Origin of the sequence: Frigoribacterium sp. CFBP 13729, assembly GCF_014841875.1 — a bacterium.
GTDB lineage: Bacteria > Actinomycetota > Actinomycetes > Actinomycetales > Microbacteriaceae > Frigoribacterium.
The window spans coordinates 1-55,198 of sequence record NZ_JACYUR010000007.1; the positions used below are offsets into that span (position 1 = coordinate 1).

Below are 55,198 nucleotides of genomic sequence, written 5' to 3' on the forward strand. Positions count from 1 at the left end.
GCGGCCACCGGCACGCCGACCACGGCCCCCATTGCCAAGCCAGCTACAACGGCGACTCGTCCAGCTTTGAGTAGAAAATTCATCTCTCCCCCTCCGTATTTGGACTAGTCGTCCGCTGCAAACGTATTGGAGAAACGAGCGAGACTCTGTCCTCAAAACAACCGACATTTGCGGCCAATGCAAAACGGGGATTACGGGGCCTCTGGCGCAGTTTGGGCGCCAGGACGCCAGCCGCGCCTTCTTTCGGCGGCCCTCTCGCAATGCATCTGCTGACGCCGCCGCTCGAGGAGTCGATAGCAACAGACGTCTCGCAATTAGACGAGCGAATAGGGGAAATTGTGGTTGGTTGGGCTGTCTTGGTCGGGTTGGGTCTCTTCGTGTTTGCGACCCTTCGGACTCTCTATCGTCGAAAAAACCGCGAACCGCATGGATCGTGCTTGGCTCCAAACCGTTCCCGCGGGCGCAACAGGCTGTGCCAGAACCCGACACCTCGCGGAGGCTATTGCTCGGTCCACCACGATCAACGAGCCCTTGACACCGCGGCCGTCTAGGTCGCCGGCGGTCTCGGTGTCGCATTCATCGTCGGCGCAACTTATCTGCAGGCAAACCCACTGCCGGGGACACCTGCGTAGGCGCCAGCCCCTGAATGACTGGTAGCAATTGGCTACCGAGACGATGAGGGGTCGGCGCCACTCCCCCGGGAATCCGGGCAGTGACAGCCGACACTCCCCCGGCGCACCTCGTCGGGTACGCCCGCGTCTCGACCAACGCCCAAGACCTCGCCGCGCAGCGGGACGCTCCGGGAACGCTCGGTGTGCTGGCAGAACGCGTCTACGGCGACCCAGACCTCACCGGGACCACGAGAGATGGCACGGGCTGAGGCGGACGGGCTTCCTCCAGCAGAGGCGGAGCTGCGATAGACAAAGCCTCGTCAGGGCGCCGCATGCGTAGCACCCAGATGATAATTCCGTCTTGACGTATTTATATGATTACCTTATGAGCCGATCGCGAATGGCTTCGTCGAGGAAGTCGACCATGGTGCCTCCGTGTTCGGATATGTACTCGTCCAACTGATCTCGAAGCGAGATCTCGATCTTGCTCGAGAATGGCTCCATCCGGCGAGCACTGCGCGGCCGCCCTGGGCCCCGCCTAGCAGGCCCGCTCTTCGGGGTCGAGTCCTCTGCCTCGGGCTGCGCCGGACTAGCCGCAGTAGTTGGCCCAGGTGGAGTCGTAAACGACTCCACGACGTCGCGTTGCGGAGCTTTTCGTAGGGTTTTGCGCTCGATGGCCATCAGTTTCCTCCGTGGATGCGTTTGGCGTGCTGAGTGAAGTACTCAAAGAGGATGGCTGCCCCTCGGGTCCCCACCTTTGCAAGCGGGACTCCCCCGCTCTGAGAATCCTGCATGGCTGTCCGCAGGGGCAAGAACGGCTCGTGAACCTGGTCGCCAAACGCCTCGAGTAGCTGCTCGATCTGGAACTTGTGCTCCGCAGTGCGCGGCGAGCTGACCTTGTTGACGATGATGCCGCTAAAGACAAGGTCCGGGTTGAGATATGGCGCGGCCTGGACTTTTTCGACCGTCTGCAGGAACTCGGCCACTCCCCGAACGGAATACGCGCCGGGCTCAGTCACGACGACGACATGGTGGGCAGCGATCAGTCCATTGAGGGTCAACCTGCCTAACGCCGGGGGAAGGTCAATCAGGACATGGTCGTAGGCGTCAAGTTCTACTGACAACTGAGCTGCAGCTTTCAAGCGCAGCTCGGCGCCGACAAGACTCTCGGTATCGATGCGGGCTAGGTCTTGGGAGCCGGGAACAACGTCGATCCCGTCCCAGCTCGAAGGCACCGCAGCTTGCCCGAGAGTCCCCATGTCCCCGGCGTAGAGGACGTCAAAGATGTTGAAGTCACCAGCTCCTCCAAGGGTGTCCGTGATGTCGGCCTGAGGGTCCAAATCGACAACGCACACGCGTTGCCCGAGCGAAACGAGCCCCGTGGCCAGTCCGAGGGTCACGGATGTCTTCCCCACACCACCTTTTCGGTTGCCGATGGCCGTGATCCTAGGTGACATTAATACATCCTTCCATACGCCAATCCATCTGGACGTAATTAATCTGCCTGTTTTGCCAATTGAATCCAGCTTGCCAGATTGATGAATGTACGTCAATCTGTCATGACGTAATTATTCGTCCCAATTGAACTAGTGCTTTTTTGAAGAAGTCTTCACGCGAGCACGCACACCAGCCGCCCCAACACGCAGGAGAACTCCCCCGCTCGCGACTTCCCGCGAACAATCCGTCCAGACGTATTTATCGCCGATTTTTCCGTGCTCCGTCCAACTAGTGAAAGCGAACACCTGCTCGCTTGTCATCCAGGGCCAGAAGAGCGCTGAGTACGTGAGCATGGCGTGCCCGGCCGCCAGGCCCACGGGGGTAGCGGACGCGTGTGCGTTCATCGAGGCCCGTCAAGGTGAGCTGCTCGAGACGGCGCCTTCGGGGTTTATGAGGCCCCTTCTGTCGACGCCAACGCAATTCATCGAGCCAGAGGCCCCATCGGGCGCGCTCAGCCCGGTAACGGGCTTCTCGGCGCTCAAGGTACCCGTCGACGTCCAAGTTCTCGGCAACCGGTTCGAGCGCTCGAGGCGTTTGAAGCCAGCCGCTCCGGGATCGGCGGGAGAGCCCGACGGAGATAAGCCGGCCGAGGTAAGTGCGGACCTGGCGAACGGTAAAGCCGGCTGCGTCAGCAATGTCGCCGGCGGTCTGCACGTGGGTCCTGGCTAGAAGCCGATAAATGTGCCCTGCAGCTCGTCCTAGAGAGTGCGGTGCAGCGAACGTGTCCGTGCGCAAGGGAGCCAGGCGGTGCTGGAGTTCTGCGATCAAGAGAGCTCGTGAGGTTAGCGGGTCCGGTGGGGGAGTGGCTGGCGTCGGGCGTGCAAGCACTTGTGCGCGAGTTTGCGCCGTCTGGTCTGTGGAGAACTTCGGCTGAAGGCGAAAGCGTTGGCCGCGGCCTTTGTCGGTGCGTTCGCCGGCGCGCTGGAACCAGCTGTCGGTGTCGGTGGTGAGAAGGGTGAGGACTTCGCCGACCCGGCGTTCGGACCAGCCGGTGTCGATCGCGAGGCGCCGGGTGTCCGCTTCGACCTCGGTGGACGCGGCCTGGAGCATGTAGACGCACAGGGCGTCGAGGACGGCGCGGAAGACGAGGGAACCTCGGCCGGTGACGCCTCGGCCGCGGCGGCCGCCCCAGAGGCCGGTGGTGAGGTTGGCGCGTTCTTGAACGCGGTCGATCGTGGCCACGACGCCGGCAACACGGGTCGGGAAGGTGGGGTCGCTGTCGGCGGCCGCGGGATTGGCCGACACGTACGCCACGGCAGACGCCCATGTCGACGCCAGGGTCCTTGCCTGCTGCTTCACGGTGCGCGGGAGGCGGTGGGTGCCGGCACGGCGGGTGCGGAGGTGCTCAAGGCCAGGGGAGTGCTCGACCAGGGTGGCGACGTCGTCGTACCGCCACCGGGCGTTGGCGCAGCCGGCGAGGATCGACGCCGCCGCAGCGGAGGTGTCGCCTGCCGGCGCCGCCTCGAGCAGGCCCCGGACGTACTCGGACAGCTCCCGACGGGCGCCGAGGAGGTACGGGTGCCCGCCGGGGTCCTTCCGCACGTTGTGGGCCAGGGACACATCCACCGGCTCCAGCTCGGCGCCGAGATCCACCAACAGCGCATCAAGCGCTGCCACGTCAGCGGTCGACGTCGAGGGCGCCAGAAGCGGCTGCAGCGACCCCTGCGGCACCGACGTGCCCGACACGCGGTGCGGAGCCCCGGGCGGGCGGACAGCGCCGCCGGTCTCCGACAGGGGGGAGGGGTCAAGGGAGGGCAGCAGCTGCTTCGCTAGGCGCGCCACCCGGTGCACAGCAGCGCCCGGGGTGAGCTCATCAAGGGCGATCCACACGTGCCGTCCGCCCGTGGGGCCTGACTCGGTCACCGTGTGCGCGATCGACACCTCGTGAAGCCAGTACGACAGTCGGGCCGCGTCGTAGGAGGGGCGGCCGTTCTTGGCGTCGAAGTCGAAGCAGATGAACCGGAACCAGCCCGGCCGCGCCGTCAGCCACATCGCCCACGGCCCAGCGGGGGCGTCCTCGTCCAGGCCGTGATGGGCGGCGTAGGAATTCAGGAAGGTGCCGTCGACGAACTCGGCCGCGCGCTGCACGTAATCCCGAGGCGACAACACTCGCGTGAGCGCCCACGGGTCGTCGACACTCCCCGAGAAGGGTGCGGACACGCCGAAAAGTGGTTTTTCTGGCGCGGTGCTTGCGCGCACAGAAGAAGTGTTTACACTGATGCCATCACCTTCCTTCAGGATGGGGGTACGACTAAGGCCCGGTGCACAACCGGTTCTTGATCGGAACTAGAAGCTTCAACCTCGCGCCGGCAAGCAAAGAGGGTTGGAGCAACGACTTGAAGAGGCCCGTCGCGAGAGCGGCGGGCTCTTTCGTTTAAGCGGCCGGGATAGGCAACTCCTCGGACTTTTCTCGGGGGCTAGCTACGAGCGGTAGGCAGCCCTGGTCGGCGACGAGCTGGGCTACGAGCGCCTCAAGGTAGTACGCAATGGAAACTCCGCTGGCGGCCGCTGCCGCGCGCACTTCCATTCGCGTCTCCGGTGACACTCGACCCTGCAGAAGGACCGTGGGGACGTTCTGGGGTCGGTGGGCGAGGCCCCGAATAGCGCTCATGCGGCCATCTTGGGCTCTTAAGATGCATACATTGGGGAAATCAGAGGGGCGTGTCGAAGGTTTTCCACCCGCGTCGCTGCGCGTCCACCGATGCAGTGCCCGCAGTCAAGAGGCTTGGGCCACTCAATGACCGCCGCCACCCTGATGGGCAGGCTCGCGCATTGGTGACAGAGCGCGTGAGGTGATTCGGCTGAAAATCGAGCAGCAGAGCGCCTGACACTAACGCCTAGCGGTACTGCTTCTGCGATTGACGCTGCCTGCCAAGCCGGGCGAAGAACGCCGTGGCGAGGCCTAGTGCGACGAAGATCGCAGCCACGCCGCTGACGACCTGGCCGACGTAGTACGTCGCCGGCAGAAGCAATGTCGCGAGTCCGAGCACGAAGCGCACGCCGGCCAGAACGAAGCCGACGAATAGGAAGCGCGATGTCGCTTTGGTCGCCTCCTGCGAGGAACTGAGGCCCCTGCGGACGTGGGGGAGGAGCAGTGCAGCAATGTAGGCCGGGTAGGCCGTTGCGAGGGTCGAGTAGAGCCGCACGAGCGGGCTCGAGAGGTTGTCTGCGAGGTCGGGGGCCGAGCTGGTGGTGTGCACGACGGCGAAGATGACGACTTCCGCGACGAAGACGCCGAGGAAGACGAGGACGCCGGGCAGGCCTGAGATGCGGCGCTGCGTCTCGGGGGCCCTCCATGCCCGGGCGACCTGTGTCCCGGCGAGGAGCAGGCCGGTGAACAGGGCGAGCTTGGCCACCAGGTCGACCAGGTTCGGGATGGGGGAGAAGCGGTCGAGGGCGGCGTAGACGTCCGGGGTGATGAGGGCGAAGGCGAGCACGATCGCGGCAGCCGACGAAGCGATGAGAATGTTTCTGCCGTGGATTGCCCCGGGAAGGCGGGTCAGGGCCAAGGCGGCGAGGACTACGGCGATGAGGTATCCGGTCAGCATGTCAGCCCAGCGTTTCTTCGATTCGTCGCGCCTCAGCGCTATCTGCGGCAAGGCGTCGGGCCCCGCGTTGCGCGGCTGCGAGGCGCGCCTGAACGAGGTCGTTCAGGGCAACGTCTGACAGGTGTGTGACCGCGTGGGAGCGGGCACCGTCCGGCCAGCCGGCCTCTTGAAGCGTAATCACGCCGCCTACAGCGAGCCCGCTCGTCAAGGAAGTGTTGGCGATGCGGGCGGCCTCGACGAGGTGGCGGGGCCGCATCTTGTTGGCGGTGATCTGAGCCGAGAGGTTGGGGGGAGCGATCCCGAGGCGTTCGGCAAGGTCACGCCGAATGTGGCCGGGGTCTACGGCGTCGATCCACGTTCTGAGCCCGTCCTGCTGGGGCGGGTCCTCCCAGGTGTGCACCGCAGCGATCGCGTCGCCGTATGCAGTGTTCCGGCGGCGCAGCATCTCGATCGATGCGTCCGTGAGTGTGACCTGAGACAGGATCTCGACCGGTAGCGGTGGGCGCATTTCCCGGTGCAGCTCGTCGTACTCGTCGAAGCTCGACAAGGCGACGACGGGCTCGACTCCGACCGCGCGCGCGGCGGCGATGACGACCGCCTCACGGACGCGGCCGCGGAGGAGCTGCGCCTGCACGGTCGTGCGATTGACGCCGATCGCTCGCGCGAGGGGGAGGGCTCCGGAGGGGAGGTCGACAGTGCTCGCCCAGTGCTTGAAAGCGGCGGCCGCTACGGACACGGGCGCTCCTTTCCTGGGACTCACGGGCGGGGTACGGAGCAGTCGTCCCTTGGGGGGACTAGTGCACAGTGTGAATCAACTGTCATAGGAATTATGTATCGTTGGCACCCGGACGGGGGTCAAGTCAGGTGCTTATTCAGGCTGTCTCTGAGGTCGTGGATTGCTTCGCGATCCGCGGACCAGTAGATGATCGGGCCGCGACCGCGGGGGTGAGTGGCGCGTCGCTCGTGGATCATGCCGGCCTCGGTGAGGGCGGCCAGGTGGTATCCCACGGCGCTCCTAGTGAGGTCCAGCGCCTCCATGACGTCCTTCGCCGTGACGTCGCCGCCGTCCATGACGACGCGGAGCGTCCGCAGTCGAGCGGGCGTGGCTGCGATGGTCGCGCACGCCTCGTCGAGGCGCGCTGCGTCGGCAGCGGAGAGGGCGGACACGCCCCCTAGTTTACGGGCGACGACTTGCTAAGCTTTGAGATATAACAAGCCTTCGCAAATAACCGGCGGACGGCCGGGACAAGCAGTCGAGATGGGAGAACAAGATGAGCGATCCGAACCAGAGCGGTGACGTGTTCGGCGCAGCCTCACGCGCTAGCGACTACATCGAGGAGGACACGGTGGGCGTGGAGCGCCTGGGCCGGCGTTCCACCCCGAAGGCGGACGAGGCCACTGGCCTCCGACCGATTCCGCCCATGCCGGCGTCACCGGCACAGCCCGAGGAAGCCGTCGAGCCGGCCCCGTCGCTGGCGGTCGTGTCGGAGGTTCCCGAGGACGTCAAGGCACCCGAGGAGTCGCCGGCTGCGCGCCGTCCTCTGGACCGTGAGGCGTCCGCGTCCGTGCTGTTCGGTGGCGCTGCACCCGTGGCCCCCGCCGGGGCCACGGGGAAGGCCACCAAGGGATTCCGTGGAGCCCTGGCGAGCATTGGCCTGCCGGTCAAGCCGAGCGCCGCTGAGGCGGCCGAGCTGGCTGCGGCGAATGAGAAGGAGCTGCGGCGCTCCCAGAACGAGACGGTCATTCGTCAGGCCACGTGGACGCGTGCCGTGTCGATCCTCGTCAACAACCCCAAGGGCGGCACGGGTAAGACCCCGACGTCGCTGCTGCTCGGTGGTGTCATCGCCTCGATCCGTGGAGGATCGACGGCGATCGTCGAGTTCTCCGACGATCCTGGCGCGCTGAACTACCGCGCCGAGGGCAGCCCTCGCCTCGGTCTCGGTGAACTGGTCCGGGACGTGTCCGGCATCAAGACCGCCGGCCAGCTCCACGGCTACACCGCCCCTCAGACGTCCTTCGCGAACGTCATCGCCTCCACCGGACGACGCGATCGCCTCGACGGTGATGCTGTGGTGGCCGTGTCGAACGTGATCGACGAGTTCTACGGCATCCGCGTCATGGACACCGGCAACCAGCCGACGTCCTCCGCGTTCCGTGGTGCGGTGTCGGTGGCCGACGTCCTCGTGATCCCGGTCCTGAACGCGGGCGACTCCGTGCTCGAAGCGATCCAGCTCCTCGACGAGCTGCGCGATGCGGGCGGGCAGCCGGCCGAGCTGGCAGACCGTGCGATCGCCGTTCGTCTGACGGACGGACGCCCCGAGAGCGAGTCGGTGCGCGAGGAGGTCGCGCGCCTGCTGCAGGGCGCCGGGGTGCGGTCGTTGCACGAGATTCCCTACGACGAGCACATTGCCGCCCGCGGGCAGCTCACGCTCGGCTCCCTGAACCCTGCGACTCGAGACGCGTTCGCGTCGGCGGCCGCGGCCGTGGTTCGCACTTTGCAGGAGGCCGTCGCCCCTGCCTCTACCACCAACCGGAAGGCCTGACCCATGCACGACCTGTTCCTCGCCGCGGCGATTTCGAACCCTCTCGACGGCCTCCTGCCCGACTTCTCGTTCGGCGGTGCGGAGTTCACACAGCTCTGGCAGAAGCTCGTCGCTGCGGTCTGGGCCCTCGGCATCATCGTGGCGATCGTTTACCTCATCACCGGACTGGTCGCTATGGCCGGTGCATCCAACGACATGAACCCCAACCCCCAGGCGCACGCCCAGGGGCGGGCGAAGGCCCTCGGCGCGTTCGTCGCTCTGGTTGCCCTCGCCGCGCTGGCGGTCATCGTCGGCGTGACCCTCTCGTTCGCGAGCTGACCCACTCAGAAGGAGACACACCATGCCGCGCATGTACTCATCCACCGGCCGGTCCCGTTGGCCCCTGGTCATCGGGGCCGCCGCTGCGGTCATTGTCATCGGCGGGGGAGTCGTGTTCGCCACGACCCGCGGCGGCGAGCCGACCGCTGCGCCGACGTCGAGCGCGCCGGCTGCGTCTGTGACTCCCAGCCCAACGTCGACCGGCTCCTCCGGTGCCGGCGACGACGAGGACGCCGCTCCGCCCACGGGGTGCCTCGGCGGTCAGGACCGCAACGCCGCAATGGTGCTCGCAGCTCAGGAGGCTGCGAGCCATTCGTCGTACGGGGCCGTTGAGGTCGCCACGGCGTTCTACCGGTTCATCTGGCAGTCGCCCGTGCCGTCCGGCTCGGACGTGCAGACCGTAGAGGGCAGCATCTTCTCCTCGTCCGCGCCGACCTCGTTCTCGGACCTAGCCGCCACTTACGAGCAGTATCCGAACCTCAGCCAGGGGGACGTCGCGGATGGGACTCCGTTCCACCTGTCGACAACCAACGGCCTGTGGATGGTCGACCCGAATTCGACCGCCGATCGGGTCACGGTCAATATCGCCGCTGGCTACGTCGTCGACGGCGCGTTGAGCCCCACCAAGTCGACGGCTCAGGGCTTTGTTTTGCAGTGGGAGGACGGCGCGTGGCACGTCGTCGAAGGCGTGCAGCCGGACGGTGAAACGCTCGCCAATGGGGGCGTTCGGTACACAGGTGGTTGCTGATGAGCGGGCCGGTGATCCTCGCGGCTGCAGGCGGGGACGATGAAAAGTGCAGCAATTGGGCGAGCTGCGCGATTGACACGGGTAAGGACCTCGTTGGCGACGCGGTGAACGGCACCAAGGACGCGATCAGCACCGCGCAGAGCATCGGTGACTTCTGGTCCGACCCGGCCGGGAACACCTACAAAGCGCTCAGGGACGCGGCCAAGGGCCTCTCCGACAGCGTTCTGCCAGCCCTGACCCACGCGACCCTGCCCGACCTCACGGCGGACTGGTTCATCAGCGCCTACCGAATCTCCTTCGGCCTGGCGATCTTCGTGTTCGTCATCGTCCTCATTCCTCAGTTCATCGACACGGCCAGGGGCCGGCAGTCGGGGCAGGAACTCGTCGAGACGCTGACCCTCTACGGGCCCGCGTTCATCATCGGAGCGATGTTCGGGCCAGCGGTCGGAGCGTTCCTCGTCAAGTTCTTCGGGGCCCTGTCGGACTCGCTCATCAAGACGATGTTGTCGACCACGACAAACAGCATCGTCGACCAGTTCTCGACGATGATCGGGGACGACGACGGCTCCGGGATCGTCGGCGGCGCAGTCATCGGCGCGATCTTGATGTTCTTCATGATCCTGGCGCTGCTGCTCGCGCTGCTCGTCCTCGTCGTGCAGCTCATCACCCTCTACTTCTCCGGCGTGCTGTTCCCGCTCGGCTGGGTGTGGATCGTCGACAAGAAGAAGCGCTCGTTTGGATCAAAGATCCCAATGGTGTGGCTCGGCATCCTCGCCGCCCACCCGCTGCTGTTCTTCCTGCTCGGCGTGACGTTCTCGTTCGTCGGATCCAACATCGACGTGTTCTCCGGCCAAGCCGACCTCCAAAAGACGGTCAGCCTCGTCGTCTCGATGCTCGCGCTGTTCATCGCCGGGCTGTCGCCGCTGCTGCTATTCAAGTTCGCGCCGATCTTGCCTATGGGCGGGGCCGCGGCCGCGGGCGGACCGAGCATCGGTGCGAACTCTCCTCAGGAGGCCGACAAGCGCTACAGCGCCCCTCAGAGCGACGGTGGAGGCTCCGGCCAGGGCTCGAGTACGCCGTCGTCGACGACGGCCACTGAGGAGCCAGCGTCGACCGGTGGTGGCGGCGGTGGCGCTGGCAAGGCTGCCGGCGGCGGCGGTGCCGACGAGGCGGCAGGCTCGTCGATCAAGGAAGCCGCCGCAGCCGGCGGCAAGGCATCCACGGGTGCTGAGGCCGGCGCTGGCGCGAGTGCCGGCGGTGCAGCGGCCGGTGGCGGTGCAGCAGCCGCCGAGGGCGGCGCTATGGCCGCCGGGGCCGCGGAGTCCTCGACGGGCGTCGGTGCCGCTATCGGCATCCCGACGATGATCGCCGCCGGGGCGAAGGCCGGCATGGACAAGGCCAACAGTGCGGCGACGGGCGCAGCCGATATGGCTGCGGCCCCCGTCGATGACCACCAGGAGCAGTACGGGAAGGACTCGACCCATGAGTGACGTTCAGGAGCAGAGGACGCACCTTCGCTGGGTCGGCGGCGAGTCAGGGCACCGGTCGTTCTTCGGTGGCACGCACTCGAAGTCGCGGATCATCGGTATCGCGATCTTCGTCATTGGCGGCATGGTCGGGATGATCCTCGGCGGCGGCATCCCCCTGCTGATCGCGGCGCTCGTCGGGGTGGGCCTGACGATGCTTGTCACGCAGCGGACGCACAACGGAACCATCCAGGAGCGACGTCGGAAGCGCTCGCGCTGGGCGGCCCGCAAGCGGCTCGGCACGAACGTGTTCGTGCCCTACAACGTCGCCGGGTGGGACCAGATTCAGTCGGCAGCGGGAAGCGCCGACAAGGCCGAGCGCCGCGCGGCCGAGGTCGCCTCTCGCCAGATGCGGGCCAACCCGGACGGCTCGGACGGCATGGGCTGGTTGCAGTACGGGTCGAACATGCCCGGTATCGCCTGGCACGCCCCCGTGGGTGAGCAGCCCTACCTCTCGGTCGCATTCTCGGTGTCCGGGCAGCTCCGCGGCATGGAGACGGCCGGGGCCCTGAACCGTGCCGCGACGTCGTGGGGGAAGTTCCTCGCCCACCGTGCCGCCCCGGTGTCGCTGATCCGTGACGTGCAGACGCTCACGCGTGTTCTGCCGCCGGACACCGCCAAGCACGACATTTGGTACAACTCCAAGCGCGAGGCCCGGCCCGTCGGGGCCGACGACTCGTCGTTGGCGCTCTGGGACGCGCAGCAGCTCTCCTACGCGGAAGTGCGTCGACGCGCGGCTGCGGATGCGATGGTGCAACGGCACTTCGTCGTGCTGTCGTGGCCGCTGTCGCCGCTGTTCGTCGAGTCGGCCGCGAAGTACGGGCCCGGTCGTGACGGCTGGCGTGCGCTCATGGCCGAGCAGATCGAGGCCTCTCTGCACGGGCTCCGCGAGGCTCGCATGGGGCAGGTGAACTACCTGACGGCCCGCCAGACGGCGGCCGTCATCATGCACCAGCAGAACCCGTCGATCCCGATTGACCTCCGCTCCGCGAAGCACATCACGCCGCTGTCGGTGGGGATCGGGGCGCACGACGAGTATTCGGCGCACGTCGTCGACGGCGGCTACGACCCGACCGTCCTCGCAGACGGTGACGCGATCGAGGCGGCTCCGGCCGTCACCTGGTGGCACCGCACTGCGGCGATCCACGGCGAGGACCTGGCCTCGGCCGGCCGTTCGCCGTTGTGGACGCTGGACCTCATGATCGGCCGCGAGCTGGGCTTCATCCGCTCCGCCTCGTTCCACATGCACCTGGTGCCGGCAGCTCAGGCGAAGGCAGCAGCACGGCAGGACGTCGTGCGCGACGCCGCCGGCCTCTACGCACAGAAGAAGAAGGGCGTCATCGTCTCGGACGAGTCCGAAGGGCTCCTCAGCGCCGCCGAGCGTCGACGTCGTGACCTCGCCGCCGGCAGCCACCACCACGGCGTCTCGTGGATCGGGTACGTGACCATCACGGCCCCGACCCGCGAGGACCTGGCTCAGGCGTCCCGCCGGCTAGAGAGCGTCTGCGACACCGGGCTCGGTGTCGACCGCCTCGACTGGCAGGACTCCTTCCAGGGCGCTGCATCCGGGACGACGTGGCCAATCGGCCGCGGCCTCCGACCCGACAACACCACGACGGCCACACGGCTGATGAACACCCTCGCTGGGCGAGGCGACAAGGAGGCGCTGTCATGACCGACACCAAGAACCCCGCCCCGCACGGCAAGCGTGCAGCGGTCAAAGCGCCCTGGTACGCCAACGTGCCCGGGTTGAAGATGTTCGTCCCGCCGGAGGTTCGCCAGGAACTCGTGACGGGGGAGGAGGGACAGACCGTCGAGACCCAGCGTCGCCCGGTGGACGTGTCCCCGTTCGAGCTGCCCGGCGGGCAGCTCCGCACGTCGGTCGGCGCTGCAACCCGCGGGTGGTACTCGCCGCGGCTCACGGGCTCGCCGTCGACGACGAAGCAGGCCGAGATTCTGAACTCGGCCGTCATCGGCAACCCGACCGGGGATGAGGGGATCGTCAACGGCCGCGACAACCTGTCGCAGTCGATGATTTCCTACGACGCCCCGACCGCGTACAACGCGGAGCCAAGGCAGATTTCCTCCCCGAACGTGATCGTGCTCGGCACGGTCGGGTACGGGAAGTCATCACTGACCAAGACCTGCGGTGTCGCCCGCCCCCTCGGGCTGGCGAACCGGCGTGCCGTCGTGTTCGACAAGAAGGACGAGGGCGGCGCGGGCGAGTACACGCCTATGGCCCACAACCTCGGCTCGGAGCCACTGCGCTTCGACCCGTCCGGCGGCGGCATCCGCCTGAACCTGCTGGACCCGCTCATCATGCGCGGTTCCGGTTTGCAGGGACAGATGGAACTCATCAACGCTGTCGCGCGCATCGCCCGCAACGACGTCGCCGCGACCGAGTGGGAAGAGAAGGCGACCCGGTTCGCCCTCCGCCGCATGTTCGAGGAGCACGGCGACGACAAACGCGCCCTGACGACGACGGACCTCATGCCGTGGCTCGGCCAGGTGCCGGACGACGAGGGACTGACGGGCCCCTCCGGTGAGCGTTTCCACCAGGCGGGCCTCTCGATCCGTTTCGGACTCGAGAACCTCCTAGAGACGTACGCCGGCGTTTTTGACGGCGAGACGTCGAAGGCGGTCGACCTGGGAAGCAAGCTGACCGTGTTCGACGTCTCGCAACTCCCGGACGCCGGGCCGGCGGTTCCCACCGTCATGGCGGTGGGGCACCAGTGGCTCCTGGGGCGTCTGCGCCGCGAGCGTGGCTTCATAACGAACGTGGTCTACGAGGAGGGCTGGCACATGATCGGTGGGCCCTCGGCCCGCCTGGTCAAGTCGAACCAGAAGCTCTCCCGGTCCCTGGGCATCTCGAACTGGTTCGTGATGCACAAGGGCACCGACATTCCCCGGGAGTCGGAGGGCTACACGGTCATCCAGGAGGCGCAGACGATCTACGCCTACCGGCAGGACCGGCCCGAGGACGCCCGCTGGGTGCAAGAGACGTTCGGGCTCGCACCCGACACGACCGATCTGCTGATGAACCTGAACCCGGGGCACTGCATCTTCAAGTACGGCTCGAACCCCGAGACGCACATGCAGCACCTCCGCTCGGACTGGGAGGCAGCGGTCACCAACACCGACGAGGGCATGGCCGGCAGCGGCGCAAAGCAGGCCGCCGTCGAGACCGGTCCGATCAGCATCGTGGCGTAGCCGGGGCTCGGTCATGAAAAAGGGACTGATGATCGCACTGGCGGCCTGCCTGGTCGTTGTGCTCGTCGGGATCGCCCTCGTCACTGGGGGCGGTTCCCAGAACGGCGCGTGCGCGGCCACGGCCGCGAACGCGACGGCCGCGGCAGCTCACGATGAGGTCGACGGGTACTCCGGCGACCAGCTCGTGAACGCCGCGGCGATCATGAACGCCGGGGCCGCCCTCGGCGTCGACGTGAAGGGGCAGACGATCGCCGTGATGACGGCGATGGGCGAGTCCACGCTCACGAACATCGAGTACGGCGACAAGGCCGGCCCCGATTCCCGCGGGCTGTTCCAGCAGCGCGACACCTGGGGCACCCTCGCGGAGCGGATGAACCCGACCCAGGCAGCCACGTTCTTCTACCAGCGGCTCTTGAAGGTGCCGAACTGGCAGACGATGACGCCCTCAGCGGCCGCTCACGCCGTGCAGATCAACGCCGACCCGAACCACTACACGAAGTACTTCGACTCGGCCACAGCCGTCGTGACGGCTCTCGCGGGTGGTTCCGCTGCCTGCGCCGCCGGGGTGTCCGGTGACGCTCAGGCCCTCGCGAAGAACCTCGTGGACCTGACCAACCAAGGCAAGATCGCGTGGCTCTCGCCGTCGCACTTCCCCGAGGTGCAGGCGATCGCGGACGGCAACCCCAAGGAGAACTGCAACGTCGATACGCGCATCCTGCAAGTCATCACGATTGCGACCAAGACGTTCCAGTCCATTGGGATCTCCGATATCAACCGGCTGTGCTCGGGGCAGCGCCCTGGTGCCGGCAACCTGTCGGCGCACGTCGTGAACGGCGGCGGCCACGCCGTCGACTTCTACGCGTTCGACGGCACACCGACCACGGGAGCGGACGCGAACGCGATCAAGCTGCTGCGAGCCCTCGGGCCCGTCATGCCGGACGGCTCCGGCACCGGTCAGGTCGAGTGCCGGGCTAGCGCCGACAGCTCCATCGACTTGCCAATGGCGCAGTTCGCGGACTCCTGCAACCACGTCCACGTGCAGGTCGACCCGAAAGGCGATCAGCCGATGAAGCTCACCAGCGGGGGGAGCAACTGATGGTCGAGGCAGAGGCCTCGGGCCCCGTGTCGATCGCGAATCTCGCTCGCGACCAGTGGACCGTGCAGAGCGTCGATCGGCCGGCCGTCGTGACGGCCGGCCTGTGGCTCGACGAGGCAATCGCGGAGCACCGCGAGGAGCTGGCCGCGGAGGGCCTCAGCGGGCCACTGACGCTGCGCTACCAGCTCGACGGCCGAGACGTCGACGGAGAGATTCGTCGCGTCCGAAGCGTCGTCGAGGAGCTGCACGAGCGCTACCGCCGCATCAAGTCGGCCGACACCCTGGCCCGACCCGAGCGGTACGCACTGCTCGAACGGCTCTCGGCGGCTCGGGTGATGCCCTCGGAAATGGCCCTCATGGTCGGCGTCGACGTGCAGCTCGCAGAGCGGTTCGCCGGGGACGACGAGGAGGCCCGGATCGCCCGGACCCTCCTGCACAGCATGACCAGCGACCACAGAGGAGTCGACGCATGAACCTCAACACCATTCGCACCAACGCCCTGACAGGTGGCCTCCTCGTGCTGATCGTCGGCGGCACGGTCCTGGGTATCCACGTCGGTGCTGGCATCGCCGGGACCGGTGACGCCTACTCGTGGAACCCGATCAAGCTCGCGATGGGCTTCGTGAGGGGCGACGCATGGCCCGGCACAGCCGCGACGGTCGCCGTCGTGGCCTTCATCGTGGCGGCGCTGGCGCTGTTCACGTGGTTCCTCATGGCTCAGGCCAAGCACGGCGCGAAGAAGCGCAGCGGGGCCTCGATCAAGCTCATGAGCGCGAACCCGTCGAACGCGATTCTTCGACAGGCCGCCCGGGCCAAGGAGGCCCGCCGGCTGCACCCGAAGGCCGAGAGCATCGGACCCGGTCAGAAGGTCGCCCGCATCGTCGGCACGGCGAAGTGGGTCTATCAGGGGTGGGAGGAGACGGGCGTCTACCTGTTCGGCACTCGGCGCGGCAAGACGTCTGGCGTCGTCGTCCGGCACGTGGTCGAGGCCCCCGGGGCCGCGATCATGACCTCCAACAAGGTTGACGGTGTGCGTGAGGTGATCCGTGGCCGTCGCGGCCGCGGTCAGACGTACGTGTTCGACCCGAACCGCATCTACCGTCACGAGGACGGCCCGGACTTCGTTTTCAACCCGCTCGACTACGTGAAAAGCGCCGAGGACGCGCGCGAGCTCGCGGAGATTTTCGAGGCCTCGACCCGGAAGGAAGGCGACCGGGGCGGCGATCCTCAGTTCGACGAGCCCGGCCGCGACATGCTCGCGTACTTCCTCCTCGCCGCGGCGCTCGACGAGCTGCCGCTGTCGCGCGTCTACCGGTGGCTCACCACTCAGGACGCGGACGTTGTGATCGGCATCCTGAACGCGAACGGCAAGAAGGGGCCGGCGACGGCCCTCGTCGGCATGGAGAACTGGGCCGACAAGACCCGGCAGAGCGTCTACGCGACCGCGCAGCGCATGGCGGGGGCGCTCGCCTACGACGAGCTGCTGGAATGGACCTCGGCCGAGGGCGTGCGCCGCTTCGACGTCGACGCGTTCGTGCAGTCCGAGGACCTGCTGATCCTGCTGTCCAAGGACGGCGTGGGATCAGCCGGCGCGATCCTGACGTCCCTCGTGCGAGCGATCTGCAAGACCGGTGAACGTCTCGCGCAGCGATCCGGCGGCCGCCTGCCGGTCCCGCTGGTGATCGAGCTGGACGAGTGCGCCAACATCGTGCGGTGGCCGGCGCTGCCGTCCGTCTACTCGTTCTACGGTTCGCTCGGCATGCCGATCAACACGTACTTCCAGTCAAAGGACCAGGCCGTCGAGGCGTTCGGGCAGAACGGCTGGGGCGCGATCTGGGGCGCGGCCGTCACCCGCGTCTTCGGTGGCGGCGCGATGGACGACCAGTTCCTCAAAGGCCTGTCGAATCTCATCGGTGAGCGCGAGGAAACCACCTACGGCGGATCGACTCAGGACAGCGGGGCCTATTCGACGTCGACGAGCACACGCCGGGTGCCGATCCTCAACGTCGACGACCTCGCGAACCTGCCGCTGTGGCGCACGGTCATGTTCAACTCGAACACCCGGCCGGTGATCCTTGACTCCGTGCCGTGGTTTAAGGACAAGAAGCTGAAAGCGCTGATCGAGGGCGACGGGCCGGCCACGGCTGGCGCCGCCCCAGTCGCGATCGCCACCAGCTCGGAAGAGGCGACAGCTCGTGGCTGACGTCGACGGGCCCGACGTCGACGCGCAGAGCGGCGAGTTCGCGGAGCCCGTGGAGGGTGACGGGCTGGACGAGCTGACCGACGAGGAGCGCGACGCGCTCAACGACGCCGACGTGACGGCGTGCGACCAGGCCCCCGACGACGAGGAGGACGAGGAGGAGGAGTTCGACCTGATGCCGGCGTTCCTGGCGTGGGTCGAGGAGCACCTGTCGGTCGTCGAGTACACGCACTCCGACAAGAGCACCGCGGCGTGGTGCCCGGAGTGGTGGCAGCACCCCGAGGCCGTCGAGCGGCTGTGGGCGTGCTTCGAAGCGCGTGAGCAAGCGCGGCAAGACGCGGCCGCCCATTTGGACGCCCTGTCGGACTGGTGGCTGATGCACTGGGACCGACATGCATCGATTCTGTTCGATGCAAAGGCCGGCCCCTTCCGCAAGTGCGACCGACGCCTTGGGCACCTGCACGACGCGGACGGCCGAGAAGAAAAGCGGGTGCCCTATTACGCCCCGCCTGGGGGGTGGCGGCGCTAAAGCCAGCTACCAGTCGGATTTGTAGACGTCTATATCCAATCTGGGGCCCAACGTGTCCTTTAGGACAATGTCCGACCTGGAGAGCTTTTTCCAGAATCTCTTCCACTTTCGTGGGCTTATCTCTTCACCCTCAAACAGCTCAATGAACCAGGACCTTTTTCGATGATCGATGACCTCGGCTACGCACATTGGATATTCGAAAAGGTCCTGAAGGACAAGAGTCCGACTTTCACCTGGCCGGAGAAGGCCAAACCCGTACTTGTCGTACATCGTCTCTGTCGTTATTTCGTCTTCTGTGGTGTACGAGATGCGAACGCGGGAAATTGGGAGGCTGCCGGCGTTGAAGGCTCTGACTACCCAGACAACTTTCTTTCGCTTCCGCGTTCGCCATTCAGGAGCCACCTGAATTGAGAGTCCATCGAACGACTCGCGCCTTTTGTCGCGGCGCTCTCTGCGAATGACAAGCACCACCAAGATCACGGAGAGCGAAGACAGAATGCTTCCTACCCACTCCGGTGCGCTACCCCAGTCGATGGTCGACCACCAGCCTGTCAAGTGGCCCACCATGAGCTGAAACCAGGAGCCGAGCCCGTCTAAGGAGTTCACGAGGCGAAGCTTGTCGTGAGGGCCGCAATCTAGGCAACTACTCACTCACGGTAGTTATCGGTCGAGTGCGTCATCCCCGAAGCCCCGCTCGCGGCTCTGTCGCCCCGGCTCGGACGCATGGTGGGCCCCGCTGCGGCTGGGGTCCTGCGCCTCGGGCGCGCGGCCAGCACGACGGAGCTGCGCGGCGACACGGTCGGCCTGCGCTTTGTTGCGGACCTGTAGGGCCTCAGCGACCGTCTGCGGCTTCCGGGCGGGCTGCGGCTTCCGGGCGGGCTGCGTGGGCGGGTGCGCCGTCTCGGGCAGTGCGGAACGCTGCGCTGCCTCTCGGGCCTGCTGGGCGACCGCGGCGGCCTGCTCGGCCGCGCGGGCGCGGACCGCTTGGTCGGCCGGCGGCTCCTTGATGAGCGCCGCCGACTTGTGCATGGCAGTCACACGCTCTTGCAGCTCGGCACCGATCGCGCGTTCCCGGTACTGGTTCGGGATCGCGTCGGGCGTGGCCTCCTCGATCGCATAGCGACCGCGGAACGCGTCGACCTCGGCCGCGAGCTTGTTCCACTCGGCGCGACGCTCGCCGTCCGCCGGGACGTCTCCGAGCTGCTGGGCCCATTCGGGCTGCTCGGCCGCGATCGTCGCGCCGCGCTCCTCCAACCGGACGGCGAGGTAGTCGTAGCGCTCGGCCAGGTGCTCGCGCCACGTGGGGTCGGTGTGGTGGGAGTCGAGCGCGCCGCGGTCGACGATCCACGCCGGCACTCGGTCGTTGCGCTCGGCGGTGCCGAACTCCGACGAGTACGCGCGCACGTCGTCCTGGATGCGGGAGGCAAGCACGGCCGGCTTGTTGCGGGCGTTCTCGAGCGTGTCTTTCTCCCACGCCTGGTAGAGCGCGTCGGCGGGGTCGTAGCCGGCACGCTCGGCACCGCGGAGGGAGGCCTGCAACGCGCCCCAGCCTTCGTCGTCGCGGAGCTGCTGCGCGGCCTCGGGACCGACTGCGGTTCGGGTGATCTTCTCGAACCGCACTTCGTCGGCGCGCTCGGTGACGTCGCGGTACTCGTCGACCAGGGTCACCAGGTCGTCGACGCGGGCCTGCTCGGCGCGGATCGTCTCGTTGGCGCTCATCATGCCCTCCGAGTTGTTGGCGATCTGTCCGAGAACGTCGGACACCGGCTGGGCGTCGTCGACCTCGACGTAGAGCCGGTTCGACTCCTTGCCGCGGGTCATGGCCACGTACGCCAGGGACCGCGACGTCGACGAGTCCGCGAGGACGTGGGAGGTGTCGGCGGTGAGGCCCTGTGCGCGGTGGACGGTGGAGGCGTAGCCCAGCTCCACGTGGTCGCGCACGTAGTCAGCCGGCAGGGTGATGCGGCCGCCGTGGCCGTCGTGGGTGACAGAGAGTGAGCCGTCGCGGTTCACCTTGTCGACGGTCCAGAGGTCGTTGTTCTTCACCCGGTCGCGGCCGCGGTCGGTGCGGAGCCGTGAGTCGTTCTGGCGGGTGACGATGGTGTCGCCGCGGTGGGCGCGGAGCCCGTCTCGGAGGTCGGCCGCTTCGCGTCCGGTGACGGCACCCTCACTGATACGGAACGCCTGGGCGCGGGCGTTGAGGTCGGACACGGTGGCGTTCTGCTGCGCGAGCATCACGGATCGCTTGCCGGCGTTCGTGTCGGCCTGCCAGGCGGCGAACACTTCGCCGGTCATGCGGTCGACGTCGCCGCCGACGGCGCGGCCCTGGTCCCTGTACCAGGTGAACGGGTCGCCGGTCGTGGCCGGGTCGCGAAGCTTCTCGGAGGCGTCCGCCTCGGCGCGGTTCACGGTGCCGTCCGCATTGCGGAACCGGTGGATGGTGTCGAGCTGCACGGAGCCGACCTCGCGCTCCAACAGGCGCAGCGCGCCACCCGACTCCACGGCGTCGAGCTGCCGGGAGTCTCCGATGAGGCGCACGTGCGCGCCGTGCGCCTCGGCGACGTCGACGACCTTGGCGAGGTTGCGAGTGCCAGCCATGCCGGCCTCGTCGACCACGACCACGTCGCCGGGACGGAGCTTCATCGCGTCGGGGTGCTCGCTCTCAGGGGTGGCATTCCCGTGCAGCTCGTAGGCCTTCAAGAAGCCGTGGATGGTGTTTGCTTCGACACCCACGGCCTCCTTAAACACGTCGGCCGCGGCCGCCGAAGGGGCGAGTCCGATCATCCGCGACCCGGCCTGCTCGGTGGCGCGGGCGGCGAGGGCGAGGGCGGTCGTCTTGCCGGCACCTGCGGGGCCGGTGCCGACGAGGACGAGGCGGTCGGACGTGGTGAACTCGCGGGCGAGGTTCCTCTGTCCGTCGTCGAGTGTGCCGGTGTGCTCGGCCGCGGTGCGGTCGAATTCGGCCAGGCTGACGGGTGCGACGGTGCGCGTCCGGGCGGCGTCGATCAGGCGGTCCTCGGCGGCGAGGATGCCGGCGGACGTGTAGATCGCTCGGCCCTTGTGGACGTAGATGCTCTCCCCGTCCTTGCGGGTGAGGGGCTGGAATGCGCCGTGCGTGGCCGGCGGGGTGACGGACACCGAGTCGGTGTCGAGGGCGTGCCGGGTGATCGTCTCGACGGCACCCTCCGGGACGTCGACGCCCGCGATGCGGGCGGCTTGAACGTACCGGCGAGCCTCGGCCTCGATCATGTGCGGGCCCCACGTCGCATGGTGCTCGGACACGGTGTCGACGACCTGCTGAGAGGCGGCCTCGACTTCGAGGGGCTTGGGCTCGTCGGCGTCCGAGCTTGCGTCCGTGGCGCGCTGTGCGGCCTCGCGAACAGCAGTGAACATGTCCGCGACCCCGTGCCGGCCGACGACCTCGACGGCTCGCACCTGCCACACGTCGCGGAGCGCCGAGAGGGAGCGGGCGTGCTCCTTCGCCGGGCGGGTGTCGAGCGTGGCCTGCTGGGCGAGCTTGATCCGGGCGGCCTGGTTGGGCTGGCGGCCGTGGTCGCGGCGGTAGTCCTTTTCGAGGGCGGCGAGGGTCTTGCGAATGTCAGCCGAGCGGGTAGAGAACCCCTGGGTCAGACGGTCGTCGACGCCGGCAATCTCGACCACGGGACGCTTGCCGGCGGTGACCTCGCGCAGCTCCGTCGCAACGCCGAGAGTGTCGGACACGCGCTCCATCACGCGGGCGTTGTAGAACTCCGAAGCGGCGACGCCCTGGCGGTGGAGGAGCTTGGAGTCGATGGTGCGCCACTTCCCATCCGACCCCTTCACCTTGTTGGCAACGACCAGGTGATCGTGAATCTGGGGGTCGCCGTTCCGGGAGTCGTAGTGGCGGAACTTCGTCGCGACGATGCCGCCTTCGACATCGATCTGGGCGACGCCGTTCTTCCCGGAACGCGTGGCGATCGCCTCTCGTTCGAGGTAGCCCACGGTGTCCGCGATCGCGGCATCCTGGGCCTGCTCGATCGCCTTCCGGGTGTCGTCGTCCCCAAGGGCCCAGAGCGTTGACACGCTCTTGGACGGGGAGAACACCAGGTCGAAACCAGCGACGGCCTGACGGGTGGGTCGGGTCGCTGCGGTGACGTAGCGGCCCAGCTCCTCCTTGTCTGCGGGCTGCCGGCCCTTGGCCTGGCGGAACGCCTGCGCGCCTTCGCGTGCGCGGATCGCGCGGCGCTCGTTGACATCGGGCTCGCGGTGCTCGGTGCGCTGGAAGCGTGCGTAGCCCTCGTCGATCGCCGCCGACAGGTCGGTGCCTCCGGTGCCGTAGGCGTAGTAGGAGCTGCCGAGCTTCGCGGCGTCAGTGGCCTCCTCGACGCTCTTGCCGGCGGCCTGAGCGTCGGTGATGATCTGCTCTGCGTTCGGGTGCAGACCCTCACCAAACAGGGCCTTCATCTGGTCCTCGGTAACGGTGCCCGAGACGCCGAGTGCGGCGAGCCCGGAGCCGAACCAGACACCGGGAGGGTTACCGTCCGCGGTGTAGTAGTCGCCCAGCTCGCGGCCCTGCTCGCGCTTGACGTCGCCTGTGGCCGTCTCGCTCGTGTAGTAGGCGTAGCCGTCTCCTGCGCTGAGCTTGTGCAGGGTCATCACGAGCGTGACTCTACCTGGTTGATAAAGATGCCAGAGGTGTGACGATCTGATGACCGGAGGGCTGAGGAGATCGAGTGAGGAACGAGCGATGATCGATGCGGCCTGTAGGGAGGGAGGGTTGGCCAGGAGCGCAGCGAGTGCGGCTGTGGTTTGAGACCGAAGAAGCAAGCGGGAGTGACGAGGAACGAGGAACGGAAGCGCGCGCGGTCGATAACCAACAGCCGAGCCAGCCTTCGATTCGAAGAGTCTCGCGGAGCGAGTCCGCCACCCGGCGCTGGCGGCACGAAAGGGCCCGGGGGAGTGGTCATACTGGTCGGACCGATCTACTCAGGAGGTAAGACATGGCTGAACTGCGGAAGTCCGCTAAACAGACCGATGCACGTCGACGGGCTCGTGAGAAGGCAGCGCAGTTCCGCGAGCTGCAGGACACACTCGAGCAGTTGGCCACCGACTACTTCGTTGCCATGGACTCGATTGACGAGACAAACGAGGAGGTGGAACGCGAGCTCGCGAAGTTGCGGGAGCGGGCCGAAAAGCAAAGCCAGAAGTCACGCGATGAGGCAGACCGTGTCATCGTCCGTATGGTCGGTGCTGGGGCGAGCGTCAGTGAGGTCGCCGCGCGGCTCGGGGTCCAAGTGCGAGACGTCAGACGGGTCACCAAGGCCACGTCGGCACCGGATTCTTCTCCTGCCTCTCGCGGCCACGAAGCGAGCGGCGATGAGACTACGGGTGAGGATGGCGCGGGCGAGCAGGATGCTGCGTGATGGGCGTTAGGTTTTTGGCCTAGGTCAGAACAGGCGGGGGTGTGTTTCTTCCACCCCGCCGAGGGCGGCGCTCATGCGCGCCGGGTCCCAGCCGTGCTCAAGGAGGATAGTCCGTAGGGCTCGAGAACGATTGCCTCTGACTCCTCTCGCCGAACCTTGGTGTCGCCACGAGGACCATTGGTTGGCGTGCCGGTTTCTCTGTGTCCGGTCGAGCATGTTGTCGCGCGCGGACCCTTCCCTCACGTGTGAGACATGCGGGTCGAATTCGGCGTGAACGCAGGTGGGGACGTCGCATGAGTGCAAGAACATGACGTCCGGGGTGAGCACTCGCTCGGTCACGAGCTCGTAGGCGAAGCGTTGCGGCCGGACGACTCGCTGACCGTTTTCCGTCCTGGTCCAGAAACGCCCGTAGCCGTCGTCGGAAATGGCTCCCGTCCAGAGCCAGCAGTCCCTGGCCTCAGGTCCCTTGACGACGTATGACCAAAACCGGGTCTCGTCAGAGCGCGACGCCATCAACGGTCTTTGCCGGGGGAGGGGCGGCGGCGGGCGCGGCGGCGGTTCCAGTACTTGCGATTGATTGACCACGCGAGGACGAGGGTGGACCGGAATTCTTCGAAGGCACCTGGGACAACGATGCCGGCCGCTTTGCGGATGACGCCGAGTCTCCATCGTCGATAGGTGCTGACGGCGGCTGCGGCTCCGGAGCCAATACCGGCGGCCAGGAAGAGGGCCGCGGCGATGATGTCGGCGACAGTCTGCGACGTTGCTGGCCACGGAGCTGAAGCAAGAAGGGGGATGGCCGCCCAGGTGAAGAAGATGGCGTAGAAGGCAAGCAGCAGGATTGTGATCCAGGAAAGCCCGGCACGAAGAGCACGATTCGAGAAGTCGGCTGCTCCTAGCCGGATCACCTGGTGAAGGCGGTCGAGTTGCTCGTCGTGTTTAGCTCTGACTTGCTCGATGTCAGGTCCGGGCGTCTCTCCTCCGAGATCGATGCTTTTCAGTAGGTCAAGGAGGCGGCCCGCCTGTTCGGCCTCGTTTGCCCGTCGGCGGCTACTCGCCTGGCGGACCTGCCGAATTGTGGTGATGCCGAGGCCCACTGCCGCGAGGGCAAGAGAGATCCATTCGGTTGATTGGCTCATGCCTGTGGCAAGTCTTTCTCTAGGCGCTCAGGACCCACTCGTCCTTGTACGCAGCAGCCTCGTCTTGGAGGAACGCGACTCGATCAGAGCTGGTGGCCTCGAGGGAGTCGACGACGACGAGCTGCCCGGTGCGGGCGAGGAGGATCGCCGGAATCAGAGTGGGATCGGCTTGGCCGACAGCGAGGGCGGTCGCCGTCTCCACGAGCGTCATCTCAATGGGCGTGAGGCGTCGCTCTGAGAAGTAGAAGAGCGCAGCGATCTCGTCGCCGTTGGCGAGTTCGAAGATGAGGTGCACGCGGAGGCTGACGAGTTCTTCTCCGTCGTCGTCGACTGCGACGATGTTCCGCTGCCGGCGTCGGGCAGAAATGGGCTGTACCTCGGCGAGGAGCTGGGTAAGGCCTTGTGCGGCGGCTGCGTAGCTGTCGTGCATCTTGCTCGAGGAGTTCTCGACGGCGCGTTCGAGTGCGCCGCCGCGGCAGCCGTTGTTCACGTACTCGATGACGGCCGTCAGGAACTTCTCGTAGGCGAAGGCGAAGAATTTGTTGTCGCTGGGAGCGGTGACTTGCTGGCGGTCGGCGGCTACGTGTGTCGCGCGGCCGCTGTTTCGGGCGCGTGCGAAGTCGCGGAGGTGTGCGAGGGATGGGATGTGCTTTGCCTGGTCCATGGTGTCCTCCAGGTGGTTAGGCGTGGATGGGAAAGTGAAGGCGAGCGGGGCGCGGGGCCTCAGTTGCCTTCGCGGTGGCTCCCGAAGAAGAAGCCAACGGTGGCCGCTGCAAGGGCTTGCAGCGGAGAAAGGGTGGCCACGATCTGCACGAACGTGGCCAGTTCGAGTCCACCAGCGATGGCAACTGCTGTTGCCACGCAGTAGAGCAACAGGGTGACTCCGACGATGCCGTAGGCCATGTTTCGTCGGGTGTTGGCGAGGTGGACCGATAGGTCGACCTTGCGCGACTTGGCAATCGGGTTGTCCTTGGGGACGTCATCCTCGAAGATCCCCTCGTCGGGCTCGACGGGTTCGGATCGCGTGTCTTCAGGCGGCGTGGACGCGGTCACGATGCCGACTCCTCGACGCTGAGGACGATGAAGTGGCCGTTCAGACCTGTCGCGGCAGGCAGGACCACCTTGGTCTCGTCAATGTCGGCAAGCTGCGTTCGCTCCAGGACGAGGGTGGGTGCTGGTGCTGAAGCGGCCTCGACGGTGCCGGCTTGATCCGGCAGCGTCGACGTCGCTTCGATCACGAGCTCGGTGATCCGAAGGGCGTCAAGTCGACGGACGAGAGGCAACAGCAGGGCTTGCGGAACGGCCGTTGGTCCCATCAGGCGCGTCTCACCCCCCTCGGGGCAGATCGCGTAGATCCCTGTCAGCCCGACCCCATCAGGCTCCGCAGAAGAGCAGAACTCTTCCTCGCTCGATCGGCGGGGCCTCTTCTCATCACTCCGAGGCACGGTCTTGGCCTGGAGACGCAAGTCCGCGACGTTGTGCTCGTCCATGTAGTCAAGGACGGGCGCGAGGACGGGCTCGAGGTCGTCGAGATCGGAATGGGGCGGTTCGGCGGGCTGGTTCATGGGATCTCCTTCCGGAGGGGTAGCAGGGTCACTTCGCGATCGACATCACACCTCACATGGTAGCAACGACCACCGACAGCCCACACGCTATGTGTACGATCGTTACCTGATCGTGTGGCAATCGTGCCCGTTCAGTGATTTACTGGAAACACAACAAGAGCAAGGCACCACCGCCGGCATCTGGGGGAAGGACCCCCATAGAAGCCCGCAGCCGCCACTGAATCTTCATGCGGCTTTCCACCACCAAGGAGTGGCGGAGCACTCGTCGGACCATGGTCCGCGAGGTGAAATCGTGCCTTATGAGTAAGGAGCACCCCATGGCAAGCCGAACCGCTACCGGGACAGAAAGCACGAAGAGTGCCGGTCAGAAGCTGGTCAGATTGAGCGTGAACATGAACGCCGAGACCGCTGCGGCGCTTAAGGAAATCGCAGACGAACGTGGCCTCTCGTACACGGAGGCAGTTCGTCGAGCCATTTCAATCGCCAAGTTCGTCGAAGACGAGATTGAAGAAGGCCGCAAGATCCAGACCGTGGACGCAGACCGCAAGGACGTCCGTGAACTTGTTCTGATGTAGTTTGCACGCTTCGAAAGGCCCGGCAATTGTCGGGTCTTTCGGCATTTTTACGAGCAAGGCACTGCCTCGCCGACCTGGCTGATAATATCTATTATGTCAGACTACGTCCTACCGGGTCGCGATGGGACGCGCCCTAAGTGGCCTCCCTGGGGGAACAGCTCAGAAGTCTCACCTGGCACTTAAGACCTGTTCACGGAACTGTCATCCAGCATCGGGCGGACTGCATTGTGGATGTCGGACGTGCATGGAATGGTTCGTTTCAGACCCGAACGTTCTTGTTTGGGTCCCGAGCAGGAAGGCAACATCATGGCTAAGGGCGATGTCGACACCTATCACGAGGGCGACAGCTGGAAGAACAAGATCGAGGGCAACTCTCGGGCATCGGGCGTATTCGACACCAAGGCGGAGGCCGTGGCTGCCGGCAGGGACCGTGCCCGCGCCGACGGTGTTGAGCACGTAGTCAAGAAGCTCGACGGCACCATCGGGGGCAAGAACTCCTATGGGGAGGACAAATTCCCGCCGCGCGGCTGATCTGACGCTCGCAGAAGCCCCCTAGCAACCCAAATGCCAGGGGGCTTCTGTTGCTTGATGACGAGCACGGCGTCGCCAGGTGACAGTATTCGCGCGGAACAACCAGGAGAATCCGCCCCGGTATACCAGACGCGCAATGTGGCAAGATCAAAACATGCCAATTCCCACCTCTTCCCCGGACGCCGCCCCGCGTCGGCTTCTTCGCGACGTCGTATTCGAGAAGATGCTTGCGGCCATCGTCGATGGGGCCCTCGAGCCTGGTGAGCGTCTGAACGATGACGAGCTCGTGAAGTGGCTCGGCGTATCGCGAACCCCGGTTCGGGAGGCGATCGCGCAGCTGCACACCTATGGCCTGGTGGAGATCGAAGCCAACCGGTTCACGAAGGTCGCCGCTCGGGACGACGTCGTCTATGCCGAGGCAGCGCAGTTCCTGGCCGGCCTGCACACCCTGGCGCGCGAATGGGGAACAAGCAACCTCGACGCGTCAACGCGAAAGACCATTTTGGGGTCCCTCTCTACCGCCCGGAAGCAGCTTGCAGCTCACGACCTAGAAGGACCCGGCGCCCTCCTCGACGTGCAGGGCGAATTGGCGAAGGCGTCCGGAAATGCCTTGTTCGTTGGCACGGAAGAGCCGTTGCGTATCCGGGTGAATTTCTTGCGCCCTCGTGAAGCTGACGCTTACGACTGGGAAGCGCTGGTTGCTGTGGCCGATGAGCTAGCGGAAGCTATCAAGAGCTAGCAGCCCACCTCGTCCACCGCTCTTACCTCTCGAGGCCGCGGTTGTCACGTGAGCGGCTACGCTGGCGAGACTCGGCTCGGCGCCTCTCTGCCCGCCGATCCCGTTCCTCGCTCGTGCTAGATGCTTGAGCACGCCCGAGATCCGCGTCGGGGGCACGAAGCTTCTTGGGGCCGGCGTCGGCAGCGCGGGGCTTATCCCCGTCGGTTCGAGCAGCACGCGAGGCTGCGTGGTTGCGGTCGGCGGAGAGAGCCTGCGGCTGGACCTGGACCGCAGATGCTGCACGGTCGGTGTCGACGAGGTGGTTGCGGAGGTAGGCCGCGAGGGGCCGGTCATTTCCGGCCACGGCTTGCAGCCGGTGGATGCGGAGGGTGTCGACGTCGATGCTTTGCCAGTCGATGGGGTGGGCTGCTCGTTCGGCAAGGGCCGTGATGTAGGCGCTCTGGGAGCGGGTGTTGCCGTCGCGGTAGGGGTGGATGGCGGAGAGTTCGCCCCAGCGGTCTGCGAGGCGCTCGGTGAAGGTGTCCGCGTCGAGGCCGGTGAGATAGTCCTCGCGCTCGAGCTTGTGGAACAGGGTGGAGAGGTTGGCCTCGATGTAGTCGGGGCGGCAGTACGGGATTCCGGTTCCGGTGGCTTGGACGTCGACGTCGCGGATGCGTCCGGCGATTCCGGGGACGAGGCGGTGGAACATGCGCTCGTGGATGGCCTGGAGGTAGTCGGCGTCGAGGCGGTCGGGAATCGGTTCGGCGCGGAGGGCTGCCATTGCCACTGAGGCGTAGCCGTTCATGGCCTCGTCCAGGCCCGCCTGGTCCCTGATGTTGCGGGAGTTGATGAGTACTCCCCCGCTGCCGGCGTAGGTGTACTTGTCGTCCTCGCTCACAGAACGGGCGCCGGGGTCGGCGAAGGACTCACGGTTAGTGAGCCGTCGGTCCGTACTTGGCGTCGAGCTCGGCGTAGGCATCGGCCTCGCTGAGGGTGCCCTCGAGGACGCGGCGGGCGCGGCCGAGTGCGTCGGCGTCGGGGAAGTGGCCGGCGAGCTGCTGGCCCTTTTCGATCATCGCCATTTCCTGGTCGACGTCGAGGTGTCGGGTGGTGCTGTGAACGATCTTGGTGACCATGAGGACTCCCCTGTTCTGTCATTGATTCTACCAACTACGACCCATTCAGGCGATGTTCCAGCCGCGGCCGGGGCGCCTGCTCGAGCCTGGTCGCCGGCTACGGGGCGGCCGGGTCGGCTGCGAGCTGTTGGATGCGCCCTGGTGTGACGCCGAAGGCGGCCGCGACGGCGTCGAGTTTGTAGCCGTCCGTTCGGGAGAGGCGCACGGCTTCTCGGCGCAGCTGGGCGGCACGCTGCTGCACGGCGCGCGCCTCGTCCTCGAGCTGTCGCGCCTCCTCCCAGAGACGCTCCGCTTCCTCGGAGACGTGCACGGTCACGTGCACGTCGACGTCCTCCCGGGGGACGTTCAAGTGCAGGGCGGCGACCTCGGCCGCGGCTGGGGCGATGTCGCGGACAGCGCGCGCCTGGCCCACGACGTCGAGCTCGGGGACACTGACTAGCCACCAACGGCCGTCATGCCTGGCGGTGGCGGCCAGCTGGCGTGGTGCGGTCACGGGCGGTCCGTGCTGGCTGCGGCCAGCTGCTGGTCGCGCTGCTTCTCGATGTCCCGCACGAAGTCATGGGCGATCTGGGCGAGGCGTTCCTGCTCCTCGGCCCACTCTGCGTCGGGAGCGTAGCTCTCACCCTCCTGGTCGGCACGCGCGGTAGCCGCTCGCGCCGCTTCCCGCAGTGAGCCCACGAGGACGGCGTGGACGTCGTCATTGGTGAGGTCGAGTGTCACAGTCACGGGGCGCACTTCGGGGGTGCCGTCAGTCATGGTGTCTCCTCTTCGCTGGTTGCTTGGGGTGGGTAGCGGTCTGGGGTTAAGGGGGTTTCACACGGGGCTGGCGGTCGGGTGGTGGTGGCGGCCCTTCCAGCACGAGCAGTGGCGGTGGTCGAAGGCGATCCGGTAGAGCCGATCGGCTTCGTTGTTGAGGCGGTCGACTGCCTGGGCGAGGCGTTCGATCTCGTTGGTCCGCATCAGGTACGCCGTCGTGAACCCGGCCTCGTAGATGCGTTTCTCGGCTCGGGTCAGCTCCCACGGCTCGACCTCGTTGGCAGGGTCGTCGTACTGGGGCGGCGCGTCAGCGTCGGTGGGAGGAGGCGCCTCCTCCTCGGCCCATCCATCCAGGTCCACGGCTAGGCCTCGACCGCTTCGCTCTCAGTCGCTCCCCCGGCGGCGACTCGGGCGATGTTGTCGGGCCGGAAACCTGTCCAGTGGTCATGCTCGGAGACGACGATCACGGGCGCTGCGAGGTAGCCCAGCTCCTTGACGAATTCGAGGGCATTGGCGCTCTCGGTGACGTCGACCACCTGATAGTCGAGCCCCTTGGCGTCGAGCGCCAGGTAGGTCATGCGGCACTGCTGGCAGTCCGGCTTGCTGTAGACGGTAATCACGCTTCCAACCCCCTCGGTTGACTTCCGTACCAAAAGTATATCCCCCCTAGTGCTGTTAGTACAAGGGGGGATAGTGTTACTTCGCTTCGACTTCCGGTCGGCGGTGGAGGTCGTCGATATCGTCGTCTCCCCACGAGTGCCCCTCGATCCAAGCAGCGGCCGCACCCTCGGCCCCGGCTGCTCGGAGCATCCCGGCTAGGGCCTCGACCTCGCCACAGGTGAACCGTGGGCCGACATCTCCGGCGAGCATCTGGTCGTCGAACACGTCGAGAAACTGCACGACCTCGGGCGCTGGTGTCGATGGTTTGGGTCATGACTTCTTCCCTCTCTTCCCCACGTTTTTTGGCCGTGGAGGCGATGGAATCGCCGGTAGGACGAGCGAGTGCAGTGCAACTGGTCGTGGAATACCGGACTGAGCGAAGCGAGGGAGGATATGCCGCGAAAGCCGGTTGCGCGGAGCCCGATCGTCCGTACGCTGCCCCGGGCTCCACGACCAAAGAAACGGCCCCGGAACGGGGCCCAGCAGTGCCGGCGTCTACGCCGGCTCCTCTAGCGGAGCTTGCTCCGTTGGGGTGCGCGAGGGGCCGGCCACTCGCGGGCAGCCGTGGCCGCGACCTGCCACGCTGAGCTGATGATAGGCACCGTTGCCCTCGTCGCCCTCTCTTTCTTTGTCTGGTCAATCGTGGTGATCGTGAGGGCTCACAAGGCACGGACGGCCGGTGAGACTCCCGATCCGAAGAAGGTCCGCGACGCTAAGGCTCTCGCGGTCGGGTCGGTCGTGATTTTCGGTGTAGCGATCGGAGCTGGCGTGCTCTTGTTCCCTCTGCTCTAGTTCGGGGTGCGCGAGGGGCTGGCCCCTCGCCCGGCCGCCGGCGGGCAGCCGGGCACCGCTGGGTCAGGCCAGGCGGGTCGAGCTGGTGACGGCCACGCGCACGTGGTCGTGGTCGCACTCCCAGAAGCTCGACAGCACGTCGGCTGCGATGTGGTCGGCGGCGACGCCGATCGAGGCCGACTCGGGGAATGTCACGGTCACGGTGATGGTGTGCACGGCCTCGGGAGAGGCCGGGCCGTAACCGGCCCCTCCGTGCTCGTACGCCCATGCGATCGCGACGGCGTCGGCGGGTCCGTCTCCGAGCTGGCCGAACACGGCGCGGTGCTCGTCGTCGGTGTGAGCTCGGCGGCGGGTGCAGCTCCACGGGGTGCCGAGCACGTCGACCGTCTCGGCCTCGCACTCGTACCCGGCGGGGTCAAGGTCCGCGGCTGGTGCTGCGGGGTCGAGCTGCTGCGGGTCGAGGTCCTGGGGGCGGCTGTAGGTGATGAGCACGGCGGTTCTCCTGCGGGGTCTAGGGGCTCTGGTGGCGGCTGGGCCGCCGGGGTGAGGGGCCGCGGCGGAAGCCGCGACCCCTACCGGTGTCAGGCGGCGTCGGCCTCGTCGGTGTCCTCGTCCTCGTCCTCGGGGTCGAGAATCGCGGCGATCTGGTGCGCGGTGGCGAGCACTCGGGCGGCGGTCGAGCGGATCAACTCGACGTCGGCGTCGACCCACCCGGCGACATAGCCGACGCTGTAGGCGCTGGTATCGAACCCGACAAGCCCGGCGACGACGTAAGCGACGCTCTCGGCCTCTGTTTCCATGAGGCCGCGGTGCTCGGCGTACTCCGCCAGGTCGTCGACGTGACCCATGAGCACGTGCGCCGTCTCGTGGATCATCGTTTTTGCTGCGTGCTCAGGGCTGAGGTGGTTCCCGATCACGACGCGCTGGCCTTCGGGGTCGCTGTAGCCGTTGCGGCCGCCGGTGAGGTCCTGGCGCTCCACGGTCCAGCCTTCGCCGTCGAGGTAGGCGCTGAGGGCGTCCACGATCCCGTGGTCATCGGCACCCGTGAGCTGCCGGGCGATCGTTCGGTCCGTCTCCCCCTCGATCACGTCGGTTTGGGCGATGTCGAACACCGAGAGGATGGGGAACCTAGCGATGCGCTTCTCCACCTCGTCACCGTTCTCGTCCTCCTCGGTCACCTTCTTGGTGCTGTAGCCAAAGATCCGCACGGCCTTCTCGCCCTTCCGGACCTGGCGGCCGAGGCCCTGCCACTTGCGGAACCCCGCGACGCGCTCGGCGTCGGGGCGCTGGTTGAGGATCAACAACACGTTGTTGAGGCTGTACGAGTGGAACGCGGCCGCGAAGTCGAGAAATGCGGTCCAGCGGTCCGAATCGCGGAGCGCCTCGACCTGAGTCGCGATCGACTCGTGGAGGGCGGCGGCCTGGGCCTTCTTCTCCTCCATGCTCTTGCGGGGCGCGGCGGTCTTAGCGGGGCGGCGGGTCTTGGTAGCGGTGGTGGTCATGGTTCCTGCTCCTGGGTCGATCGGTGATGATGGGTGGAGCGGGAGGGACCTAGTTCGAATAGGTCCCTCCCGTCCCGTGTCACTCACTGTCGGTGCGGGTGAGGGTGTCGACGAACGTCATGACCTCGGGGCCGGTGATGATCGCCGTGTGGGCGAGTTCCCACCTGTTCCGCGCGAACGTCGAAAGGTCCGAATCGCGCTCGCCCAACTTGCGGAGCTGGCGCTGCAACTCGCCCTCCCCGACCACCGGAACGAACGTGGTCACGGTGGTGATCTGCTGCTTCTGCATTTGCTTCCTCTCCCTCTCGTTTTTTTGCCGTGAAGGCGGTTTTCCGCCTTAGCGACCGGAGGGCGCAGTGCAACCCGGAGGGCGGCAGGGGAGAGAATTTCGGCGCGAAATCAGGGAGCCCCGCGACCGCGTGCCGAAATCTCGGAGGAGCCGGTGGCGTAGCCACTTGAACGGAGACCCGGAGGTGGCTACGAGGGAGCGCAGCGACCGAGCCGCCGAAGGCTTCACGGCAAAAAGACGTGCCCGAAGGGCACTGAGCGCCGCGCAGCGGCTCCTACTTGGGCTAGACCGCACCAGGCCGCGAGACTGGCCACAGGGGGGGGCAAGTTGTCTCACTGAACAGAGAGGGTGCCCGTGCCTAAGCAACTACTCAGGTGGGTGTCGATCGCGGCAGTTGCCGCCGGGATGTTCTCGCTTATCTACAGCGGAGCCGGGGGAACTGCATGCGCCGTGGTTGGCGGTCTGATCCTCGTTGCCGGCATTGTCGGCGTCTGGATCACCCGGAAGCGGTATCCCTGACTCGAGCGCAAGTGGCGGGCACGAAGAAGCCCCCGCCCGGCTGGGGGGAGCCGGAATGCGGGGGCTGCTGCTGCCTGGCGGGTTAGGGACCGCCCGGCAGCTCTCGGCCAGCTCGGGGGGAAGCTGACCGGAACGGGGCTACGCGCGGCCGCTGACGGCTCTCTCGGGCTCAGTAGGGAGCGACCGAGGTCACGATGCGATCCTCGGGCAGCGTGGCGCGCACCTGGTCGATCGCGTCGGCCGGCGTCGGGGCGTTCACCTCGACGGCCACGGCGTCGGCGCTCGTGTCGCCCTTGGGGCGGTGCCTGACGAACCAGCTCATGACCGGGCGCTACCCGCGGTCACGACGGCCATTCGTCCGGCTCGGGGTGCAGCCGGCCCGTGAGAGCTGACAGCTCGACCTCGTGCTGCATCATCCACGCGACAGCGCTGTTCAGGCTGCCCTCTCGGCGCAGCCAGGGCCGGCCACCGGCATCGTCTCGGCCATGGGCGTAGCAGTGGTAGACGATGCCCCCCAGCTCGGCGCGCGAGAGGACGTAGCCAAAGGGCGCAGAGCGGACCCGGCGGACTTGCCAGACACCGAACTGTCCCGGTGCCGGCGGCACCGCGAACGGGTGCGTCGGGATCGGCCGGCGCAGGATGCTGGCTGCTGTCTCACCTGATCCCCGAACGCCCATGCCGGCAGACCGTACGAGCAACCACCGACACGACTGGCCGCCTCCTCGGAGAGGAGACGGCCAACGTGGACGGGTCGAGCTAGTGCCCGAAGTGCTCCCAGAGGGTCGTGATCGCGTAAGCGAGCATCGGGACAACGGTTGCCAGAAGCAGTCGGACCTGGCGCAGGAATGCGCTCAGGTCCTTCAGGGTTGCAGCCGGGGTCGCCGTGTGCTGGCGTGACCCCTTCGGCTGGGCGGCGGAGGAGCTGAGGTTCAAAACGGGGCCCTGCTTTCGAGTTGGTGTTGCTGTGGTGAGGTCGGGCGAGCTGTCTTTGCGGGACGACCCGACCTCGGGCATGAAACGTGCCGGATGAATTACTCCGGCCTGACGAGCCTACATCTTGTGGCCCGCACCGACGCCTGCAACTAGATGCGGTGTTACAGGCCTGTAGTTCCACCCCAGAGTTATCCACAGGCCGGCCCTCATGTTCTGCACAGATACGCGGCGGTTCTCCCCCGAACAAGGCGGTTCTGCACATGTTCGTCCCCACCTCCGACATCACCGTCTGGTCGTCCCCACTTAGGGGCCACGGCGTGTCGCGGCGTGTCATCCCAATTCCGACACGCCGATGAGGTCAAAAAAAGTTCTAGGAGCGGTTGCTCCCAGCGTCGGCGCCGGAAATGCAATAGGGACGGGCTGGGACGAGGAACGCGGGGGCCCGTAGAGGCCTGCCGGGACCCGTACATGCCCGTAGAGCGGTACGCATTTCGGGGGCCAAGGCCTACAGTTGATCTAGCCCCAGTTGGTGAGTATCGGTGAGTTTTTTGCGGGACGACCGATGCTGCATGAAGCGTACAAAGCCCCTAGTTTCTAGGGGCTTTGTCGCGTTTAACCCGCCCCAGGCGCGCCCTTCATGACCTGCTGCCTCACGAGCGCCTCCCCCGCAAGACGATGCCTGCGTGCAGGTTGCGCGAGTTATTCTCATGCGTGCGAACACGTCGGCTCTTAGACCTCCCGGCCCTCCTGCTCGTCACCAGTGCAGCCATGACGGGATGCACCTCGTCTGAAGGACTCGAGCAGCAGTGGGGCGACGGCAAGGGCTACATCTCGGCCGAACAGCTCGTGACCGAATTCGCACCCGAGGACCGGGACGAACCGGTCGAGTTTGACTCGGAACTAAGTGACGGCACCAAGATCATGGCGGCTGACTACCAGGGCAAAGTCGCCGTCATCAACTTCTGGTACGCCACGTGTGTCCCGTGCCGGATGGAAGCAACAGACCTTCAAGCAGTCAGTGAGGAAGTGGTCGATGACGCCACATTCCTCGGCGTCAACGTCAGGGACCAGCCTGACACCGCCGACGCATTCACCCGAGAATTTGACGTCACCTACCCGACCGCCATTGACGTGAACACCGGCAGCGTCCAGCTCGCGTTCGCCGGCAAGACGGCCCCCAATGCGACCCCCGCGACGTTTGTTCTCGACCCCGAGGGGCGGGTCAGTGCTCGCGTACTCGGGCCGGTCGATCCGTCCATCCTGAGAGCACTTGTCAAGACAGCGGCAGCGACGCCTGAGTGATGTTGCAGAACCGAGCAAGACCGCTCGCAGCTGTGGCATCGGCGGTTGTCGCCGGAGTGTCGCTGGCAGGGTGCGCAGCAGCAGTCCCCATGACCCCTGCCGCCGATGCCAACACAGTGGAGTGCGCGCAGGTCACCGTGCATCTCCCCGAGTCCATCGGTGAGACCGAAACGCGACGCGAGACAGATGCCCAAGCCACGGGCGCCTGGGGGGAACCTACGTCCGTCCTGCTTCGCTGCGGTGCCACAGAACCAGGTCCCACGGATCTGCCTTGCTACACGATTCAGGGGGTCGATTGGATTGTCGATTCACCGAAAGACGACCCCGAGAGCGCCATCTTGACCACCTATGGCCGCTCCCCCGCGGTGGAGGTCATCTTCAACACAACGAAACTGACAGGAGCGAGCGTCATGGGAGACCTCGCTGATGCTGTCGGATATCTCCCACCAACTGGACGAGCTTGCACGAGCGCCGAAGATTTGCCCTCCTGACCGGGCGTAGCGGTCAGCGAGCGCCCGATCGGGCACGGGTCACCCGCAGAGGGGGCTCGTTTCTGATGCTGCACACACCTCTGGGGCCGGCAGCACGCGCTGAAGCACCTGATTCTGGGGATCGTCGTGCCGTAGGCAGGGCCTAACCTGCTGGGCAAGAGGAGTCGTCATGAGCGTTGCTTTGGAGCGTCCGAGGCGTGCACACCGGTCGGACGGACGTGTCTTGGTCTCTACGGGAGCCCTGGTCGGCGCCGGAAGCGCGCTGATATTGCCCATCCTCTGGGTGGTCGTATGGGGCGCCGTTAGCGGACTGGACGGCGGCGGAATCGCCGAATGGATCTTGATTTCCCTTGTCTATGCAGTTCCTGCTGCCGTGGCCTTCGCCCTCCTCGGGGCTGTCGCCGGACTCATCAGTGCGTCGCTGTGGCGACAGCGTCCCCGTTGGGGAAGGTCGAGAAGCCACGCGCTAGCCGCAGCGGCCGCAGCGGCCGCAGCGGCAATTGTCGGGATCTCAGCAGGCATGGCTGTCGGCATCCTCACCGAGGCAGTCTTTTCCGGAGTGGTCATCGGTCTGATGGCCGCATTAGGCGCCGGCGTCACGGCCGGCTTGACCTTGCGTCGGTTGGCGCGAGGAGAGACACCGCCAGCTTGCTAGCCGGTCGTCTGACGGATCATCTCCCGAACACTGACGTGCAGCCAGGACGTCCATGTCGGCTGTCCATAGCGGATCATGCGGGTTCCTCGAGCTTTTGAGAGGCGCACCGAGTCCGCCTGCCCTGAGAGCGAGTCAGGATGATTGCGGCCATCCCGCAACCGACGCATCCGGCAACCGCAGGAAGAATGCTGGGCAACAGCAGCTCGGGCACGATGAGGATTCGAGTCAACAACCACGCGGCGAGCCCAGCGGCAAAAGACTCAGCGCAGACCCGGACTCGTCCCTGCCGCTTGTACGGACTCACTAAGCGCATGACGACCAGCCCCGTGCACGCGGCAACACCAGCGATGAAGCAACCCACGAGAGCACCGAGCACGACGCCCACAAGAGAAAAGGATGCACTCTCACCGGCCAGGTCGTCATTCACCATTGCAACCCCCAAGAAGGCCAGGCCCCCCAGCACCGCACCGGACAATAAGGCCTCCCTGAGGGCGCGATCAGCGCCAGCAGTTCGCGAACTTCCAGCTCGCCCCCCAACCACGCCCATGTCGCAACTTTACGAATGAACCAACGGTCGCGTGCAGGCACGTTGTCGAGAAGAGGCGGACATGGCCGACGCCAACCCGATCGACCCTTCGTACGGTTGACGCCACTTTCCGGGCTGCTAGCTTTCGACCGTGACGACCACCCCGGCATGGCCTGGCCAAGCGAACGAACGGCACGACAGCTCCTCCATTAGAGCGGCCAGCAGCCCTTTTGCCGTGGCGTCGAGCATCGTGGCATTCGTGACCCTCGTCGCCTACGTCGCTCTCTACGTCACGATGTGGGCCCCGGTCGCTCTCTGGGACAACGAAGGCTGGCTGTTCTTGTACCCGATCTTCCTCGCGGCCTGGGTTCCCGTCGGCGTCCTCTCTGGCGCGTCCCTAGGCCTCTCGATCGCCAGTTTGGTACGACACGAAGCACGACGATCTCTGGCAGTCGTGAGCCTAGGCATGGCGGCGCTATTGCTCACTACGTCCCTGCCTGCTCTCTGGTTCGGGCCTGGCCCGCTCTAAGCACGGGAAATCGACCCGCGGCGCACAGCATCAACAGTCCGAGCCCGAACACGTGCTCATTGGTGTCTCGTTAGACGATCCCCTATCGGGACGTGACGGCTGGGAAGCAAGGACGCCCGCATGCGCCTCTAGATCGGGGCTCAGCTTGACGTGCGCTTCCGCGCCGAACGGGGTGGTGCCGCTCGAAGATGTTCGCTTACGCGGCCGAGGATACGGGCGAGATGCTCGGCGTCGTCGTCCGTCACAGGAGCGAAGAGAAGACCGTGGACGGTCTCGATGTGGCCCGGGAACACGGCCGCGAGGACGTCGCGGCCGGCGCTCGTGAGGGCGACCACCGTGCTGCGCTCGTCGTCGGGCGACGGAGAGCGGACGACCAGGCCGCGCTGCTCGAGCAGCTGCGCCTGGTAAGTAAGGCCGCTCCGGCTGTGGACCACCCCGTCGGCCAGGTCCGTCATCCGCTGCCGCCCCTCCGGGTCGTCGCCGAGGCGCGCGAGGAGCTGGAACTGCACGTAGCTCAGCCCGCCCGCCTCTCGGAGCTGCTTCTCGACCGAGGGCCGGAGGAGGGCGCTGACCTCGGTGAAGGCGAAGTACGCAGCGAGCTGCGCCGGCGTGAGGGCAGGCGGGGAATCGGTCATGATCCGAGCCTAGCTGTTGCTTCTAGTTCGAAGCACTACTTTGGTTAGGTCAGTTGCTTCGAAGTCGAAGCACATGACGAAGGAGACAATCATGAAGGCAGTCCGTTTCGAACAGACCGGCGGACCCGAGGTCCTGGAGCACGTCGAGGTCGAGCAGCCCACTCCCGCGGCGGGTGAGGTGCTCATCCGGGTGGCAGCGTCCGCCTACAACGCCGCCGACGCGGGCATGCGGGGCGGCTTCCTCCCCATCCCGGTCGCACTCCCCCACGTGCCGGGCTACGACGTCTCCGGGACGGTCGAAGCGCTCGGCGACGGCGTCGAGAGCCTGAGCGTCGGTGACGAGGTCGTCAGCTTCCTGCCGATGGGACGCGACGGAGGCGCGGCGGAGTTCGTCATCGCCCCGGCCGACGCCCTCGTCACCGCCCCAACGAGCATCCCGCTCGCCGACGCCGCAGCCCTGCCGTCGGTGGCCCTGACCGCGTGGCAGGCCCTCGTCGACGACGGCCGTCTGCAGGCCGGGCAGCGCCTCCTCGTCGTCGGCGCGGGCGGCGTCGTCGGCAAGTACGCGATTCAGCTCGCGAAGCGCCTCGGCGCCCACGTCGTCGCGACGGCGAGCCCGCGCAGCGCGGACGCAGTCCGGGCCGCCGGTGCCGACCAGGTCATCGACCACACGGAGAGCGATGTCCTGGGAGCCCTCGACGGGCAGGTGGATGTGCTGCTCAACCTGGCGCCGCTCGACCCCGCGCAATTCGGGGCCGATGTCGCCGCGGTGCGCGACGGCGGCGTCGTCGTCAGCACGACCGCTTTCATCGCCACCCCAGGCGACGAGTCGCGCGGCGTCCGGGCGGCGACGGTGTTCGTGCGGCCCAACCGCGACCGCCTCGAGCAGCTCGTCGCGCTGGTCGACGCCGGCGACATTACGGTTGAGGTGACCAGGCGTGTCTCCTTGGCCGAGCTGCCCGCCCTGCACGCCGAGGCAGAAGCAGGCCGCATAGCCGGCAAGGTGATCGTGCTCCCCTGACAGCCACGAGGATGAGCATTGCTACGAATCACCGGGCACCACCGGCCCGGCAAGCGATCCCCTATCGGACGATTGGGGGGTGGGTTTTGACGAGTAATTCCATCGCTACTGTGCAGCTGCGCACTGGACAGGGAAGACCCCATCCATCCATGAGATACACCTGGCTTCAGAGGTATAGGCGTCCTAGAGCGACCACACGCCCCCGCATGGGCGGGGGCGTGTGCGGGCAATCGTTAGCGATACGGATCAGGAGCACGCCTTTGACGCCCCAACCGGGGAACCACCCTCGGCCCATTCAGGTTATGACGCCTAACTAAATTAGCCAAGGCTGCCCCTTACGAAACGCGTAGAGGGACACCAAACTGGCTCGGGGGATCATGCAGCGGTGACGTGTTTCCGGAGGGCGATGAGGGCGTCCCTGATGCGGGTCTTCATCGTCCCGATCGGGACGCCGGCACGGGCTGCTGCCTCGGACTGGGTGAACCCGCCGTAGTAGGTCAGTTCGAGCGCTTCCCGGTGCACACCGGTGAGGGCTTTCATGGCTCGGGCGACCCGGTGGTGCTCGATCAAGATCTCGGCCTTCTCGGCGACGTCGTCACTGCTGGGTTCATGGTCGCGAATACCGACGGCGGTGTCGCGGTCCCGGCTGGCCTGGGAAGACCGGACACGGTCGATCGCACGACGTCGGGCCCGCATCAGCAGCCACCCCAGCGCCGTCCCCTTCGCGGGGTCGAACTGGGGCGCTTCCTGCCAGGCGGCGAAGAACACCTCCTGGGTGACCTCCTCGGACTGCGCCGGATCGACCAGGATGCGCCGCACGAGCCCGAGGACCCGAGACACGGTGCCGTCGTAGAAAGCAGCAAAAGCCCGCTCGTTGCCCTCAGCGACGAGGGTGAGGAGCTCATCGACGGATCGCTCCGTGTCGGCTGGCAGCGCAGGTGCAAGAGACACGGGAAGCTATCCGATCGGAAGGGGTACAAGTGGGATGCTCCCCCGAGCATCCGGCCACTGTATGCGCCTGCATCCTGTTTGGCACCCCCAGTCCGGGACACCCGCGAGCGGCCCTCGTCATCTGACGGCTGCGTGATCTGGTGCACCCCCTGCGCCTCGGAATGACGTCCTACCGAGCCTTGGCCTGACCTAGAGCAGGTGTCGTGACCTTTTCGTCTCCGCTGTCTGTGGGTCCACGCGAGCGGTGCGGACGTCAACCCGCGTGATTGCCTCGTGGAACAGGTCAGGGCGAAGCCTGTCAAGGGGCCACCTACCGCCGTGCCGGGCGCCTAGCGTTGCGCATCTGGCCCCCGACACCAGAAGGACCCATGAACCGCCTACTGCTCACCATCGCCGGCGAGGACTTCACCCTCGCTCCCGACACCGACGACGCCCAAGTCATGACGAACATCGAGACAGCCGTCCGCACCGGCGGCGCGTTCGTCGACATCCGTCTCGCGGACAGCACACACACCGCCGTCCTGATCTCGCCCGGCCTTCCCGTCACGCTCACCCGAGCAGCGTCCGACGTCGCAGGCCTAGTCCCTGCTAGACACCTCGAACTCGACATCGGCGCCTACGACGACTCGGACTTCTCGGCCACGCACTGCCCCTGACCCCACCCGCCCCGACAGCGGCCGCGTCGTCGGGCTGCTGAGGGCCTTCCCCCTTCGGAAGGCCCTCAGCCCGGCCTCATCGGCTTCCCACCTCAAGTCGGCAACTGGTCGGACCGGTCCGAAGCCCGAACAGGCTCCGCCACGAGGGAACGAAAGGTACCGTTCCGCCCGGGCTGGGGCGGTGCCGGCAGGCAGCACCATTGCTACCTGTCGGAACCGTCCAAAAACCTAACGACACGAGACGCCTAGCCCAAGGGGCTTGACCTCACCCCCCCCAGCACCGGGTACCGTCCGCGCACTGAACCGCAGGCCCACCGGTTCGACACGCCAAATAGGCCGAGACCGCCAGGAAGTCCCTTTCCGGCGCACCATGGACACGTACGCTGGAGCGTGGCTTTCCAAGCGAGATGGACGACGAGGGGCACCTCCTACGTGGCACAGACCCACGACGGATTCCTCCTCTGGGGATCGGCACCCACCTCTGAACCCGCCCCTCTTCCCGTCGTGCGCGTGGAACCCTCGACGTTCCACGTCGTGTCGCACCGCCACGAGCACGGCGAACGCATCATCAACGCCACCGTGTCCGGCAAGGCCGTCACCGTCGTCATCCCCCTCGACGTCCTCGCCGTCCTCGAACGTGAATGGAACCACGTCAACACCACACGCACGACCGGCAGAAACCGCTGACGATCGCCCTGGGCCGCATCCTGGTCCGCTCGAGGATCGGCTATCGGGCATCACTCAGCCCCTCGTATCGTCGACCGTCGGGCAAGCAGTACGGGACAAATGCATAAGCAACCAGCGCGGCCACCGCGGTGGCTACGACACCGACAATCGTCTCAGTGAGGAGATGCAGGACAGCGCCGGTGGGTGCCACGTCCCGGGTCGTGCCACTCAGTCCGAGAAAGACGTCGACCCCGATGACGATGCAGTGCAGTCCTCCGATAGTCGCGAGAACAGCCACGACAGCAAACGGTTCTCGTTTTTCTGGCCGCCGTGCAAGACCGAGCACGCCGAAGAGCACAACAGCCAGAATCACCGCAAATGTGGTCTGCGGAAGCAAAGCCCAACCAGGATTGGCCCCAACCGCAAAAGCGTCCACGGGAGATTGACCGTCGAATGAGATCGACACGGTGGCGTACAGGACGAAGATCGAGAGCGCATGTGCCACAAGAACGGCTGCGGTGAGAAAGAGACGCTCCCGCCTACGAAACGCTGGCATTCTTGTCATCTCTACCCCTAGTACTTCGTGCTTTCGACAGCCGCTCCCCTACTCAGCAGGCGGTACTGGCGGTGTGGTTTCAACTGAGTCGAGTTCATTGGTGAGGCTTTGATCCACTGGTACCTCAGGCAGGGTCTCCATTGTGGGTGTTGCCACGCCGATGACTGTGACGCCGTCAGTTCGGTAGATGGTGATGGGTCCGGTCATTTCCAGGTCGTGGGCGTCGTCCCAGAGCGCCCATCCTTGCTCGCCGCTGTCCGTGGCGTACGGGATCAGGTCCGGGTGCCCGTTCCGGTTCTCAACGCCGTAGGTCTGACCTTGAGCGTTGACCTCCCACTTGGACGTGGCCGTCGAGGCGTATTGCAGCACCGCTCGCCAAGTCGTCTCTGGGGACGCGTTGACTTTGAAGTCAGATGAGCCCTCGGCTGGTAGCTGACCGTCGGTGAGGTGCATCGTGCCGGTCGGGCTCTGAGAGCAGTGGATCGCGCTGGCGGTGCTTCCGTCTCCGGTGGGAACTTCCACGGCACCGTCCTCGGATAGGCAGGTGATATCGATGATCACCGCGCCCGCGGTCGAGGGCGCTCTGCCGATGTCGACCACAGCGGGGCCGGTGTGCGTGATCGTCGTGGTGTCGCCGATAGCGGCGGTCACGGTGGATCCAGGTGCCCCGGCAACGAAGAGCGCTGCCGCGGTGGTGGCGGCCGCAATGGTGCTGACCGCGACAGTGGACATGGCAATGCGTGACCGGCGCTGTCGTCGTTGCAAGACGCTGTGTTTGGTTCCGATGGCGGCAAGCTCGGCTCGAATCGCGGCCGAGGTGTCGGGTTGCATGTCGATGTTCACGAGAGAACGCCTTCCTGTGCCGGACTTGTCGAGGGGTTGAGGTCATGCAGGTCGACGCGGAGCCGTTGCCGTATCCGGTGTAGCCGCACTCGAGCCGTAGACGGTTTTAGGCCGACGGATTGTGCGGCCTGCCAGACAGGTACGTCTTCCAGGCTCGTCAACACGAGCAGTGCTGCATCTCCTGAGGACAGGCCTCGCAGTGAGGCCCGAAGCCTGTCCGTCAGCTCGATGTCCTCCAGATCCTTCTGGGTCGCCTGTTCATCGTGCCGCGGCAATCGGCCCAGCAGCGCTCGATATCTCGCTGCTGCCCGGCGATTGTTCCGTCCAAGGTTCACTGTCGTGACGAGCAGCCACGGCAGAACTGAGTCGGCGACGAGCGACACGCTGCGTCGCTTCCGCCAAAGCTCGTAGAACACCGCTGCCGTGACGTCGTCAGCATCGTGATGCTCATTCACCAGAGTCAAAGCCCGCCGGTAGACACGAGCCCTGTGTCGATCAAACAGTTCAGCAAAAGCTGACCCGTCGTCGCTTTGGGCGCGCGTCCAGAGGGGGCCGTCGTCCTGATCGTTGTTCACACTCATGAGTGTCCGACCAGAACCACCGCGTTTCAAAGTGCCTGAATCGACCCGAAGATGAAGTAGTCGGCCGTTGCCCTTAGCAGGCCGACCCTCCCCTCAGGAAGTGCCGATGAGCTAACTTCTGTCCATGTCTTTGAACCCGTTCGAGAATGCCGAGCTTGAGCGTGCCGAACGCGCTGTTGCTCGACTACCTCGGCGTAAGCCGTTTCCGCATCGGAAGCCGGCATCACCTCTCGGCAAGGTCTTGACGGTTGTCGCTCCGCTGAGTGCGATCGCGACGGTGGCCCTTGAGATGAAGTTCTCCTTTGCCCCGACAACGGTCATGACCGTCTGGGGTGCCTTAATGGTCGCCGCCGTTCTCACCGTGGCGACGTGCCTTGCCGCTGGTGAGTTCGGTGGGCGCTCTGGCCGCATCAGCGGCATCGTCTCCGGCATCCTGATCGTCCCGCCCATTGGCATCGCTTTAGCGTCCTGGGCGACAGAGCTGCTGGCAAGCTTCTGACGAAAGCCCAGACCAACGACTCCCGATCGCGGAGCCCCGACCGGCCAACCATCCCCTATCGGACGATGACGCGCCACGCGCCCTTATCGGTGCTCGCCACCGAGGAGAAGCTGACTTTTGTCACGCCCCCGCGGGACGACTCCGGGATGTCCAGCTCGAGCACGCCCTCGGCACAGCTCGCACGGGCGGACGTCGTATCTACGGCACCCGCAGCCGACGTCAGACCCAACAGCCCCTCGACGGATCCGTCGCCGAAACACTCGAGTTCGACTCGCCTGATCGTCACGGGCTCCTTGAAGGCCGCCGAGATCTGGTCGCCCTCTGCTTCCTCGCCTCGTTCGACAAGCGATGCCAAGACGGCCAGCGCGTCGCCGTCGTCCTGCACCGCTGAAGGCGCCTGGTCGAGCCACAGAGCAATGTCGCCGGCCTGGTCACCGGGATCCTCCTTCGAGCACCCGACGAGGCTGACAGCGCAGAGGGTCACGACGAGCAGGCAGAGCGATCGAGGGCGCACGGTCGAAGGATGGCATGAAGTGCACTTCGTCGCGACGCCCCACTGCGAGGGCCCGGCCAGCCATCCCCTGTCGGGCACTTTGGGGAGATAGCTGGCGCCAGGCCATGGAGCACGCGATGAGCGACCGCCCAATATCGCAACCCCGATAGGGGGCACATCGCCTACGACTAGACATCAAGACGGCATGATTGGTTGCTGAGGACCGAGCTGGAGGAAGACGTGGGCCGGGCACTGCGACCGCTATTGATGCGACACGCGATCTGGGGCGGGGCCCTGGCAGGAGGCGGTTCCGCCGTCGTCATCGCTCTCGTCCTCATGGGTGGGCCCGCCGCTCTTCTTCCCCCGACAGACCCGAGCAGCGCCAGCTACTACTCCTACACCCTGTGGTCGGCAGCCTTCTTCATGGCCTGTTTCGCTGTGGCCGGGAGCGTGGTGGGTCTTATCTCGTCGCTTCTGGCGTGGGGTGTCGCCCGTTGGGTGACCCCCCGCCGGTCAGAGTCGTGGACCCGGGCGGTCGTCGTCATCGTGGCTGCCAGCCTCCTCGGAGCCGCCTCGGCTGCGGCCGTGCTGGTGGCGTTCGATCTCGATCCATCGGCCGGAGCCATGTGGGCGACCTGTGTTGCCGTAGGTGCGGCCGCGGGAGCGTTGGGCGCGAGCTGGGCGTTGTGGATGTCGCAGGGTAAGGGTGAGTCGTTCGTCTCGACATCGACATCGACATCGACATCGACATCGACATCGACATCGACGTAACCACACTCGAAGGCGTCAACTATGCGGTCTTCGCGAGGCGCCTAGTCGATGTCAAAGTTCGCAGCAAACGATCCCCTACCGGGCATTGAGAAACGACGGACGCCCCCGACGCGATCGGGGCGCCTGAGTCTCCCAGCTGAGCCACCACGGCAATTTGGTGGAGCTGACATGGCCGACGGTCATCGAATCCCCTTCGATTCGTGATGGGTATCGGGTGAACTCCGCCAGCGCCGATGGGGAGTTCAGTTAGGCGCGTGTAGTTGTCACAAGGTTGGCCACATCTTGGGAAACGGGCGGCGCTAGGGTGCCTGGATGGACTTCTCTACGCTGCTTGTTGTCATGGGCATTTATGGGGGTGGCGCACTGCTTGTGGCCGTTGCCGTGTACGGCATCACCCGCCTTGCCGTCAGTCACGCGCTGAGGAGTCACAGTCGTCGACTTTCCGACGGCTAACCCAGGCACCGCGTACCCAACGCCCACATGACTCGTGAGTTCCACGGAAATCCTGCTCTTCCTGGTTGTGGTCCTTTATTCTCATGACCATGACGCGCACGAGAGACGTTGAGGGGCGGAGCCGGGCCACCTGGGTTTCGGTGTTCTCCTTCGGATGCGCAGTTCTTCTCGGCGTGATGTTCCTGCCTGGGTGCCTGCAAGTGAACGCGGTTAGCCCACAGGCCCGCGATCCCTGGATCGTCGTGACTCCGACGGCGTTCATTTTCGCCGCCGTTGGCCTGGGGCTCACATCCCTGGCTTCGTCTCAGAAGCGTGGCGCCGTGGCTGTCACATTCTTGGCAACGCTCGGGCTGCTGGCCTTTGCAGCCGCCGGCGTCCAAGCAATGGGCGAAGCCTGGTAGCCGAACGGCTGACCTCGCTTGTACCTGGCTGCCGCTCATGGATCGTCCATCGGTCTTTGACGCAGCCCCTCTTCCCCGGGGGCCGCCTGTCGTGCTGTGTAGCTCGTCTCCTCAGGAGAGTCGGCGCACCTGGTCGGGGGGATGCCCCTGCCCGGGCGCAAGCCCTAGCCTCATGGAAAAGGGGAGTCCTCATGAGCGTTGCCTTGGAACGTCCGGTACACGCGCCGCGATCGGATGTGCGCGTCTTGGTCGGGACGGGGGCCGCGATCGGCGCGGGCTGTGCGCTGCTGCTGCCCATCGTGTGGATCGTCGTGTGGGGTGCCTTCGCCGGACTCGACGGCGCCGGGATCGCGGGATGGGTCGTCATCGCGCTCGTCTACGCAGTTCCTGCTGCCGTGGTCTTCGCCCTCATCGGAGCGGTTGCCGGACTCGTCAGCGCGTCGCTGTGGCGGCAGCGTCACCGCTGGGGCAGATCGAGAAGCCAGACATCAGCGGTGTTGGCCACAGCGGCAGTTGTCGGCATCTCAGCGGGCCTGGCCCTGAGCCTCTTCTTCGGTGATCCCCTTTCCGGTGCCATCGTCGGACTCGTTGCCGCATCAGGTGCCGGCCTCACGGCGGGATCGAGCCTGCGCCGACTGGCACGACGAGAGGCGCCGCCCGTTCGGTAACCGATCGGTCACCGACCACCGGCCGATGCTAGCCACTCCCCCGCAGCTACGGGGCGCCGGCTGTCTCGATAGATCAGTCCGACCTGATCTCGTGAACGATCGTCCAATGCGACACGTTGCGACGCCCTCGCACGAGCGATAGCGGTCAGGCCGAGCCTCCTTGAAGGGTGGTTGGGTCTGCCTGGACGACTCCTGGTGCCATCCATATCCCGTGGAAGTTGCCGCTGTTCATCGGCATGCCGAAGTTCACAATCTCCTCCTGCTCACCGCTCCTCGGGTCCACCGCCAGCACCGACACCCTCCGCTTTTCACGCACGTAGGCGAGGAGGCGCGTGTCGTCGAGCCATCCGAGGTACTCGATGGCTTGTGTGCGGTGTTCGGGCAGGACGGTGATGGGTCGAGTGTCTTGCTGCAGTGTGTCGCAGACACACATGTCTTGCTCGAGGTGTCGACCTTGCTGCGTGCGTTCGACGAGCAGCTTGATACCGCTGGGGCTGAAGGAGCCTGATCCGCGAAGTTCGAGTCCGTAGTGGCTGAGCCCGGAGAACGGCTTGCCGCTGAGGTCCACGACGTCGAGCTGGCTGAATGGATTCGATCTCGATCGGAAAGCCAAGGCCGCCCACCGTCGATCTGGCGAGAACTGGATGGGACTGCCCGTGTAGTTCAGACCCAACGTGACCGCGAACTGCGGCTCGAGCTCGCGGATCTCTCCGTCGCGCTCGAGGGTGACTGCGGCGGTGGCGTGGTACATCTCCAGCTGTGTGTAGTGCACTCTCGCCTGCAGCCCCGGGCCTCCGTGGTGCACCTGGGTCTTGGCGGGGAAGTCGGGCTCGACCTCCACCTCGCCAGACACCAGGTCGAGACATCGACGCTCGGTGGAGACGCGCTCCATGCCACGAGGGGACGCGACGTAGCGCACGTGCCTGCCATCTGGGGACAGAAGCCACTCGCGGCAATTCCGGCCGTCGGCGAACGGGTCGTCGAGACGCACAAGTCCCTTGCCCGGGTCCCACACCCAGACGCCGTCCATGCCGGACATCATCCACGGCACGGGGCCCCCAGGGCGGCCCGTTTTGGTGCGCTGTCTCGCGACGGTGGCCCGGCGGGTAGGGGTGTCCTGGACGGAAAGTAGTGCCCGCTTCCGGGCTCTGGTCTTGGTGGGGGCGCCCGCAGCCGGCGTCGCACCCGGGGAGATCTCCAGGGGTGCGGCCTCGTATTCCGGCAGGGCCACCAGCAGATCTGCGGTCAGGGTCGCCGGGTCCCAACGCGGGTCGGCGGTGACGATCCCGAGGCGGAGGGCGTGGCAGTACATGGCCGCGTTGACGGTGGTGATGGTGTCGGAAGCTTCGTCGTCGAGGGAGTGGTAGAGGTAGTGGTCGATCGCCTTGAGGACCTCAACGGCCGACCACTCCTGGCGCTCGGGATCGGTGTGCTCGTAGGGCTCGTGCTCGTCGTCCCAGTCGTGGCGCTCGTCGAACACGGCCTCGTTTTGGGCGACGAGCATCGCGCCCACCCCCGCGGCGTTCTCGGCACCCACCTGCTGCTCGACGATCTCGCCCTGCAGGTCGTGGTGTCCCCAGCGAAGGGGCCCGCCGAAGCGTGCCTGCTGGCCGGCCCAGACAAGTACGCGGATGTGCTCGTGGTGGATCAGCGACTTGCTCATGCTTGGTCCTCTCGATCGACCGCGCCCAGCATGCAAGGCGAGGCGTCAGCACAGCCACCCCCCGTCAGGGCCAGCAGGAGGTCGGCCGCACAACGATCCCTATCTGAGACTGCGCCCCCGGAATCAGCGAAGTAGGATCGGCCCGTGCCCGACAGGATCATGTTCATCCAGCTCAAGTCCGGCCACAACACGGACGAAGGCCCGTCTTGGATTACCCGGTTGCGATTCACGAAGTCCTGGCGCACCGCCCACTTCCGGGGCCGAACCCTGAGAAGGGTCACGGGCACGGCATTCGCCAACTCAGCCGCCAATTTCTACGATGTCGAATCCGGTGAGGAGTATTGGGTCTCAGGCCCGAAGCGCGATCGAACCGATACGCGGTACGGCCACGGAAAGCCGATTGTCGAGGACGACGTCCGGGCCGAATACGAGGCTTTCCTACAAGGCGCCGCCCTACCAGGACGGGAGCGGGGCTGAGCGACCAGTAGGCGATCCCCTATCGGGCATAGGCGGGACCAGATTCAGGAGCTCGCCAACGCTGTTGCGCAGACCAGGTGCGGATGGTGAAGTGACTCATGACGTTCTTCCCCGAAGTCACGCCTCCCGACGACGACTCGTCTGAGCACTACATGGCTCCTGAGTGGGCTGCGCCCCCCGTCGACTGGCTCCCGAGTCGCATCGGCGTGTCCACGGCCCTGGCCACGACCGACGACATCGCCGTCACGGTCACCGGGCTCTCGGTCCACGCCACAGGCCTACAGATCGACGTCCAGTGGTTGCTCCGCAACCGTCACCAAAACCGCCGAGACTGGTCCTCCCTCATGGACAGATTCGGAGGCGGACGCTGGGGCAACGGGGCAGTTGACCCTGCTCGCAGCATCCGTTTCGGCGTCGTCCTCGACGACGGGACGAAAGTCGTCGCTGACGTCAGCGACGCTTTCCACGACGATCCCACCAAGGCGCCAACAGGACCCCTGTTGACCCTCACCGAACAGGGCGGGTCGGGCGACGACTCCTACTTCACGACCTCGGCTCGGCTGTGGCTGTGGCCCGTACCCCCGGATGGCCGGCTCGAGCTCGTCGTGAGCTGGCCCGAATTCGACGTCTCCGAGGCAAGGCACACATTCGACGATCACCCCTACTCAATCGCAGCTCGCCAGGCTCGACCCATCTGGAGCAACGAGGGCAACTAGTGCACACCGGCCAACGATCGCCTATCGGGCACCGAATGTGGGGGCTCCGCCCAGTACGTTGTCTCCATGCCAACGGCCCTCAACACTGCCGGCCGACGCCCGCGATCAATCTGGCGGTTCCTGCGTGACGTGCTCGTCATCTTCCTCGCAGCCCTCGTCCTCTCTTTCCTGGTCAAGACCTACCTCGTGCGCTCCTTCTACATCCCCTCGGGGTCGATGGAGCACACCCTCGAAATCAACGACCGCGTGATTGTCAACGAACTCGTTCCAAGACTTGTGCCCCTGCACCGCGGAGACGTCGTCGTCTTCGCAGACCCCGGCGGCTGGCTCAGCCCTCTCGAAGCCGCAACCCCTGCCACGGGACCAGTTGACAAAGTGCTCTCCACCATCGGGTTGGCACCCCATGACGGCACCGGATATCTCATCAAGCGCGTCATTGGCCTGCCCGGAGACACCGTGACCTGTTGCGACGATTTCGGGCACATGAGCGTCAACGGCGTCCCCCTCGATGAGCCATACATCACCCTTCTCCCTGACGAGACCCGCGCTTCCCGAGATGACTTCACCGTTACGGTCCCCGATGGCTCCCTCTGGGTCATGGGCGACAACAGGTACAACTCGAGGGATTCCCGCTACAACCGTGACAAACCCGGGGAAGGCTTCGTTCCCCTGAGCGACGTCGCTGGGCGAGCAGCCGTCATCAGCTGGCCCTCGAGCCGCTGGACCTGGCTCGACAATTACCCCACCGTCTTCGCCGGCACCGATCCCCGCTCCACAACCAACTGAAGGATTGCGACGACGCACGTTCTACGGAAGCGCACAAAGAGGGTGCGGCCAGGGATCCCCTCTCGGGACGGGCCAAGCAGAGGACATTGCTTTGAGCTGCAGGGGTGTGCGTATGCTCGCAGCAGCACCAGCCGCACTGTCGCGAAGGGTAGGACACGATGATCCGACGACGCATCCTCAAAGCTTCTGCAGGAGCAGTCGTTTTCTGCCTACTGCTATCAGGTTGCAGCGGAACCGCTGCGGCGGGGACCGACGACCTGCCAACCTTCACGTCGATGGACCAGCTCGTCTCCGCCGTTGACGAGCACCTTGGCTGCGACACCGACCCTGTCGGAGATCCTGTCACTCCGATGAACGGCGACGCCCTGCCCGCGGACCAAATGCTGTGCCTGCCCCACGTGCAGATCGACCTCTACGAGGACCAGGCGGCACTGGACAAGGCTCTCAACCTGTGGAGCGATACCCAACAAGGTCCCGTGCCGTTGGTGCACGGTGCCAACTGGATGGTGGTGGATCTCACCGGGGTGGCTACTGGTGAGCCCTCGGCCGTCGACTTGGAAGGGTTTGCATCTGAGATGGACGCCGAATACGAGACCGTCGCCTCCTGACGACGCATCGGTGACCGGCGAACGATCCCCAAGCGGGCGTTGCGCTTTAGGGCTGTGCAATCATCGGTTCGACATGAGCGAAACGAGAGCCAGACAATCACGCTCTCGTCCGAGGGCGCGACAGCTTCCGCTGGAACGAACGACATCCGGCGCGATGGCGGCCGTATGGTCTGGCCGCGTACTCATCGCATTGACCATCGTGGTCGTGGTCCTCACGCGCTGGGCTCACTCGTGGTGGGAACGCTCGGGATGGGACGCCAGCGGATACCCCCGACACTGGCTTCCGATCATCATGCTGATACTCGTCTTCGCGGTCAGCGTCAGCGCTCTCTGGCTGTGCGGACTCGCGGCCTCTCCGTGGGCGGCACGGCGTGACGGCCAGTCTCTGCTCGTGACTACCGTGATGGGGCGGCGGCGACTCGTGGTGGAAACCTGCCGCGCCCTTCCATTCCGTGTCATCGGCATACCGGCAACCGTGCACGGCGCCGTAGTTCTCGGTTCCCCCGGCATGATCGTGATTCTCGTCGAAGGCATACCAAACCGCGGCCGAACACGCATTGCGGGACTACTCGATCGAACGCCACGCAGTGGTGCGGGACGAATCCTGATCGAGCACCTCATCGGGCTCCTAGGCCTTGTCGTCGTCGCAGTCGTTGCCCTCGCTGTAATTGCTCTTGCGCTCTGGGCATCGGGCACAGCATCTCGAGGCGCCTGAACCCCGCGCATTCGAGCCCAAGTCAACAACCGACTCCCGCAGCCCCGCAGACGATCGTCTATCGGGACGCCCCACTTCTTAGGACTGGATAGCGTCATACCGTGAACGAAGAAGACACGATCCTCGCCGGACGCCAGGCCGTGCTCGAGCACTTCCGGTGGTTCGATGGCGCTGCCGACACCTGGTCGATGCTCCGATCAGCGGAAAATCTCTCAACGGTCGTCGCGGGCTTGGCCGCGCTCGTCGAGTCAGAGCGACCTGACGTGATCATTGGCATCGAGTCCCGGGGATTCGTCCTCGCGCCCGCTGTGGCGCTAGCGCTCGGCGTGGGGTTCGCCCCTGTACGCAAGGATGGCTCGCTCTTCCCGGGGCCCCTGGTCAAGCGCATGACCGGACCGGACTACCGGGGCAACCGACGCACTCTGTCCGCACGGCAAGACCTGTTCTCCCCCGGTCAGCGCGTCGTCCTGGTCGACGATTGGATCGAGACGGGGAGTCAAGCGATCGCCGCGGAGGCGTTGGTCGCCGCGTGCGGTGCCCTGCTCGTCTCTGTCGCAGTGATCGTCGATGAAGCCGGCGCCGTGGCCCGCGCAGAACTACCGACGATCACTGGCCTCGTGCGCGCATCCGAGTTGTAACCGCCCGCTTTGCGATCGTCCAGCGGCCACATCCATCAGCCTGTTGGACGGCGGGCAACTCTCGGGGCATCCTGGTGCGCGAAATGGCGCGCTATGGTCCAGGCATGACGCGTCGTACCGGCCTGATCTCCCGCCTCGTTCTGGTTGCCGGTTTGGCCGCATTGGTTGTGGGCGTCGTCGTCCTTGCCATCGCCTCGGCGCAGCCAATGTCCTTCGGGTGGTTCGCCTATGCGCCCCTGTCAGACACGACGTCCACCGCCGAGGGCGTGCACTTGTTCTCGACCGCGAGCCTCCTGGGCGCGGTCATTGTCATCGTCAGCTTGCTCGTGCTGGCAGCGTGGCTCGGCTACCGACGGGGTGTGCGCCGCAAGCCTTGACGAGCCGTCCCGATAGGGGATCCGATCCCTGACGGGGAACGTGGGCGAACCCAGGAACCCCGCCATTCACAGCGGGGTCTGAGCTGCCCTCGCAACGTAGCCGTGTGTCGGCCCAGCGCCTAGTGCCCGGTGAAGGATCGGGCTACGGACGATCGTCTGCGCCTTTGATGCCTGCTGCCACGGCACGTCGAATCACCCAGTAGAGCGCGTAAAGAATCGCGCTCGTGACTGCAACGAAGAGGGCGACGCTAGACAACGGGTCCATGACCCAACCGTACGAGGCGTCGTGGGCCGTAGTTCGGGAGTTGATCTCACGAGCTGTTCCGATAGACGATCGGTCATTGCGGCGCGCACGGCCGTGGTGTCGGTCTAGAAGATGGCTTGGGGGTTCACGGGCACGCCGGTGAGGCCGTGGAGGCGGGGCGGGGCGATGCTGAGCAGGAAAGTGTGTCGGCCGAGCTCGGCGCATGTCGCGGCGAGGTCGTCGGTGGCGACGCTGTCGACGAGGGGCATGCCCAGGCGGGCCAGCCCGACCATGTGCATCGGCATGGGCATCTCCGGGTCGCTCGGCGGGAAGGAGTCGCTGATGTCTCCGGCGTAGAGCGAGACGCCACGGTGGTGCATCCACGTGACCGCATCGACGGTCATGCCCGGCGCCTGGGTCTTGGCATCCCAGCTGAAGCCCCAACCGCTGCGGACCACTACGGCGTCGCCGGGCAGCACCTCGACCCCGGATCGCGCCTCGGCCGCGTCGAGGTCGGCCGAGGTGACGGGGTGCGCGGACGGCAGCCGCCCCTCCGGTGCCAAGTCGAGCAGGACTCCCCGCGTCGTGATCCCCGCGGCGAAGGCGGTCGTGGAACCGTGCAAGACGCCTCCGGCCGTGACTGCCTCCTCGAGTGGCCGGCCCGGGTACACGGTGCCGTTGATCGGCATGTGGGCGAAAGCGTCGACGTGCGTCAGTGCCGGGTGATGCGGCGTCACGACGAGGACTTCGGACATCCCCATGGGCGGCGTGCCCGTGTAGAGCAGCGCCTGCTGCACGGGGGGCGACGGCGGTGCAGGGGGAGCGAACGGCCCGCCGAGCATCGACGCGGGCTCGACCGGGTACGCGAGCGACACGCTCCGGCCGATGCGCACCTCCTCAGCGGCGCGAGCCCTGGCGGCGTCGTCGATCAGGTTCAGCGTGCCGAGTTCGTCGCCGGCGCCCCAGCGGCCTCGGTCGTCGGGGAGTGCGGGTGTTGTCATGGTGCCTGTCCTGTCATGTCGGTTCGGTGTCGCGCGGATAGGTGGTGCACACTGCAGGGAGGTCCTGAGAAGCAGGTTCCTGCACCGTAGCGCAAAAAGCAGGTTCCTGTTTTTCGGAGATCGTCGACGAGGAGGCACGCATGGGTGACGATGGAGGTCGCGGGCTCGAGTCCGTGCTGGGCTGGAACGCGGTGAAGGTCGCGCGCATCATCGGATCTCAGATCACCGCGGGGATGGCGGAGCACGACGTGAGCCTCGTGCAGTTCGGCGTGCTGTCGTGCCTGGCGTACGGTGCTGAGCTCACGTCGGCGGAGATCGCTCGGGCCGTCTTCGTTCGCCCGCAGAGCATGTCGGATGTGCTGGACGGGATGGAGCGTCGCGGTCTCGTCCGCCGGGTGGGCGTTCGCGTCCGCGGCCGGAGGAACCCCGCCGCGATCACGCCAGCCGGCCAGGCCGTGCTCGACGCGGTGCAGCAGGTGGCCCTGGCGACGAACGACCTCAGCATGTTCGGGCTGGACGCGTCGCGGAGCGCGCAGCTCAACGCACTGCTGCTCGCTGTCATCGAGGGCGCGGAGAAATCACCGGGCGTGGGCGACGCTTACTGATACACGCCCGATAGGAGATGGGTCTGCGGGCTCCTAGTGCGTTCCCGTTCGACCTGCAACGATCAGTGCATGTCTCGCGATGAACGCTTCACACACGACCCAGACAGTGACTGTGCCTATTTATACGTGGCGCCGTCGATTGCTGACGGCGAAGCCGTCGTGCAAGTTGTCGTGGAGCGTGAGGGCAGGGGAGACATCGTGCTCGACTTCGATTCCGAGGGTCGACTTCTGGGTGTCGAGATCGTCGGGGCCCTCGCGCTGCTCACGGCCGAGACTCTCGAGACGGCTTCTTAAACACGGCCTCTGGATGTAGGAGCGCCCGATAGGG

Annotated in this window: 62 protein-coding genes; 31 read left to right on the plus strand and 31 right to left on the minus strand. The window is 66.1% G+C overall.

Annotated features, from left to right (window positions below; translation table 11 throughout):
- Positions 1-1,291: 1,291 nt before the first annotated feature.
- The 5 genes from IFT77_RS15115 to IFT77_RS15135 form a co-directional block, all read right to left on the minus strand.
- Positions 1,292-2,068: a ParA family protein gene (locus tag IFT77_RS15115; protein WP_192170472.1), complete on the minus strand. Its 777-nt coding sequence runs from the start codon at positions 2,066-2,068 to the stop codon at positions 1,292-1,294.
- A 268-nt stretch (positions 2,069-2,336) separates the two neighbouring features.
- The gene (locus IFT77_RS15120; protein WP_192170473.1) at positions 2,337-4,307 is read right to left on the minus strand and encodes a hypothetical protein; all 1,971 of its coding nucleotides are present in this window, start codon (positions 4,305-4,307) and stop codon (positions 2,337-2,339) included.
- A gap of 638 nt (positions 4,308-4,945) precedes the next feature.
- A complete protein-coding gene (locus tag IFT77_RS15125; protein WP_192170474.1) occupies positions 4,946-5,707 on the minus strand; it encodes a hypothetical protein in 762 nt (253 codons plus the stop codon).
- Positions 5,658-6,392, minus strand: a complete 735-nt coding sequence (locus tag IFT77_RS15130; RefSeq protein WP_192170475.1) for a hypothetical protein — start codon at positions 6,390-6,392, stop codon at positions 5,658-5,660. The genes IFT77_RS15125 and IFT77_RS15130 overlap by 50 nt, the downstream gene beginning before the upstream one ends.
- Positions 6,393-6,511: 119 nt before the next feature.
- Positions 6,512-6,823: a helix-turn-helix transcriptional regulator gene (locus IFT77_RS15135; RefSeq protein ID WP_192170476.1), complete on the minus strand. Its 312-nt coding sequence runs from the start codon at positions 6,821-6,823 to the stop codon at positions 6,512-6,514.
- A 104-nt stretch (positions 6,824-6,927) separates the two neighbouring features.
- Here IFT77_RS15135 and IFT77_RS15140 point away from each other — a divergent pair, with 104 nt between their 5' ends.
- From IFT77_RS15140 to IFT77_RS15185, 10 genes are read left to right on the plus strand one after another with little or no spacing between them, the layout of a single operon-like run.
- Positions 6,928-8,199 carry a hypothetical protein gene (locus IFT77_RS15140; RefSeq protein ID WP_192170477.1) on the plus strand — a complete coding sequence of 424 codons (1,272 nt, stop codon included), beginning with the start codon at positions 6,928-6,930 and terminating at the stop codon, positions 8,197-8,199.
- A 3-nt stretch (positions 8,200-8,202) separates the two neighbouring features.
- A complete protein-coding gene (locus tag IFT77_RS15145) occupies positions 8,203-8,517 on the plus strand; it encodes a hypothetical protein (RefSeq protein ID WP_197980908.1) in 315 nt (104 codons plus the stop codon).
- 31 nt (positions 8,518-8,548) lie between these two features.
- Positions 8,549-9,265, plus strand: coding sequence for a hypothetical protein (locus tag IFT77_RS15150; protein WP_244638870.1), 717 nt, complete (start codon positions 8,549-8,551; stop codon positions 9,263-9,265).
- The gene (locus tag IFT77_RS15155) at positions 9,265-10,755 is read left to right on the plus strand and encodes a hypothetical protein (RefSeq protein WP_192170479.1); all 1,491 of its coding nucleotides are present in this window, start codon (positions 9,265-9,267) and stop codon (positions 10,753-10,755) included. The genes IFT77_RS15150 and IFT77_RS15155 overlap by 1 nt, the downstream gene beginning before the upstream one ends.
- Complete coding sequence (locus IFT77_RS15160) at positions 10,748-12,466, plus strand: hypothetical protein (RefSeq protein ID WP_192170480.1); 1,719 nt, start codon at positions 10,748-10,750, stop codon at positions 12,464-12,466. Before IFT77_RS15155 ends, IFT77_RS15160 begins: the two co-directional genes overlap by 8 nt.
- Complete coding sequence (locus IFT77_RS15165) at positions 12,463-14,001, plus strand: ATP/GTP-binding protein (protein WP_192170481.1); 1,539 nt, start codon at positions 12,463-12,465, stop codon at positions 13,999-14,001. The genes IFT77_RS15160 and IFT77_RS15165 overlap by 4 nt, the downstream gene beginning before the upstream one ends.
- A gap of 28 nt (positions 14,002-14,029) precedes the next feature.
- Entirely contained in the window at positions 14,030-15,097 is a 1,068-nt protein-coding gene (locus tag IFT77_RS15170; protein WP_244638871.1) for a hypothetical protein, read from the plus strand.
- Complete coding sequence (locus IFT77_RS15175) at positions 15,097-15,570, plus strand: hypothetical protein (RefSeq protein WP_192170482.1); 474 nt, start codon at positions 15,097-15,099, stop codon at positions 15,568-15,570. Before IFT77_RS15170 ends, IFT77_RS15175 begins: the two co-directional genes overlap by 1 nt.
- A complete protein-coding gene (locus IFT77_RS15180; protein ID WP_192170483.1) occupies positions 15,567-17,300 on the plus strand; it encodes a type IV secretory system conjugative DNA transfer family protein in 1,734 nt (577 codons plus the stop codon). Before IFT77_RS15175 ends, IFT77_RS15180 begins: the two co-directional genes overlap by 4 nt.
- A complete protein-coding gene (locus IFT77_RS15185) occupies positions 17,293-17,826 on the plus strand; it encodes a DUF4913 domain-containing protein (protein WP_192170484.1) in 534 nt (177 codons plus the stop codon). Before IFT77_RS15180 ends, IFT77_RS15185 begins: the two co-directional genes overlap by 8 nt.
- Positions 17,827-17,832: 6 nt before the next feature.
- Here the strand turns inward: IFT77_RS15185 and IFT77_RS15190 are convergent, their stop codons facing one another.
- Together IFT77_RS15190 and mobF are read right to left on the minus strand one after the other, a co-directional pair.
- The gene (locus IFT77_RS15190) at positions 17,833-18,432 is read right to left on the minus strand and encodes a hypothetical protein (RefSeq protein ID WP_192170485.1); all 600 of its coding nucleotides are present in this window, start codon (positions 18,430-18,432) and stop codon (positions 17,833-17,835) included.
- Positions 18,433-18,486: 54 nt separating this feature from the next.
- Positions 18,487-22,461: a MobF family relaxase gene (gene mobF / locus IFT77_RS15195; protein WP_192170534.1), complete on the minus strand. Its 3,975-nt coding sequence runs from the start codon at positions 22,459-22,461 to the stop codon at positions 18,487-18,489.
- 344 nt (positions 22,462-22,805) lie between these two features.
- Between mobF and IFT77_RS15200 the strand changes: the two genes are divergently transcribed.
- Complete coding sequence (locus IFT77_RS15200) at positions 22,806-23,228, plus strand: hypothetical protein (protein WP_192170486.1); 423 nt, start codon at positions 22,806-22,808, stop codon at positions 23,226-23,228.
- A gap of 512 nt (positions 23,229-23,740) precedes the next feature.
- On the opposite strand, the gene IFT77_RS15205 is transcribed toward IFT77_RS15200, so the two are convergent.
- Genes IFT77_RS15205 through IFT77_RS15220 form a run of 4 tightly spaced genes read right to left on the minus strand, consistent with a single transcriptional unit; the run spans position 23,741 to position 25,932 of the window.
- The gene (locus IFT77_RS15205) at positions 23,741-24,367 is read right to left on the minus strand and encodes a hypothetical protein (protein WP_192170487.1); all 627 of its coding nucleotides are present in this window, start codon (positions 24,365-24,367) and stop codon (positions 23,741-23,743) included.
- Between the two features lie 19 nt (positions 24,368-24,386).
- Complete coding sequence (locus IFT77_RS15210; protein WP_192170488.1) at positions 24,387-25,031, minus strand: hypothetical protein; 645 nt, start codon at positions 25,029-25,031, stop codon at positions 24,387-24,389.
- 59 nt (positions 25,032-25,090) lie between these two features.
- Positions 25,091-25,420, minus strand: coding sequence for a hypothetical protein (locus IFT77_RS15215; RefSeq protein WP_192170489.1), 330 nt, complete (start codon positions 25,418-25,420; stop codon positions 25,091-25,093).
- Positions 25,417-25,932, minus strand: a complete 516-nt coding sequence (locus IFT77_RS15220) for a hypothetical protein (RefSeq protein WP_192170490.1) — start codon at positions 25,930-25,932, stop codon at positions 25,417-25,419. The genes IFT77_RS15215 and IFT77_RS15220 overlap by 4 nt, the downstream gene beginning before the upstream one ends.
- A gap of 317 nt (positions 25,933-26,249) precedes the next feature.
- Between IFT77_RS15220 and IFT77_RS15225 the strand changes: the two genes are divergently transcribed.
- From IFT77_RS15225 to IFT77_RS15235, 3 genes are all read left to right on the plus strand, one after another.
- Positions 26,250-26,507 (plus strand): ribbon-helix-helix protein, CopG family, encoded by a 258-nt coding sequence (locus IFT77_RS15225; RefSeq protein WP_192170491.1) that lies wholly within the window; start codon positions 26,250-26,252, stop codon positions 26,505-26,507.
- A gap of 279 nt (positions 26,508-26,786) precedes the next feature.
- The gene (locus IFT77_RS15230) at positions 26,787-27,038 is read left to right on the plus strand and encodes a DUF2188 domain-containing protein (RefSeq protein WP_244638872.1); all 252 of its coding nucleotides are present in this window, start codon (positions 26,787-26,789) and stop codon (positions 27,036-27,038) included.
- 154 nt (positions 27,039-27,192) lie between these two features.
- On the plus strand, positions 27,193-27,777 hold the full coding sequence (locus tag IFT77_RS15235; RefSeq protein WP_192170492.1) for a GntR family transcriptional regulator: 585 nt from the start codon (positions 27,193-27,195) through the stop codon (positions 27,775-27,777).
- Between the two features lie 22 nt (positions 27,778-27,799).
- Here IFT77_RS15235 and IFT77_RS15240 read toward each other — a convergent pair whose 3' ends face one another.
- The 7 genes from IFT77_RS15240 to IFT77_RS15270 form a co-directional block, all read right to left on the minus strand.
- On the minus strand, positions 27,800-28,654 hold the full coding sequence (locus tag IFT77_RS15240) for a Fic family protein (protein ID WP_192170493.1): 855 nt from the start codon (positions 28,652-28,654) through the stop codon (positions 27,800-27,802).
- A gap of 34 nt (positions 28,655-28,688) precedes the next feature.
- Complete coding sequence (locus IFT77_RS15245; protein WP_192170494.1) at positions 28,689-28,892, minus strand: hypothetical protein; 204 nt, start codon at positions 28,890-28,892, stop codon at positions 28,689-28,691.
- 97 nt (positions 28,893-28,989) lie between these two features.
- The gene (locus IFT77_RS15250; RefSeq protein WP_192170495.1) at positions 28,990-29,385 is read right to left on the minus strand and encodes an XRE family transcriptional regulator; all 396 of its coding nucleotides are present in this window, start codon (positions 29,383-29,385) and stop codon (positions 28,990-28,992) included.
- Positions 29,382-29,648 (minus strand): hypothetical protein, encoded by a 267-nt coding sequence (locus IFT77_RS15255; RefSeq protein ID WP_192170496.1) that lies wholly within the window; start codon positions 29,646-29,648, stop codon positions 29,382-29,384. Before IFT77_RS15255 ends, IFT77_RS15250 begins: the two co-directional genes overlap by 4 nt.
- A 57-nt stretch (positions 29,649-29,705) precedes the next feature.
- A complete protein-coding gene (locus IFT77_RS15260) occupies positions 29,706-30,008 on the minus strand; it encodes a hypothetical protein (RefSeq protein WP_192170497.1) in 303 nt (100 codons plus the stop codon).
- Positions 30,009-30,010: 2 nt separating this feature from the next.
- On the minus strand, positions 30,011-30,268 hold the full coding sequence (gene nrdH / locus IFT77_RS15265; RefSeq protein ID WP_192043189.1) for a glutaredoxin-like protein NrdH: 258 nt from the start codon (positions 30,266-30,268) through the stop codon (positions 30,011-30,013).
- 76 nt (positions 30,269-30,344) lie between these two features.
- Positions 30,345-30,533 carry a hypothetical protein gene (locus tag IFT77_RS15270; RefSeq protein ID WP_192170541.1) on the minus strand — a complete coding sequence of 63 codons (189 nt, stop codon included), beginning with the start codon at positions 30,531-30,533 and terminating at the stop codon, positions 30,345-30,347.
- A gap of 366 nt (positions 30,534-30,899) precedes the next feature.
- Between IFT77_RS15270 and IFT77_RS15275 the strand changes: the two genes are divergently transcribed.
- Positions 30,900-31,100, plus strand: a complete 201-nt coding sequence (locus IFT77_RS15275) for a hypothetical protein (protein ID WP_192170498.1) — start codon at positions 30,900-30,902, stop codon at positions 31,098-31,100.
- Between the two features lie 63 nt (positions 31,101-31,163).
- On the opposite strand, the gene IFT77_RS15280 is transcribed toward IFT77_RS15275, so the two are convergent.
- From IFT77_RS15280 to IFT77_RS15300, 5 genes are all read right to left on the minus strand, one after another.
- Positions 31,164-31,592 (minus strand): hypothetical protein, encoded by a 429-nt coding sequence (locus tag IFT77_RS15280; protein ID WP_192170499.1) that lies wholly within the window; start codon positions 31,590-31,592, stop codon positions 31,164-31,166.
- 89 nt (positions 31,593-31,681) lie between these two features.
- A complete protein-coding gene (locus IFT77_RS15285) occupies positions 31,682-32,602 on the minus strand; it encodes an ArdC-like ssDNA-binding domain-containing protein (RefSeq protein WP_192170500.1) in 921 nt (306 codons plus the stop codon).
- A 79-nt stretch (positions 32,603-32,681) separates the two neighbouring features.
- Positions 32,682-32,891 carry a hypothetical protein gene (locus IFT77_RS15290; RefSeq protein ID WP_192170501.1) on the minus strand — a complete coding sequence of 70 codons (210 nt, stop codon included), beginning with the start codon at positions 32,889-32,891 and terminating at the stop codon, positions 32,682-32,684.
- Positions 32,892-33,579: 688 nt separating this feature from the next.
- Positions 33,580-33,732, minus strand: coding sequence for a hypothetical protein (locus IFT77_RS15295; RefSeq protein WP_192121894.1), 153 nt, complete (start codon positions 33,730-33,732; stop codon positions 33,580-33,582).
- A gap of 19 nt (positions 33,733-33,751) precedes the next feature.
- Complete coding sequence (locus tag IFT77_RS15300; RefSeq protein ID WP_192170502.1) at positions 33,752-34,087, minus strand: hypothetical protein; 336 nt, start codon at positions 34,085-34,087, stop codon at positions 33,752-33,754.
- A gap of 1,024 nt (positions 34,088-35,111) precedes the next feature.
- On the opposite strand from IFT77_RS15300, the gene IFT77_RS15305 reads away from it, so the two are divergent.
- Both IFT77_RS15305 and IFT77_RS15310 read left to right on the plus strand, forming a co-directional pair.
- Positions 35,112-35,645 (plus strand): TlpA disulfide reductase family protein, encoded by a 534-nt coding sequence (locus IFT77_RS15305; RefSeq protein WP_244638873.1) that lies wholly within the window; start codon positions 35,112-35,114, stop codon positions 35,643-35,645.
- Complete coding sequence (locus IFT77_RS15310; RefSeq protein ID WP_192170537.1) at positions 35,645-36,136, plus strand: DUF3515 family protein; 492 nt, start codon at positions 35,645-35,647, stop codon at positions 36,134-36,136. The genes IFT77_RS15305 and IFT77_RS15310 overlap by 1 nt, the downstream gene beginning before the upstream one ends.
- A gap of 1,850 nt (positions 36,137-37,986) precedes the next feature.
- Here the strand turns inward: IFT77_RS15310 and IFT77_RS15315 are convergent.
- Complete coding sequence (locus IFT77_RS15315) at positions 37,987-38,481, minus strand: MarR family winged helix-turn-helix transcriptional regulator (RefSeq protein WP_192170503.1); 495 nt, start codon at positions 38,479-38,481, stop codon at positions 37,987-37,989.
- A 91-nt stretch (positions 38,482-38,572) separates the two neighbouring features.
- On the opposite strand from IFT77_RS15315, the gene IFT77_RS15320 reads away from it, so the two are divergent.
- Positions 38,573-39,502 (plus strand): NADP-dependent oxidoreductase, encoded by a 930-nt coding sequence (locus tag IFT77_RS15320; RefSeq protein ID WP_192170504.1) that lies wholly within the window; start codon positions 38,573-38,575, stop codon positions 39,500-39,502.
- A 375-nt stretch (positions 39,503-39,877) separates the two neighbouring features.
- Here IFT77_RS15320 and sigK read toward each other — a convergent pair whose 3' ends face one another.
- Positions 39,878-40,453: an ECF RNA polymerase sigma factor SigK gene (gene sigK, locus IFT77_RS15325; RefSeq protein WP_371741083.1), complete on the minus strand. Its 576-nt coding sequence runs from the start codon at positions 40,451-40,453 to the stop codon at positions 39,878-39,880.
- A 368-nt stretch (positions 40,454-40,821) separates the two neighbouring features.
- Here sigK and IFT77_RS15330 point away from each other — a divergent pair, with 368 nt between their 5' ends.
- Together IFT77_RS15330 and IFT77_RS15335 are read left to right on the plus strand one after the other, a co-directional pair.
- Positions 40,822-41,109 (plus strand): hypothetical protein, encoded by a 288-nt coding sequence (locus IFT77_RS15330; protein WP_192170505.1) that lies wholly within the window; start codon positions 40,822-40,824, stop codon positions 41,107-41,109.
- 510 nt (positions 41,110-41,619) lie between these two features.
- Entirely contained in the window at positions 41,620-41,796 is a 177-nt protein-coding gene (locus tag IFT77_RS15335) for a hypothetical protein (RefSeq protein ID WP_192170506.1), read from the plus strand.
- Positions 41,797-41,836: 40 nt separating this feature from the next.
- Here IFT77_RS15335 and IFT77_RS15340 read toward each other — a convergent pair whose 3' ends face one another.
- The 3 genes from IFT77_RS15340 to IFT77_RS15350 are packed head-to-tail and all read right to left on the minus strand — an operon-like array spanning position 41,837 to position 43,749.
- Positions 41,837-42,340, minus strand: coding sequence for a hypothetical protein (locus IFT77_RS15340; RefSeq protein ID WP_192170507.1), 504 nt, complete (start codon positions 42,338-42,340; stop codon positions 41,837-41,839).
- A 39-nt stretch (positions 42,341-42,379) separates the two neighbouring features.
- The gene (locus IFT77_RS15345) at positions 42,380-43,174 is read right to left on the minus strand and encodes a hypothetical protein (RefSeq protein ID WP_192170508.1); all 795 of its coding nucleotides are present in this window, start codon (positions 43,172-43,174) and stop codon (positions 42,380-42,382) included.
- Positions 43,171-43,749, minus strand: a complete 579-nt coding sequence (locus IFT77_RS15350; protein ID WP_197980919.1) for a sigma-70 family RNA polymerase sigma factor — start codon at positions 43,747-43,749, stop codon at positions 43,171-43,173. The genes IFT77_RS15345 and IFT77_RS15350 overlap by 4 nt, the downstream gene beginning before the upstream one ends.
- 130 nt (positions 43,750-43,879) lie before the next feature.
- Here IFT77_RS15350 and IFT77_RS15355 point away from each other — a divergent pair, with 130 nt between their 5' ends.
- On the plus strand, positions 43,880-44,254 hold the full coding sequence (locus tag IFT77_RS15355) for a hypothetical protein (protein WP_192170510.1): 375 nt from the start codon (positions 43,880-43,882) through the stop codon (positions 44,252-44,254).
- A 55-nt stretch (positions 44,255-44,309) separates the two neighbouring features.
- Here IFT77_RS15355 and IFT77_RS15360 read toward each other — a convergent pair whose 3' ends face one another.
- Positions 44,310-44,768: a hypothetical protein gene (locus tag IFT77_RS15360; RefSeq protein WP_192170511.1), complete on the minus strand. Its 459-nt coding sequence runs from the start codon at positions 44,766-44,768 to the stop codon at positions 44,310-44,312.
- A 1,292-nt stretch (positions 44,769-46,060) separates the two neighbouring features.
- Here IFT77_RS15360 and IFT77_RS15365 point away from each other — a divergent pair.
- Together IFT77_RS15365 and IFT77_RS15370 are read left to right on the plus strand one after the other, a co-directional pair.
- Positions 46,061-46,372, plus strand: coding sequence for a hypothetical protein (locus IFT77_RS15365; protein ID WP_192170512.1), 312 nt, complete (start codon positions 46,061-46,063; stop codon positions 46,370-46,372).
- Between the two features lie 191 nt (positions 46,373-46,563).
- Positions 46,564-47,040, plus strand: coding sequence for a hypothetical protein (locus IFT77_RS15370; RefSeq protein WP_192170513.1), 477 nt, complete (start codon positions 46,564-46,566; stop codon positions 47,038-47,040).
- 145 nt (positions 47,041-47,185) lie between these two features.
- Here the strand turns inward: IFT77_RS15370 and IFT77_RS15375 are convergent, their stop codons facing one another.
- Positions 47,186-48,703, minus strand: coding sequence for a hypothetical protein (locus IFT77_RS15375; protein WP_192170514.1), 1,518 nt, complete (start codon positions 48,701-48,703; stop codon positions 47,186-47,188).
- 144 nt (positions 48,704-48,847) lie between these two features.
- On the opposite strand from IFT77_RS15375, the gene IFT77_RS15380 reads away from it, so the two are divergent.
- The 6 genes from IFT77_RS15380 (at position 48,848) to IFT77_RS15405 (ending at position 53,020) form a co-directional block, all read left to right on the plus strand.
- Complete coding sequence (locus IFT77_RS15380) at positions 48,848-49,180, plus strand: hypothetical protein (protein WP_371741084.1); 333 nt, start codon at positions 48,848-48,850, stop codon at positions 49,178-49,180.
- Between the two features lie 98 nt (positions 49,181-49,278).
- Positions 49,279-49,896: a hypothetical protein gene (locus IFT77_RS15385; RefSeq protein ID WP_192170515.1), complete on the plus strand. Its 618-nt coding sequence runs from the start codon at positions 49,279-49,281 to the stop codon at positions 49,894-49,896.
- Between the two features lie 66 nt (positions 49,897-49,962).
- A complete protein-coding gene (gene lepB, locus IFT77_RS15390; protein WP_192170516.1) occupies positions 49,963-50,682 on the plus strand; it encodes a signal peptidase I in 720 nt (239 codons plus the stop codon).
- Positions 50,683-50,840: 158 nt separating this feature from the next.
- Complete coding sequence (locus IFT77_RS15395) at positions 50,841-51,290, plus strand: hypothetical protein (protein ID WP_192170517.1); 450 nt, start codon at positions 50,841-50,843, stop codon at positions 51,288-51,290.
- An 816-nt stretch (positions 51,291-52,106) separates the two neighbouring features.
- On the plus strand, positions 52,107-52,643 hold the full coding sequence (locus IFT77_RS15400; protein ID WP_197980921.1) for a phosphoribosyltransferase family protein: 537 nt from the start codon (positions 52,107-52,109) through the stop codon (positions 52,641-52,643).
- A 104-nt stretch (positions 52,644-52,747) separates the two neighbouring features.
- Entirely contained in the window at positions 52,748-53,020 is a 273-nt protein-coding gene (locus tag IFT77_RS15405) for a hypothetical protein (protein ID WP_192170518.1), read from the plus strand.
- 369 nt (positions 53,021-53,389) lie between these two features.
- Here the strand turns inward: IFT77_RS15405 and IFT77_RS15410 are convergent, their stop codons facing one another.
- The gene (locus IFT77_RS15410) at positions 53,390-54,265 is read right to left on the minus strand and encodes a cyclase family protein (protein ID WP_192170519.1); all 876 of its coding nucleotides are present in this window, start codon (positions 54,263-54,265) and stop codon (positions 53,390-53,392) included.
- Positions 54,266-54,438: 173 nt separating this feature from the next.
- Between IFT77_RS15410 and IFT77_RS15415 the strand changes: the two genes are divergently transcribed.
- Both IFT77_RS15415 and IFT77_RS15420 read left to right on the plus strand, forming a co-directional pair.
- Positions 54,439-54,870, plus strand: coding sequence for a MarR family transcriptional regulator (locus IFT77_RS15415; protein WP_192170520.1), 432 nt, complete (start codon positions 54,439-54,441; stop codon positions 54,868-54,870).
- A gap of 69 nt (positions 54,871-54,939) precedes the next feature.
- Positions 54,940-55,164 carry a DUF2283 domain-containing protein gene (locus IFT77_RS15420; RefSeq protein WP_192170521.1) on the plus strand — a complete coding sequence of 75 codons (225 nt, stop codon included), beginning with the start codon at positions 54,940-54,942 and terminating at the stop codon, positions 55,162-55,164.
- Positions 55,165-55,198: the final 34 nt, after the last annotated feature.

Bases quoted from the DNA above. Each gene is read 5' to 3' on its own strand.
- IFT77_RS15115 (WP_192170472.1), bottom strand. From the start codon at position 2,068: ATGTCACCTAGGATCACGGCCATCGGCAACCGAAAAGGTGGTGTGGGG.
- IFT77_RS15140 (WP_192170477.1), top strand. From the start codon at position 6,928: ATGAGCGATCCGAACCAGAGCGGTGACGTGTTCGGCGCAGCCTCACGC.
- IFT77_RS15145 (WP_197980908.1), top strand. From the start codon at position 8,203: ATGCACGACCTGTTCCTCGCCGCGGCGATTTCGAACCCTCTCGACGGC.
- IFT77_RS15150 (WP_244638870.1), top strand. From the start codon at position 8,549: ATGTACTCATCCACCGGCCGGTCCCGTTGGCCCCTGGTCATCGGGGCC.
- IFT77_RS15155 (WP_192170479.1), top strand. From the start codon at position 9,265: ATGAGCGGGCCGGTGATCCTCGCGGCTGCAGGCGGGGACGATGAAAAG.
- IFT77_RS15160 (WP_192170480.1), top strand. From the start codon at position 10,748: ATGAGTGACGTTCAGGAGCAGAGGACGCACCTTCGCTGGGTCGGCGGC.
- IFT77_RS15165 (WP_192170481.1), top strand. From the start codon at position 12,463: ATGACCGACACCAAGAACCCCGCCCCGCACGGCAAGCGTGCAGCGGTC.
- IFT77_RS15170 (WP_244638871.1), top strand. From the start codon at position 14,030: ATGATCGCACTGGCGGCCTGCCTGGTCGTTGTGCTCGTCGGGATCGCC.
- IFT77_RS15175 (WP_192170482.1), top strand. From the start codon at position 15,097: ATGGTCGAGGCAGAGGCCTCGGGCCCCGTGTCGATCGCGAATCTCGCT.
- IFT77_RS15180 (WP_192170483.1), top strand. From the start codon at position 15,567: ATGAACCTCAACACCATTCGCACCAACGCCCTGACAGGTGGCCTCCTC.
- mobF (WP_192170534.1), bottom strand. From the start codon at position 22,461: ATGACCCTGCACAAGCTCAGCGCAGGAGACGGCTACGCCTACTACACG.
- IFT77_RS15200 (WP_192170486.1), top strand. From the start codon at position 22,806: ATGGCTGAACTGCGGAAGTCCGCTAAACAGACCGATGCACGTCGACGG.
- IFT77_RS15205 (WP_192170487.1), bottom strand. From the start codon at position 24,367: ATGAGCCAATCAACCGAATGGATCTCTCTTGCCCTCGCGGCAGTGGGC.
- IFT77_RS15210 (WP_192170488.1), bottom strand. From the start codon at position 25,031: ATGGACCAGGCAAAGCACATCCCATCCCTCGCACACCTCCGCGACTTC.
- IFT77_RS15220 (WP_192170490.1), bottom strand. From the start codon at position 25,932: ATGAACCAGCCCGCCGAACCGCCCCATTCCGATCTCGACGACCTCGAG.
- IFT77_RS15225 (WP_192170491.1), top strand. From the start codon at position 26,250: ATGGCAAGCCGAACCGCTACCGGGACAGAAAGCACGAAGAGTGCCGGT.
- IFT77_RS15235 (WP_192170492.1), top strand. From the start codon at position 27,193: ATGCCAATTCCCACCTCTTCCCCGGACGCCGCCCCGCGTCGGCTTCTT.
- IFT77_RS15245 (WP_192170494.1), bottom strand. From the start codon at position 28,892: ATGGTCACCAAGATCGTTCACAGCACCACCCGACACCTCGACGTCGAC.
- IFT77_RS15255 (WP_192170496.1), bottom strand. From the start codon at position 29,648: ATGACTGACGGCACCCCCGAAGTGCGCCCCGTGACTGTGACACTCGAC.
- IFT77_RS15275 (WP_192170498.1), top strand. From the start codon at position 30,900: ATGATAGGCACCGTTGCCCTCGTCGCCCTCTCTTTCTTTGTCTGGTCA.
- IFT77_RS15285 (WP_192170500.1), bottom strand. From the start codon at position 32,602: ATGACCACCACCGCTACCAAGACCCGCCGCCCCGCTAAGACCGCCGCG.
- IFT77_RS15290 (WP_192170501.1), bottom strand. From the start codon at position 32,891: ATGCAGAAGCAGCAGATCACCACCGTGACCACGTTCGTTCCGGTGGTC.
- IFT77_RS15295 (WP_192121894.1), bottom strand. From the start codon at position 33,732: ATGAGCTGGTTCGTCAGGCACCGCCCCAAGGGCGACACGAGCGCCGAC.
- IFT77_RS15300 (WP_192170502.1), bottom strand. From the start codon at position 34,087: ATGGGCGTTCGGGGATCAGGTGAGACAGCAGCCAGCATCCTGCGCCGG.
- IFT77_RS15305 (WP_244638873.1), top strand. From the start codon at position 35,112: ATGACGGGATGCACCTCGTCTGAAGGACTCGAGCAGCAGTGGGGCGAC.
- IFT77_RS15310 (WP_192170537.1), top strand. From the start codon at position 35,645: ATGTTGCAGAACCGAGCAAGACCGCTCGCAGCTGTGGCATCGGCGGTT.
- IFT77_RS15315 (WP_192170503.1), bottom strand. From the start codon at position 38,481: ATGACCGATTCCCCGCCTGCCCTCACGCCGGCGCAGCTCGCTGCGTAC.
- IFT77_RS15320 (WP_192170504.1), top strand. From the start codon at position 38,573: ATGAAGGCAGTCCGTTTCGAACAGACCGGCGGACCCGAGGTCCTGGAG.
- IFT77_RS15330 (WP_192170505.1), top strand. From the start codon at position 40,822: ATGAACCGCCTACTGCTCACCATCGCCGGCGAGGACTTCACCCTCGCT.
- IFT77_RS15340 (WP_192170507.1), bottom strand. From the start codon at position 42,340: ATGACAAGAATGCCAGCGTTTCGTAGGCGGGAGCGTCTCTTTCTCACC.
- IFT77_RS15355 (WP_192170510.1), top strand. From the start codon at position 43,880: ATGTCTTTGAACCCGTTCGAGAATGCCGAGCTTGAGCGTGCCGAACGC.
- IFT77_RS15365 (WP_192170512.1), top strand. From the start codon at position 46,061: ATGACGCGCACGAGAGACGTTGAGGGGCGGAGCCGGGCCACCTGGGTT.
- IFT77_RS15370 (WP_192170513.1), top strand. From the start codon at position 46,564: ATGAGCGTTGCCTTGGAACGTCCGGTACACGCGCCGCGATCGGATGTG.
- IFT77_RS15375 (WP_192170514.1), bottom strand. From the start codon at position 48,703: ATGAGCAAGTCGCTGATCCACCACGAGCACATCCGCGTACTTGTCTGG.
- IFT77_RS15385 (WP_192170515.1), top strand. From the start codon at position 49,279: ATGACGTTCTTCCCCGAAGTCACGCCTCCCGACGACGACTCGTCTGAG.
- lepB (WP_192170516.1), top strand. From the start codon at position 49,963: ATGCCAACGGCCCTCAACACTGCCGGCCGACGCCCGCGATCAATCTGG.
- IFT77_RS15395 (WP_192170517.1), top strand. From the start codon at position 50,841: ATGATCCGACGACGCATCCTCAAAGCTTCTGCAGGAGCAGTCGTTTTC.
- IFT77_RS15405 (WP_192170518.1), top strand. From the start codon at position 52,748: ATGACGCGTCGTACCGGCCTGATCTCCCGCCTCGTTCTGGTTGCCGGT.
- IFT77_RS15410 (WP_192170519.1), bottom strand. From the start codon at position 54,265: ATGACAACACCCGCACTCCCCGACGACCGAGGCCGCTGGGGCGCCGGC.
- IFT77_RS15420 (WP_192170521.1), top strand. From the start codon at position 54,940: ATGTCTCGCGATGAACGCTTCACACACGACCCAGACAGTGACTGTGCC.